This is a genomic window from Vibrio sp. Isolate25 (genome assembly GCF_022398025.1).
Taxonomy (GTDB): Bacteria; Pseudomonadota; Gammaproteobacteria; order Enterobacterales; family Vibrionaceae; genus Vibrio; species Vibrio coralliilyticus_A.
The window spans coordinates 115,344-158,296 of sequence record NZ_JAKEUT010000008.1 but is presented as its reverse complement, the minus strand read 5'-3'; the positions used below and the strand labels follow the sequence as shown (position 1 = coordinate 158,296).

The following is a 42,953-nucleotide window of genomic DNA, read 5'->3' as shown; positions in this document are numbered from 1 at the left end:
TTAGTAAAAGAGTCGATATCGATATATAACGACTTGAGGCCGCACATGAGCTTGGGGATGAAAACTCCAAGTGAAGTGCATGAAAAAGCCAGCAGGGATTACCTACTGGCTTCATAAAAAAAGCGTCAACCTATTTTAGGACTAGACAAAATCATTTAGTAATGATTTCCGGTCCCATCAATGTTGTAGGCAGCCAAGTTGACACCCATGGCACGTAAGTAACAATAATGAGGAACAAGAACATTACCGCGACCCAAGGGAGCGCAGCCTTGACCACCTGCATCATCGACATCTTAGCGACCCCAGCCGTCACAAATAAATTGAGCCCGACAGGTGGTGTGATCATCCCAATTTCCATGTTCACAACCATCATGATACCAAGGTGAATTGGGTCGATACCCAATGCAATAGCGATGGGGAATACCAACGGAGCAACAATGATCAGCAGGCCCGATGGCTCCATAAACTGACCACCAATCAGAAGCAAAACGTTAACCACAATGAGGAAAGTGATCGGCCCAAGGCCAGCAGATAACATCGACTCGGTAATCATCTGCGGGATGCGCTCTTCTGTTAGTACATGCTTAAGAATCAGGGCATTAGCAATGATAAACAGCAGCATAATGGTCAGTTTACCGGCATCATAAAGCGTATGTTTAGTATCTTTGTGAACAAACGCTTGGAAGACTTTTACGACGACCGGTTTGCGATTGTTTTTATCGGCAAATGGGCCCATGTCTTTGTAAATAAAGTTCGCAATCAGGAACGAGTATACCGCCGCTACGGCTGCCGCCTCTGTTGGGGTAAAGATGCCGCCATAGATACCGCCTAGGATGATCACTACTAGCAATAACCCCCAGCTCGCATCTTTCGCTGCTGCGAACATTTCGCCCCAGCCAACAAATGGCTGTTTCGGCAGATTTTTTACCCGCGCTGCAATATAGATAGCAATCATTAGCATCACACCCGCCAGAAGACCTGGAATCACACCGCCGAGGAACATACGCCCAACTGACACGTCCGTCGCAGCGGCGTATACAACCATAACGATTGACGGTGGGATCAAGATACCTAGCGTACCCGCGTTACAAATTACCCCAGCGGCAAAGTCTTTGGAGTAACCGTTTTTGATCATACCTGCGATAACGATACTACCGATGGCGACAACCGTGGCTGGTGATGAACCAGACAAGGCGGCGAACATCATACATGCAACGACAGAAGCCATCGCCAATCCGCCACGGAACCAGCCGACCATTGCAATAGCAAAACGAATAATTCGCTTAGCCACACCACCCGTCGACATAAAGCTTGATGCCAAAATAAAGAATGGAATAGCGAGTAAGGTGTAGTGGCCTGCGAACGCGTTAAACAGAGTTTGGGCTACTGAGGCTAAAGAAGCGTCAGAGTGCATCATCAAAAACAGGATGCTCGATAAACCAAGCGATACAGCGATTGGCACACCAATCAGCATAAAGCCAACCACCATTACGAATAAAAACAGAATATCCATGGCTTAGCTCTCCTTGCTCTTATCATCGGCTTTTTTCGGCTCCATCGCTTCACCAGCGTCTTTGAGCTCTTCTTTCAGCGCCTCAAGTTCTTCTTCCGCTTCATGACCTGCAATCAAGCGGTCTAATTTGCCTGTTGCGATTTGTACGGTGATTTGAATAAAACGGAATGTCATCAGCGCCATACCAATTGGCAGCGCCATATAAGGAATAAAGCGTGGAAGCTTTTCGTAGCGCTCACCTTCATTCAGCCAGTCAGCTAGGAACTGCAATATTTCAGGCATGGGAATATCATCCGTCTCATACCAAGCACGTTCAGTGACAAACGGATACCAATAGTTCCAAGAACCAACCAGAAGAAGAATTGAGAATGCTAAACAGCAAGCCGCTGCAAGTAGCGCGTAGACTTTACGCAGTTGGTCTGGTGCCATGTTGATGATGACATCGACACCAATGTGAAAGTGTTTTTTTACACCATAAGATGCACCAACAAGCACCATCCAGGCAAAAAGGAAAACGGTGAGCTCAAGAGCCCAAAGAATATTGTCATTAAAGACATATCGAAAAATTACATTAGCAAAGGTTAGCAGTGTCATTGCTCCCAAGAAAAACGCAATCAGCGTTTCCTCGATAGCATCTGTCACCTTTCCTATTCTGGCAAAAATTGACTGTTCCATAGTTACATCGCTTTGATCACCCGTTGGTCGCGCCTAACAGGTATTGCAGGGTAAAAAAGGCCCTCCTCCCGATTCGGAGGGCCAATAGTCAGGGATGTTTTTATTATCGTGTTACTGGTTTGAAGCCAATGCAGCTTCGATTAGGTCAGAGCCGATGTCTTTTTCAAACTTCTTCCAAACAGGTTGCAACGCAGTAACCCATTGCTGACGCTGCTCAGGCGTTAGCGAGCGAACCTCACCCCCAGCTTCGATAATGTTATTCTTATTCGCTAGATTCACTTTTGTGGATTCAGCATTACGCTGAGCGGTAACTTCCTGAATAATGGTATTCAATTGCTCACGCTGATCCGCAGGGAGATTTTTCCAGAAGTCGTTCGAGGTAACCACAAGGTAATCAAGGATACCGTGGTTGGTTTCTGTAATGCCGTCCTGAACTTCAAAGAACTTCTTACCGTAGATGTTTGACCAAGTGTTTTCTTGCCCGTCAATAACCTTAGTTTGTAGACCGCCATACACTTCTTTAAACGACATCTTCTGTGGGTTTGCGCCAAGTTGCTCGAACTGCGCCACCAATACATCAGACGCTTGAACACGGAATTTAAGACCTTTTGCGTCTTCAGGCGTCAAAAGAGGCTTGTTTGCCGACATTTGCTTCATGCCATTATGCCAGAAGGCCAGACCTTGTAGGCCACGACGCTTCATTGCATTTTTTAGCTTCTCACCAGATTCTGAGTTTTGGAATCGATCAACCGCAGCCACATCTTCAAACAAAAATGGTAAGTCAAAGATACGGTATTTCTTTGTGAACTTTTCAAACTTAGAAAGAGAAGGGGCAGCAAGTTGCACGTCACCGTTTAGCAGCGCTTCCAGCACTTTATTGTCATCGTAAAGCGTCGAGTTCGGGAAAACCTGCATACACACTTTTCCATTCATCTCTTCGTTAACACGTTTTTCCAGTAGTGAAGCCGCAATACCTTTAGGGTGTTTATCTGTATTCGTCACATGGCTGAACTTAATCACGGTTTCACCAGGGTCACAGTTCGCAGCAGCGTTAAAACTAGTTACAGCAAGAATGGAGGCAGATAGTAGGGTCAAAGGCTTTAGCATTGTTTTTCTCCTTGTTAATAGAACAACCCCATCACTGGGTGTTGATATATTTATAAGGGCAATAACCAAGCCAACTTAGCTTTGCTTATTTAATTCTTATTTTTCAAATGCTTAGCCACAAATTTCCACATCAAAGCAATTAAGACTGATTTCATCAGCTCAAAATGGGTGGGATATGACACATTCATAACAATCAAATGTGTCAGTTTACACATATTTAACATCAAGCAAATATTATAAAAACAAATGGCAGCCAAGCGCTGCCATTTTTATTAGATGAGACATGAGAGTCAGCAAGGAGACGAGACTGACTCCCACTCTCAATACATACATGAATTGAATATTCATGTTGATGCTTTAAGCATAGTTACTATTGACACTTTTGTTAAAAATTTATCTAGCCAAATTAGGGGAGAACACACTCCCAACTCGGACAGCAAGCCAGTCCGATTCTCCCCCGTACTGGTTGGGAGTGTGTTCAATCTTATCAATGGAACTCTATCCTTTGTTCTGTTTGCGCATCAAAGAATACCGCTTTTGACAGATCAAAATGCAGGGGAGCAACCTGACCAACACGAGCATCAAACTCCGGAGACAATCGGCATGCCACCTCCTGATCGTTGACCTTAATCATTGCGATAGTATCTGGCCCAGTGGGTTCCAGAACCTCAAGTTGCAGATCCAGTTGCGTGGTAGCGCCCGATTCCTCATTTTCTTTTTCAGTAATGTGCTCTGGACGCAAACCAATCACAACTTCCTTACCATCTTGCTCACGCATTGAGTTAGGCAAACGGATATGGTGCTCCTGATCGTTACCACCTTTAACTTTAATCACGGGCTGCTGCTCATCATCAAGATCAACCATGGTCTTAATAAAGTTCATCGATGGTGATCCCATAAAACCAGCAACAAACATATTGTTTGGCGTGTTGTAGATTTCCTGAGGTGTGCCCAGTTGCTGCAACTCACCATCTTTCATCACGGCAATGCGATCAGCCAGAGTCATAGCTTCAATCTGATCATGAGTCACGTAAACAATGGTGGTATTGAGTTGTTGATGAAGGCGTTTGATCTGATGACGCATTTCGACACGGAGTTTTGCGTCCAAATTCGATAATGGTTCATCAAACAGATATAACTTAGGTCGACGCGCTAAGGCTCGTCCCATCGCAACACGCTGACGCTGACCACCTGATAACTGTGATGGCTTGCGGTCAAGAAGATGGTCGATTTGTAGCATCTCGGCCACACGCTGAACTTCAGCATCAATCTCAGCGTCAGGCATTTTACGGATCTTAAGGCCAAACGCGATGTTGCCACGCACCGTCATGTTCGGGTACAAAGCGTATGACTGGAAAACCATCGCAATATCACGATCTTTTGGCTCCACGACTGAGACATCACGGCCATCGATCACAATTTCACCTGAACTGATGCCTTCTAAACCAGCAATGGTGTTCATCAAGGTTGATTTACCACAGCCCGATGGGCCAACCAAAATCAGAAACTCCCCCGAGTCAATGCTGATATCGATTCCCTTAAGGGTTTCCTGCTCCGCTTTTGGGTAGGTTTTACGGATCTGTTTGAGTTCTAAAGTTGCCATTATGATTATCCTTTTACTGATCCGGCGGTCAGGCCACGAACAAAATATTTTCCTGCCAGCACGTAAACCAGCAACGTCGGTAGAGCTGCGATGATGGCCGCGGCCATATCCACGTTGTATTCCTTCACACCTGTGCTGGTATTCACTAGGTTGTTAAGTGCAACTGTAATCGGCTGTGTGTCGGATCCTGAATACACCACACCAAACAAGAAGTCGTTCCAGATCGATGTGAACTGCCAAATCACGGTCACCATAATGATTGGTGTTGAAAGTGGCAGCAGGATTTTGAAGAAGATGGTAAAGAACCCCGCCCCATCAAGCTTCGCTGCTTTGATCAACTCATCAGGAATGCTGATGTAGAAGTTGCGGAAGAACAACGTCGTAAAGGCCATACCGTAGATAACGTGAACGGTCACCAAGCCCGCCGTTGTATTAGCTAAGCCCAACTTTCCTAGTACCGCCGCCATAGGCAGCAAGATCACCTGAAATGGGATAAAACAGCCAAACAGTAATAAGCTAAAGAAGAGGTTCGAACCACGGAACTGCCACTTAGTCACAACATAGCCATTAAAAGCGCCAAGTAAGGTTGAGATCGCAACAGCAGGTATTACCATCTGGAAAGAGTTCCAGAAATAGCCTTTCACACCTTCACATTTCACTCCGGTGCAAGCTCCGTCCCAAGCTTTGTACCAAGCATCAAACACCCACTCTTTAGGTAGACTCATCAAATTACCCGCTTTGATATCTGGTAAGGTTTTGAATGACGTGATGACCATGACAAACAATGGCATCAGGTAAACCAGACAGAAGAAAATCAGCGCTGAGTAAATGAAAAGGCGAGCAAAATTCATGTTGTTAGTCATGATTTCTTCTCCCTAAGTTCGGAATACAAATACGGCACCAGAATGGCAAGAATTCCGGCTAGCATCATCATGGCACTGGCAGCACCAAGGCCAATCTGACCACGCGTAAATGAATGGGCATACATAAACAATGCTGGTAGGTCTGAGGAATAACCTGGCCCCCCAGCCGTCATTGCGGTCACTAAATCAAAACTCTTAATCGCTATATGCGATGTAATGATTACCGCGCTGAAGAACACAGGTCGCAGGCAAGGAAGAATAATTTTTACGTAAATCGTCGGCAGATTAGCACCATCAATTTGAGCGGCTTTGATGATCGATGAGTCAATACCACGAAGGCCCGCGAGGAACATCGCCATTACAAAACCGGAAGATTGCCATACTGCAGCAATGACTAACGTGTAAACCGCCATATCAGAGTCTACCAACCAGTCGAATTTGAAGTCTGTAAAGCCCCAGTCGTGCATCAGTTTCTCGATGCCCAGACCCGGGTTTAGAATCCATTTCCAAGCCGTACCCGTAACAATGAACGACAACGCCATCGGATAGAGATAAATGGTACGAATCGCCCCTTCCTGACGAATATTTTGATCGAGCAATATTGCTAGACCGACACCTAAGCCGATTGCGATCAGCATAAACAGCAAGCCAAAGATGCCCAAGTTTGAAATCGAAGTGATCCAACGGTCGTTGTCCATTAGCTTTTCATACTGGGTAAAACCGACAAAATTAAAGCTAGGTAGAAATCGAGAGTTGGTCATTGATAGTGCGGCAGTCCAGAAGATGTAGCCGTAAATACACACCACAGTAACCAACATGGTCGGTGCTAATACGATCTTCGGCAGCCAGGTTTGTAGCCTGTCAGCAAAGCTTGGCTTATAGACAGACTGACTTTTTGACCGAGTCAAAACATGCTCCATAACGAATCCTTGTGACACTTTCCCTGAAAGTAAGTCTTAGAAGGAAAGGACAAGCAGGCTCCCCACAAGCCTGCCTGCCCTTGGGGGTGACAGAATAAAGCGCCTTTAGATCGCCGCTTTTACTGCTTTCGCCAGTTTCTGCGCGGCGTCTTGCGGATTGGCATCTTTGTCGTTAAAGAAGTTAGTCACAACATCAAAGATCGCACCTTGAGCGTAACTGGTTGTTGACATGCCGTGCGCCATACTTGGTACGAGATCACCGGATTTCGCCGTCGCTTTAAACTCGTCCATTGAATCCAGTGCACACTTGTCAAACTTCGACATATCCATATCCAGGCGCACTGGAATAGAACCTTTATTCAGGTTAAACACTTCTTGGAACTTAGGGTCAAGAATGGTGGCAGCCAGCGCTTTTTGCGCTTGTTGGTTACCTGATTCGCCTAGCTCAAAGAAAGCAAAACTGTCGACGTTATGAGTAAATTGACCTGCGGTACCTGGGGCTGGTACACAAACATAATCTTTACCTGCTACTTTGCCGGCTGCTGAGAATTCGCCTTTCGCCCAGTCACCCATGATTTGCATCGCTGCTTCACCATTGATCACCATAGAAGTCGCAACGTTCCAGTCACGACCCGGCGAGTTTGAGTCGATGTAATCATGCATTTTCTGGAATTTCGCGAACACTTCGACCATCTTGTCGCCAGACAGAACATCCATATCCAGCTCAACAAAGGCTTTGACGTAGTCTTCGCTGCCTAGAACATCAAGCGCAACCGCTTCAAACACGGTTGCGTCCTGCCATGGCTGACCACCATGAGCCAGCGGGATTAGACCTGCTGCTTTAATTTTGTCACCTGCGACAAAAAACTCATCCAAGGTCGTTGGGACTTTTGCGCCCGCTTTTTCAAATACCGCCGGGTTTGCCCAAAGCCAGTTCACACGGTGAACGTTGACTGGCACAGCCACAAAATCACCGTCCCACTTCATAACGTCGGTCACCATTTTTGGCACCACGCCATCCCAGTTACCTTTTTCTGCAACATCATCTAGGTTGGTTAGGAAGCCCAGACCACCCCACTCTTGGATGTCGTGACCTTTGATCTGAGCCGCTGAAGGTGGATTACCTGACACCGCGCGAGTTTTCAGTACCGTCATCGCACTTTCACCACCGCCACCAGCAACCGCAAAATCTTTCCAGCTGTGGCCTTGCTCTTCCAACATGCCTTTCAGAACAGAAATGGACTTAGCTTCGCCACCCGAAGTCCACCAGTGAAGTACTTCAACTTCACCCGCTTGAGTCATAGAGGCCGCTGATAGAAGGGATAAGGTAAGTAGGGTTTTATTCATTTTCATTATTATCTTCCATGTATTGGATTAGACACAGGGCTGACAGCGAACAAGCCCCTGTTTCATGTGTTCGAAAATGAGTGTATAGATTTGTACAGATTAGATTGAAACAAACCGTAATAAGAATGTAACACCAATGTTACATTAGACTTCAAGTGTCGGTGGGATAAAGAGTTGCGCTCTCAAACCGCCTTGTGGGCGATTGCTGATAATGAGATCTCCACCATGCCCATGCAGAATGTTACGGCAGATACCTAAGCCTAAACCATGGCCTTGGTCATCAGAAGCTAAGCGAAAATACGGCTCAAAAACGGCTTCGAGCTTATCACTTGGTATGCCCGGTCCAACATCGTCAATCGAGACGGAAATCCATTCATCCGTTACTTCAATCGACACAGTGGCACTCTCTCCATATTTAACCGCATTATCGATTAAATTGGTCAACACTCGCTTAATGGCTAAGGGCTTAGCCACCATAGGTTCCATCTCGATTGGCGTAAAGGTGACACAATCATGCCTAAAGTTCATCGGCTCGATTACCGACTGAATCATGGCATTGAGATCAATAAAGGCATTGTTCTCGTGTAAATCTGTGTCTTTCACACATTGAAGTGCCCCTTTGACCATCATCTCCAGCTCATCTAAGTCCTGATTGAATTTATGACGTTTTTTGTCGTCATCGAGTAGCTCAGCCCTTAAACGTAATCGAGTGATCGGCGTTTTGAGATCATGGGATATGGACGAAAACAGGTGCTCCCTATCGGCCACATAGCGCCTGATGCGCTGCTGCATGCGATTAAATGCTCGCGTCGCAGTGACCAGCTCACTCGCCCCTTCTTCACCTAGTGGCGGCTGATCAATATCCATACTCATTTCATTGGCCGCTTTTGCTAAACGCTTTAACGGTTTGACTTGTCGGCGCATTAACAGATAAGTCAGACCAAGCAACAAGATCGTCGAGAAGAAGATAAACAGGATCTGCTCTCGGCCAATTAAGGTGTCATCCAATGTGACATAGGGTGCGGGAAGTAACGCGGCGATGTAGACCCATTCATTGCTCTTGAGCTCGATCTGTACCACCAGAACGGGAGGGTCAATGGGTGATAGAGTTAAAGTATGATGCGCCCATGATTTTGGTAAATCACTGAGATAGATGTCATTTTTTAGTAGACGGAGATTGTGTGCATGAGAAAAGTCGACAGATATCGAAGACACTTTAGGCAGCTTGTCGTTGAGCACAGATTCCACCGCAGAAAGAGAGGCTCTTTTTAACTGTGTATCTGGAATGGGCTCAACAATCAGCTTTTCTTTATTGAATGACACAAAGAATCGTGTGCCACCCATATTACGGATCTGATCCAGCACAATATGACGATAGCGAGTCGGTAGGGATTGGAAGAAGGTCACGGTTGAGGCAAACATGTTCGCCATACTTTCTGAGGCCGATTGAATACCCGCCAGCTCTTTTTGCTTCGACTCGGTATACCATATCGCCGTGGCAATACCCTGCGCTAATATCACCGCTAATAACGCTAATCCTAGAGTACGGGTGACCAATGAATTGGGTTTTAGCCTACGTAATAGAGTGTTCATCTATCAATGTTCGATACTGACTGGTACGGCGAGGATATAGCCATTTCCGCGCATAGTTTTAATATATTGCGGGTATTTACCACTGTCACCCAAACGCTGACGCAAGCGACTCAACTGGACGTCAATACCTCGCTCAAAAGGAAGTGCCTCTCGTCCTCTGGTCGCAAAAGAGATCGTATCGCGATCTAAAACTTCATTCGGACGCGAGAGAAACAACATTAAGAGTGCAAAGTCACTGCCCGACAGATCGTGTTCTTCTTGGGTATCACTATGGGTAATTTTGTGCGCTAAGGTATCAAGTTGCCAGTCACCAAACGTAATCTGTTTCGGTAGAGAGTCTGAACCTTTTTCTTCATTGATTTGAACTCGTCGCAAGACTGCTTTGATTCGAGCGATGAGCTGACGTGGATTAAATGGCTTGGCAATGTAGTCATCGGCACCAATTTCCAGGCCAATGATCTGATCAGTTTCGTCCGACACTGCGGTCAGCATAATAATAGGTACATTCGAGTCGCGACGAATGTGTTGGCACAAAGTAAAGCCATCATCACCCGGTAGCATCACGTCAAGAAGCACCATATCAGGGTAACCTTCTTGATCAAGGTGCGCCTTTAATTCTTCGCCATCCGCCACGGCGTTGACCTGATAACCCGCTTTGGTTAGGTATTCACCCAACAGCTCCCGAATTTCTAGATCATCATCTACAACAAGTATCTTTGCGTTCATTCACTTCAATTATTACTTACGATGTCTGGCTCTAGTTTAGAGAGGAATAGGCTTAGAAGCAGATGGAAAATTTTAGATTATTTGATCACAAAACAGATTCAGATCACAACCTATTAACAAATATAAAAATAAGTTCGGAGGTGTTCGTCAGCCATTTCATCAGAAGAGCAAAGTGGTCTTAGTTCGCGATCAGTGTGCGATACAATCAAAGAAGTACCACTGGAAATATTGTGACCGAAGCAATATCAAAGAGAAGAAAATAGAATAGAAGCCGCCTTAACAAATGGTTTTGAAGTAAGCAAACACATACTTATTAAGGCTTAGCTTTCTACGTGACTTGTTAGATAAGTGCAAATACACCAACAATACCAACAAGTGAAAAAAGACAGGTACGGCTGATAACACCGAAGTTAGAAGGTTGGATCATTTCTTGATGCTGCATATATTCTCCTCGTAGTTTTTGTTACATCTTAATTACAATATGATGAATTTGAACAAAATTCTCAATACACAAGAAGATTAAATTTTTATGACAGCCAATAGAACTTGAGAAGTATTACATAACTTTTCATTTATCAAAAGCTGTAATTTATATTTTACACCCTGGAAGAAGTAGAGGGAAACACAGACAAAATCAGCGAAGCCATGTCTGTCTAATCTTAGGCTGTTAGAAGGCTACTTAAGGCTTAGGCGAATACGCAAAAAGTCTTCGTCTTCATATTCTATACGGTGCTCAAAAATAGCGGATGTATAGATAGTACGCAGCACAGAGTGCTTCTCACCACGTGAACCTCTAAAAAGCATTGAGATATCCGCAGATAGACGATTACGGGTATCAAAGTGAGCGTTAAGGTCTTGTGACAATACACACAATAAGCAACCTTTTGGGTTAAACGAGAGATCAACCTCTTCTGGGCTTGAAACCAACACTGTCGTATTGAGTTCTTTCTCTATTGTGTTTATTAACAAGAGGAAACTGTCTAAATGAGGTAATTCGTCCCCGTTTAAGGGAGAAAGCAAATTACCCAGCATCATTTCCATATCTAGCCGCTGAGAACGAGCGTGGGTAACTAGAGAACGTATTTTTTTCTTGAAAGGCTTATATTTCTTACTGTTCGCTGCTTTATTCAGCCAAGCAGAAAGAATGTCGTTAATATCAGATCTCGACTTGTGTGTCAGTACTTTCGCTGAGTGGTTGCTACGTAAGTGAAGCAACGCATGCAATGCTAGCTCAGACAAGAGAGGTTCAAACTCGGGTTTAATTTTGGTGTGAATACTGCGCATGATGTCTGAACGTAAATACCGTGTTCAAGCCTTATCAATTAGATACAACTACATAGAAGGGGCGCAATGCTACCGAAAAGCTCAGCTTATGTACAGATTGAATTCAAGCCATTTGTCACAGCTTTGCTCGCGTAACCGCATTTAATGTCTAAAACGACAAAACCCTGACAGCAACTAAGCTATCAGGGTTTCTAATAATGGCACGCCCTACAGGATTCGAACCTGTGACCACATGCTTAGAAGGCACGTGCTCTATCCAACTGAGCTAAGGGCGCGTTACAGGAAAAGGATTATACGAGTTCGAGTTCTTAAAACAAGGTCTTTTATTAACATTCTGATCTGAATGACTAAAAAAAGGTCACCGAATTTCATTTTGATTAAAAACAGCCCAAAGCAAACGTTTGCTTATAGATGTTCGTCAAATAATTTGCGACAATGCGCGCAACTAAATAGCCATTCTATTTAAAGGAACGACATGACTGCTCAAAATATTGATGGAACACTTATTTCTCAAACGGTTCGTTCGGAAGTCGCTGCACGAGTTAAAGCCCGTGTTAATGCAGGCCTCAGAGCACCAGGATTAGCAGTAGTGCTGGTTGGCGAAGATCCCGCTTCACAAGTGTATGTGGGCAGTAAACGTCGTGCATGTGAGGAAGTGGGGTTTGTTTCAAAATCTTTTGACTTATCGGCTTCCACCACAGAAGAAGAGTTACTTGCTCTAATAGATGAGCTAAACGCAGATGACGAGATTGACGGCATTCTAGTGCAGTTACCATTACCGGCAGGTATTGATACAACTCATGTACTAGAACGAATTCACCCAGAAAAAGATGTTGACGGCTTCCATCCATATAACGTTGGCCGTTTAGCACAACGTATTCCTAAACTACGCTCTTGTACCCCGAAAGGTATCATTACTCTCCTTGATCGTTACAACATCAACCTTCGCGGCAAACATGCTGTTGTTGTGGGGGCATCGAACATTGTTGGCCGCCCAATGACGCTTGAGCTTCTACTGGCCGGCTGTACGACGACAACTTGCCACAGATTCACCAAAGATCTCGAAAGCCATGTCCGTCAAGCTGATGTAGTTGTGGTAGCCGTCGGTAAACCTAACTTTATCCCAGGGAACTGGATTAAAGAAGGCGCTGTTGTGATCGATGTTGGCATCAACCGACTTGACTCAGGTAAGTTGGTTGGCGATGTGGATTATGAGAATGCCAAAGAAAGCGCAAGCTTTATTACACCGGTCCCCGGTGGTGTTGGGCCTATGACCGTCGCGAGCCTCATTGAGAATACAATGCTCGCTTGTGAGCAGTTCCATACGAAAAAGAAATAAAAGTAAGCCACTCAAATGAGTGGCTTTTTATTGGAACGATATAAATTACAGCGTTTGTCGACCAAGTAAAGAGTGTGACAGTGTCGTTCCATCAACAAGCTCTAACTCACCACCCACAGGAACGCCATGAGCAATTCGGCTTGCCTGAACCTGATGCTCTTTACACAGCTCAGCAATATAGTGGGCCGTTGCTTCACCTTCGACCGTAGGGTTTGTTGCCAAAATCACTTCAGACACATCTCCACGACGTAGACGATAATCAAGCACGTCAAGACCAATATCACTCGGGCCAATACCATCAAGAGGCGACAAGTGCCCCATTAGGACAAAATAGCGACCTGAGAACTGCCCGGTTGACTCCACCGCGGCAATATCAGCTGGGCTTTCAACCACGCATATTTGTCCATTCTCCTGACGTTTAGGATTAGTACAAATATGGCACGTTTCTTCTTCAGTGAACGTACGACATTCGTTGCAATGGCCGATTTCAGTCATCGCTTGACTCAATGCATCCGCCAGTTGTAAGCCGCCTTTTCTATCACGCTGTAACAAATGAAAGGCCATACGTTGAGCTGACTTGGGACCAACCCCAGGCAGACAACGTAAGGCCTCCATCAATTGCTCCAGCATATGACTGGTGCGCATTAACTAACCCTATCGATTAGAAAGGCATTTTCATGCCTGGTGGTAGTTGCATACCTCCAGTCACGCCAGCCATTTTTTCTTTTTGAGTTTCTTCAACACGACGAGCCGCATCGTTGAAAGCGGCTGCGATAAGATCTTCTAGCATTTCTTTGTCGTCTTCCATTAGACTCTCGTCAATTTCAACACGACGAACGCTGTGGCTACCTGTAATGGTCACTTTTACTAGACCAGCACCAGATTCACCTGTCACTTCCATATTTGCAATTTCTTCTTGAAGCTTTTGCATACGCTCTTGCATTTGCTGGGCTTGCTTCATTAGATTGCCCATACCGCCTTTACCAAACATGCTCATCTCTCTGGTTAGTTAGCTTATTTCGTTATTAAATGAGGCCGAAAATGCTGATTTTCAACCCCAGTGTTAAATTGGTCGCACGCTGTCTTTATCCAATTCAGCAGAAAAGCGCTGCGCGATAAACTGGACATGCTTGTCATTTTCAAGGCTGATAAATGCCTGTTGTAAACGTCCTTGGTAAAGCTTTTCTCTTAACTCTAACGGAGTTTCCCCCCCGTCACCTATCTCAACCGACAGGTGGCACTCTTCACCTAACACACCATTTATCGCCTCGAGCAGTTCACTTTGAGCACGCTCTGTGTTCAAGTGTGCTTGCTGAGGTCGCAGTGTTAATGAGATAGACGAACCTTGTTTTTCAAAATGAGAGTTCAAAGCCAGTTGCTCAGTCATTTTAGCCGTATCTAACTGGCTAATCAGCTTTGCCCACTCACTCTTCGCTAGGCTTTCTTCGGCTAGTTTGGTCGCCATCTCAGGCGTTTTTTCATGCTCTAACGCCTTTTTTATTTGAGTTGGTGTTAACTCGCTGCCCTGCTTTTCTACTTGAGGAAGTGATGGCTTCCACTGATAAGGTTCGTTTTTATCCCGTTCAGGTGTCGCTATCGATTGAGGGTTTGACAATGGCGACACCTGCATAGTTCCTGAATGTCGCTGAGCAACACGGTCAAGAACGGATTCAGATTTTTTTACAGGTGTCGCACTAGCCTTTTTTGGCGTATTTCCCTGAGGGTTACCTTTGCGCTGAGAACGAAGCTGATGGCGCAAGCCGCTTATAGGTGACGCTGGTTGATTTTGTGGTGTCGGTGGCGTCACCGGCTCTTCATGCATAGGAGGCGCAGAAGTGTCATACTGAGGGGGCGGCGTATTCCCCATAGATTCTGCATGATATTGCTCTGGCATGACTTCCGAAGGCGCTGGTACTTCCCTACCCTGCGGATAAGTATCAGCTGGCGTTATCGTTTCAGTTGCCTTAGCCGATGACAACTGGGGTGAATGTGCATCAGTAGGAGTACTAGCAGGCAAAGAACCCACCTCGACCGAAATATTCTTTACTTGAGGTTGAGAAGAAGGTCTGAATGCCATCATTCGTAGTACGACCATTTCTAAGCCGATACGCTCGGAGGGTGCTAAAGGCAAATCTTGCCGACCTTTTAAGGCCATTTGATAATACAGTTGCACGTCCTGCGGTGTTAATTTTTGGCTTAAAAGCTCTATTTTTTCCGAATCAGGCTGAGCCTTATCCAGCGTTGCGGGCAGAGCTTGATACATTGCCATTCGATGTAGTTGGGTGGCCAACTGCTGGAGAAGCCCATCCCATTCAACACCATTTCGCGCTAGAGCTGATAAGCAATCCATCGCGACTTGAGGTTGCTTAGAACTGATAGCCTCAAGCAAATGTAATGCTTGGTCAGTATCCAGCGTGCCCAACATATGAGCAACACTATCCGTTATAACTTGACCATTGCCTAACGCTATCGCCTGATCACTTAAACTTAACGCATCACGCATACTGCCGTCTGCAGCATGCGCGATCATACCTAAAGCTCTAGGCTCAAACGAGACTTGTTCCTGTTTTAGGATATGCTCCAGTTGCTCATGGATATCATCAACACTGATAGGCTTAAGATGAAACTGCAGACAACGAGAAAGAATCGTGACTGGCAGCTTCTGTGGATCCGTCGTGGCCAGAAGGAATTTCACATACTCAGGCGGCTCTTCCAGTGTTTTCAGCAAAGCATTAAAACTGTGGCGCGAGAGCATGTGGACTTCATCGATTAGGTAAACTTTAAAGCGCCCACGTGCAGGTTTGTACTGCACGTTATCGAGTAATTCACGAGTATCTTCTACCTTAGTTCTGGACGCAGCATCGATTTCGAGCAAGTCAACAAATCGACCTTCGTCAATCTCTTTACAGGTACCACAGGTGCCACAAGGGGTGGAGGTAATACCCGTTTCGCAGTTTAGCCCTTTGGCAAACAATCGACCTATCGTTGTTTTACCAACACCTCGAGTACCGCTAAACAAGTAGGCATGATGAAGGCGGTTTTGGGCTAAAGCGTTTTCTAACGCCGTCAAAACGTGGCTTTGCCCTACTACTTCACTAAATTTTGTAGGGCGCCACTTTCGAGCTAAAGCAAGATAACTCATGAATATATCCGATTAATGACCGTCAAATTCGCAAATGCTGTACACATTAAGACCTAAGCCTTCAAGGCGCTTATCACCGCCAATTTCAGGCAGGTTAATAACAAAAGCCGCATGTTCTACCACACCACCTAACTGGCGGATTAACTTAGTCGTTGCTTCGATTGTCCCACCTGTCGCCAACAGATCGTCGACAACGAGTACTTTATCCCCTTCTGAAATCGCATCTGTATGGATTTCTAATACGTCTGTACCGTACTCAAGCTCATACGACTGAGCCATCGTCTCACGTGGTAATTTACCCGGCTTGCGAACAGGAACAAAACCCAGTCCTAATTCTAAAGCTAAAGGGGCGCCAAACAGAAAGCCACGTGCTTCGGTACCCACAATTTTGGTGAACCCCATGTCCTTATACTTCTCAACCAAAAGCTGAATCGTTGCTTTATAGGCAGATGCATCTTCCATCAAACTCGTCACATCACGAAATAGGATGCCTGGTTTCGGATAATCAGGGATGCTCTTAATACTAGATTTGATCTGTGAAATTGTTTCAGTTGTCATAACTCATTTCTTAGATTGGCTAAGCTTGTTCCTTGTCATGTAATTGTATGGCAAGCGATAGCAGGGACTCTTTGCACATCAGGTCATTAAACAGCTGACTAAAATTTTCTGTGCCTAGAATTACAAACGCCCACTCGGAATAGCGGGCACACTTCACTGCAATCTTAGTGATTTTCTTGCTTGTCAGCAAGGCACTCAATCACAGGCAAACGAATAAACCAGGTCAATAGAAGAATCAACATAACCACCAGCATGATCTTTAACCAAAAATGTGGCACAACCCAAATTGAAAAAACAAAACTTGCCACCATGCAGAGCGCTCCACGTGTTTTTACCTTGCTGGTCACAGCGCCATGTTGATGCCAGTTATCTAATATGGGGCCAAATGTTTTGTGCTCATGCAACCAACGATGAAAAGCAGGACTACTACGCATAAAGCATGCGCTCGCGAGAAGAATAAAAGGGGTCGTAGGGAGAAGAGGAAGGAATATGCCTAGGAAGCCTAGGCATAAGCTCAAGCCACCAACAATATTTAAGCCAAATCTTTGAATACTGATGGGAAGCTCCGATGAATTCAGTTAGAAGCCCGCATATCCGTTGACTACTCGAATCCAAGTTAGAGTCGCAGGTAGTGTTGGAATCAATAGAGCTGCAATAAAACCTAAAAAGTAAAAAATATTATAAGGTTCTTTGAAATCTTTGTCTGCCATGGGATTACTTCTCAAATGTAAATGACGATTTTACGACCACTAGTTACACTTTCGTTAAAACAATGGGTCATTTTTGTTTTGGCGGACTATACATCAATCTCTGGGTCTTAAACACCGAACAAAAAAAGGGTTATTTCGACATTACACTCAATAGTCGGATAGCGCTTACGCGCTACCGCCACGGAAAATATCTAAACTAAAGCTACTTGAGCCTAGGCAACTCAACGTTAGCTGGCAGGCAGACTGTATAGGCAAATCAGTCGTAATAAAGTTTTTCACACAACTATCACCTAATTTAACGCCAGCCGGAATGTGTTGAGAAAAGTACCCATTCGACCATTGGGCATCCAAACCAGCGGGTAAAATAGACAGCGTGCCTTCCGATACATCAGCAATGCCAAAGAGCGCTTTAACGGGGCTTGCACACTCTGAACAGGCTAACCCTTTCTCTAAAAGGTCGGCAATGTCTTTGAGATCCGCATTAAAACATTTTAGATTTCGCAAATAATCATGAAAGAGAGCACGCACTAGCAAGGTCGTTGCCGCACCGTGTCGACCTTCGCTGGCCGAATCAACAAGGTAAAAAGCAAACTGACCGTTCATTAACCACGCATAATCAAACACCAGAGGCATAACATCAGTTGATTGCAACAGGCGATAACTGCATTTCCAGTCGCCTTGAGAAGTATCTTTTTCTGGCAACAAGGCGTGCAGAAGGTCTTTGGCAGCAATAGGGTTATCCTGAAGATATTCTAAATGCCAATGCAGCTCTTGTTCTTCAGGCATGTCACCACTGTCGACGCGAAACCACTGGCTAGCAAAATCACGCTGATCACACAAATGGTTATCAGAGTCATCCAATGTATTTTCAATCGCGCCAGCGAGGTGCTGATGATTAGAAATGGGCTTGGGTAAGAAATCCTTAATACCAAAGCGTAATGCCTTTGCCACATCGGACATTTCATCCGTTGCAGACACGACAATCAAAGGAAGCGATGGGTATTCCAAACTCACTTCTTCAACAAATTCGATACCATCCAATACTGGCATGGAGAGATCACACAGAATTAAATCCGGTTCAGCATCCCTAAGTTTTTTTAGGCCTTCTAAGCCATTTTCAGCTTCTACGACTAGGTAACCTTGAGCTTTCAAAAAACCACAAGTGATATTACGAAACACTGGGTCATCGTCTACTAACATGATCAGTTTTTGGCTAGCAGCCAGCTGAGCTGAGGGCGTTGTCGCCACTTCATATGTTTTATGCATAAACCTTCGCCTCACACAACTTAAAACGTACAACGGCTGTTATTATTGTTTTTATAAATTGTTTCAAACGTTCATTTAAAAGTAGTCGCGAAAGTATATTTATACAAATCTTCCACTTTTCGCTTTAGTTGCATACTATATGTACGCAATATCACAGATCGTCAAACTTGTTGATGTGACTCAACCTTTGACATCTGATATAGATATAAATTACTCAAATTCGTAAAAATGTGTCGGACATAATGAAATTAGACGATCTCAACCTTTTTAGGCTAGTTGTTGAAAATGGGAGTTACACTGCGACATCTCGTAAGACGATGATTCCCGTTGCGACAATTACTCGACGCATACAGGCGTTAGAAGAGGCACTCAACCTTAGGTTACTCAACCGCCACGCTCGTAAGCTTTCTCTTACTGAAGCAGGCGAACGTTTCTACAACGAATGCTCTCCTCTACTCAACCGACTTACTATAGCCGCCGAAGAAATCACCGACGAATGCCGTGGTGCAGCAGGTAAAATTCGTATTTCTGCGCCTTCTAATCTCACCAAACGAATGATGATGCCGATGTTCAACGAGTTCATGACGCATTACCCAGATATCAATATTGAACTCACCACCAGTAATCATGCAGATCAACTCGATCCGACAGAGTGGGATGTCATATTTCGTGTCGGACCACAACGAGATTCGAGCCTCATTGCACGTAAAATAAGCTCGGTAGAAGACATCTTAGTGGCCAGCCCTAGTTACTTAAAAAACAACCCTGCCCCTAAGCACGCAGAAGACTTACATAGCCACTCACTTTTAAAAGGCTCACCTCTCCTGAAATGGCAACTTACCAACGCCAGCGGCGAAGCGGTTGTCAATAACGATAAAGGACGTTTTCAAGCCAACACGTTAGATGTTGTTCGTAGCGCCTGTTCTGATGGGTTAGGTATCACGCTGATGCCAGATGTTATGCTCAGAGAATACATTGAAGATGGTAGCTTAACTCGAGTGCTTGAAGAATGGAGTGCCAACCCAAGAGACATTTACATGTTGTACAACCACAAAGATCACCTCCCAGAAAAAGTCCGTTTGTTTATTGACTTTGTGATCGCTTACAACATTCATTAATGAGAAAAGAGCTTGGGCAACCCAAGCTCTTCCTTTTACAAATACTCAACGAACTTACTCAATTCCCGTTCTGGCACCTTCATTGGTGTACAAGTCGGTGTGCCCAAGTAAAGGAAACCAACGATTTCATCGTCACCTTGTAATCCAAACGCATCATGAACCACTTGGTGGAACATCCACTTACCTGAACGCCAAAAACCTTGGAACCCTTGTGCAACAGCTGCCATTTGCATCGCTTGTACGGCACAGCCTGCTGACAAATACTGCTCTAAAGCCGGCACTTTGTCATGTTCTGTTACCTTAGCGATGACTGTAATAACCATAGGTGCTCTAAAAGGCGCATTCTTCAGTTTTTCAATCACCGTCTCGTCGCTATTTTCGGCTTGAGCTGCAGAAACCAGAATGTCCGACAGCTTGTTCAATCCCTCACCTTGAGAAATGACAAAACGCCAAGGTGTTAGGCCTGCATGATCTGGGGCTCGTAATCCTGCACGGATAATATTCTCAAGTACCTTTCCTTCAGGTGCCGGATCAGATAGCTTGGCTATTGAACGTCGGTTGAGCAACAAATCTAAAGCATCCATTTGAATTCCTTACTGAGTTTTTATAATTGCTTTAACGTGATCATAACCTCAGGCAACAAAAAAGGCGAACCTTACGGCTCGCCTGATTGTCATCTTATCGTGTATTACTCGTAGAACGACTTCTCTAACCCTGCTCGGGTCAACAAACCGTCACATGGAGCGAAGCGATCACCATATTTCTGTGCGTGATCGTTCATCATTTCAACCAGTTTCTTCACGCCAATCTGATCCATGTAGCGGAAAGGACCACCAAGGAAAGGAGGGAAGCCAATGCCAAAAATTGCACCAATATCACCATCTCGAGGGCTACGAATAATACCTTCATCTAGACAACGAACCGCTTCGTTGAGCATTGGTAACACACAGCGCATCGCGATGTCTTTCTCTGTCATCTTAGACTCTGGTGATAAGCTCAATAGCTTATACACTGACTTGTCGACTTCCTTCTTCTTACCTTTATAGGTATAGAAACCTTTACCTGTTTTACGGCCTTTTCGGTTATCGTTGAGCAAAGTATCGAATACGTCAGGGCCTTGGAAACGTTCGCCTAATTCTTCAACCAGAATCGGCATGATCTTAGCACCTATATCCACACCTACTTCATCAAGCAAAGTGATTGGGCCAACTGGGAAACCAAAATTCAACAAGGCAGAATCCAGTTGCTCAATTGGTTCGCCGGCCATCAGAACATGAGCTGCCTCATTCATGTACGGGGCAAGAATTCGGTTAACGTAAAAGCCAGCGCAATCTTTGACAACAATCGGTGTCTTGCCTTGCTTACGCGCAAACTCGACAACCGTAGAAACAGTCTCGTCAGATGTTGTTTCATGTGGGATGACTTCCACTAACGGCATCTTTTCTACTGGGCTAAAGTAGTGCAAGCCAACAATATTCTCTGGTCGCTGTGCCTTCTCTGCAATTTGGTGGATAGGCAGAGATGACGTATTAGTCGCGAAGATAGTGCTCTCTTTCGCATTCTCTTCCACATCAGCAACCATTTGCTGCTTCAGGTTCAAATCTTCAAATACGGCTTCTACGACAACATCCGCGTGATTGAAGCTAGTGAAATCTGTACCACCTGACATTTGAAGCATTTTGGACTGCAGTTGTGCTTTAGAAATAATGCGACGCTTACGCTGCTTATCAAACAACTTATAGTTGTACTTCAATGCGTTAAGAACACCATCGTTAGAGACATCTTTAATACGCACTGGAACTTTCGCTTTCGAGACGCTCACATGGCTAATACCAGCCCCCATTAACCCACCACCTAAAACAGCAGCACGTTCAACGGTTTTTGGTTGGGCATCACTGCCATTCTCTTTCTTCATCTCTGTCGTGGCAAAGAAAATAGAACGAAGAGCTTTTGACTCCGAAGTCATTACCAGCTCACCAAAGCGTTGCGCTTCTTTTTGCTGACCTTTATCAAACCCTTTCTCTAAGCCATAGCGAATGACTTCAAGAATCGCCTCCGCTGCTGGGTAATTACCACGAGTCTTTTCATTGGTTTTCTTAGATGCTTGTTCAAAAATGACCTTTCGACCAAGACCCGTATTTGCAATCAATTTTTCTTTGGTTGAAACCTTACGCTTAGCTTTAGACTTGCCTGAATTCTTTTCAACGAAGCTTTTCGCAACTTCAAGAAGAATGGTTTCCGGCACGACAGCATCAACGACACCAAGCTTCTTGGCTTTTTTAGCGCGTAACTGCTTTCCTGTAAGAATCATATCCAGAGATGGCAACAATCCGATAAGACGTGGCAGTCGCTGTGTACCACCAGAACCAGGAAGAAGACCAAGTTGCACTTCTGGCAAGCCTAAACGGGTTTTATCTGAATTTGTACAAACACGGTAATCACATGCAAGTGCTAGTTCTAATCCACCACCAAGACATGGGCCATGAATAGCCGCAACCACAGGGTATGGGAGATCTGACAACTGCTGGAACATTTTCTGCCCTTGCTCAGCTAACGCTTGCGCTTCTGCAGCACTACCACATGCATCCAACATGCGAACATCAGCTCCCGCGATAAAGTTGTCTGGTTTAAGAGAGTGGACAATCAAACCTTTTACAGAGGACTTTTTCTCTTTTAACTGAGTGAAAATATCTTCCATTTCCTGAGAAAACGCCGCTTGCAAGGTATTCATTTTCTCGCCTGGTACATCAATCGATAACCATGCGATACCTTGTTCGTCAATCTTTAGCTCAAATGCTTTTTGCTCACTCATTACTCCACCTCCAATACCATAGCTGCACCAAGACCACCTGCCGCACAGGCTGTATTCAACGCCAGACCACCGCCTCGACGCTGAAGCTCACGTAATGTCTGAGTGATCATACGTGCACCAGTCGCTGCAAACGGGTGACCGTAGGCAATGGAGCCACCAAGTACATTGAACTTGTCCATATCGATTTCGCCGATTGCTTTAGAGCGACCCAACTGCTCTTGAGCAAACTTTTTGGAGGCAAACATTTTCACATTGGACAAAGTTTGCGCTGCAAACGCTTCATGCATATCGATCAGAGTAAGATCTGACAGCTCAATACCAGCTCTATCAAGAGCCATTGGCGTAGAATAAGAAGGCCCCATCAGCATATCGCTTTCAACGCCAATAGCAGAGAATGCATAAGAGCGGATATAGCCCATGATATCTAACCCAAGCTCTTTGGCTTTGCCTTCACGCATCAACATGATCGCTGCGGCACCATCAGTAAGAGGCGTACTGTTTGCCGCCGTCACACTACCATACTGACGATCAAATGCAGGGCGTAGTTTAGCGTAGCCCTCTAAGGTAGAGTCATGGCGGATGTTGTTATCTTGTGAGATCCACTTCTTATATGGTTCGGGAAAAGCGGTCATCACCTCGCCTTCGATCTTTCCATCATTCCATGCTTGTGCAGCGAGAGTATGAGAGCGATGTGCTAACGCATCCTGTTCCAGACGCGTAATAGAGTGTGACTTCGCCATCTGCTCTGCCGTCTGTCCCATAGAAAGACCAGTAGAATATTCAGCGACTGCCGGAGGGACTGGCATCAAGTCTTTAAAAGACAAGTTCTTGAGGATCTTGAGCTTTTGGCCCATGGTTTTCGTTTTGCTTAGCGCCAGTAGATTAGCCGCTAACTTTTTAGATACACCAATTGGCAAAACAGAAGAAGAATCAGCGCCACCCGCGATTCCGACATCAATCGTGCCCGACATAATACTTTCAGCAACGTTGACCGCTGACTGAAAACTCGTCGCACAAGCTCGGGTCACGCTGTAAGCGTCTGTGTGAATGTTCATTCCGGTGCCCAAAACAATTTCACGAGCGATGTTCGGAGCTTCCGGCATTTGCACGACCTGACCAAAAACAACCTGATCGATAAGCTTAGGATCGATCTCAGTTCGTGCCATCATTTCGCTCACTACCATTTTACCCAGATCAACTGCTGGCACTTGACTGAACTCAGTACTTTGACGTGCAAATGGTGTACGCAAACCCGCGACAACCGCGACGCGCTCTCCAGAACGCGTTTTCACTTCCTGTTTGCCCATTGTTTCTCCTTTAAAGAATAAGAGGTCTGACCAGAAACATTGTAATCAGAATGTTAACACAATCAAACAACCGTTTAAATAAACGTGATTTAGGATGGAAAAGCACTTTACTTGATAGGAATGAACTAAAACTGAACGAAGTAGTTATTGATAGGGTAAATAGCTGACCAGAAAGGATTAGCTTACCCAATCTGTTAGCTTAAGATACTATCAACTATAGTTACAACAACGAAGAATACTAGGCAAAAAAAAACCACACAGAATTGTGTGGTCGGAATATATAAAACAATTAACTTACGCCAATTGAAAATAATCAGTTTCCTGATTAGGAGAAAGTAAAGTCAGCCTTCAAAAGGAAGTGTCATCTTGCTCAACTTGTTAGTCATAAGACCAACTAGATGACAAGGAGTACTATAACCTTTGAAATTCATTAGATTTTGAAATAGATCAAGTTTAGGTGGATTTATCTCTCTTATTGAGTTTTATAAAATCTATTGGCTAGGTTTCACTCTTTCCGTAGCAATGAGAACATTCACTGCTATACAAAGTTGGACATTCCCGTTTGATTCAGGCCTCGTGCAACAGCCTCTATCTACAGGCGTTTAACCACAAACCACAGAGCAAATTTGGAGGCTCATGTGTCAGTCATCAATTTTTTTGGGAAGAAAAAGTCCAGCAGTCCGGTCAACTCGGATATGGACAGACAAAGAAAATACGAAGCGCTTGTCAGAGCGTACCATAGGGACCTGTACCGTTATGCTTACTGGTTATGTAAAGATCAATCAGTCGCAGAAGATTTAGTACAAGAAACCTGCTTACGAGCTTGGAAGTCTTTAGATAGCTTACAAGATGAAAAAGCCGCAAAGTCTTGGCTCATTACCATATTGAGACGAGAAAACGCCCGACGCTTCGAAAGAAAACAGTTTGATTTGGTCGACATTGATGACCACGGTAATGATGCAAAGGTCAGTGATGACCCACATCATCAGTCGGAATGGGTCCAAGCGCAGATCATGAAACTAGAAGATGAATATCGCGAACCACTTTTCCTACAAGTCGTCGGTGGCTTCAGTGGAGAAGAGATAGGTGAAATATTAGGCCTGAATAAGAACACGGTAATGACTCGTCTGTTCAGAGCAAGAAATCAACTGAAAGACATGCTGGATACAGCAAACAGTCATAGAGGGCAGCAAAATGGATGAATTAGAATTTCGTCGTCGCATCATGTCCGATCCTAAAGACCGAGACAGTGATATTTTAGAGGCTATTAAGTCGAATGACGCCAATGGCAAATTCGCCGATGATATTCTTGATCTTGACGCTCAAATCGCCAAAGCGATGAATGTCAATGTGCCTGAGGATTTAGCCGATCGAATATTGTTCAATCAAACATCAAGCGCCGAATCAAATATCGTTAGACCAAGTTTTGTTAGACGAAGCATGGCTATGGCCGCATCGATTGCTTTTGTCTTTGGTTTACTTATCGGGCAGGTAAACTGGGGCAACATCGTAGTATCACCAGCACAAGCCAGCCTGGCGGATACTGCCATCAAACACGTCATTGATGAAAAGCCATTTGTTGAACACTTGGATGAAAACGTCGCTTCATCGCAGATCAACGCCAAGATGATGCCGTTTGATCATCAGCTCGGTGAAAACTTCCCTTATCACGTTTACTACCTCAATCATTGTGGTTTTGGTCCGTCAAATGCACTTCACATGGTTTTCAGAGGTGAAAAAGGCAAAGTCACCCTGTTTTTTACAGGTATATCTTCTGACAAAACTGTCGACTTCGAGAAAGAGGGGATGGCGGGTGTTGTAGAACCTGTCGGTCAGACCAGTTTAATCTTAGTCGGAGAAGAAGGTGAAGATGTGGCTAAAATCGCCGAAAACCTGATGACTATCATCAAACCTATGAGTTAACCAAATATTAACATTTTGTGACTTACTTCATGGCTTGAGCATACCGTTCAAGCCATTTTTTTAGCATAAAATTAGAGCTCAAGCTCTAAAAAGAAGTTTTTTTCAGCATATTCCTGCCAGATAGACATCATTTCCATAATTTTATCATCCAATTAGGCAATGGTCGGATTTCTATCTTTTATACTTGAGTCTAGTATCAGCCACCACTGAGCTTTTGCTCGAGTATAACGTCCGGTAGAGACGAACAGAAAAAGGAAAAAGCAAAAATGAACAAGACGCGTCTGTTTAAAAAATCACTTCTAGCAGTGACCATTGCCACAACCACAATGGCTTCGCAGCAAGCTCTCGCTGCAGGTTTTCAACTTAACTCTCAATCAGCGACTGGTTTAGGACGAGCCTTTGCCGGTGATGCCGTTATTGCTGATAATGCTTCAGCAATGGCACGTAATGCCGCTGCGATGGCTCTTTTTGATCGTACTGAAATGTCACTCGGCTTCAACATCATTGACTCAGAAGTAGATGTTAAAGACGTTAGCCATTCATTTACTGGCGATCAAAACCTAAATACTACAAATGACGCTACTTCTTTCGTCCCTAATCTCTATGTATTGCATCCAGTAAACGACAAAATTGCCGTTGGCGTAGGCTTATACTCTAACTACGCAACTACTAATGAATTCGACAGCAATTGGGGCCAGGGTACAGGCACCATAATCACTTCCCCATCTGTTGTTACTGTTCCAGGTGCTGATGCTTTTGGTGGAACTACTAACCTAAGTTCATTGAACCTACTTCTTGCTGCCTCATACAGAATAAACGATCAATGGAGCATCGGTGGTGGCCTTGACGTAATTTACGGCCAAGGGGAGCTAAAACGCAATACAAACTTCGACGGCACCGTTGAACAACAATTGCTTGATGTTGATGTTGATGGTATTGGAGTAGGTTTCAACCTAGGCACTGTATTCGAACTCAACGAAAACAACCGTTTTGGTCTGAGCTACCATTACAGTCCAGAAATCGAAGCTGGTGGTACAGCTAAACAATACAACTCAACAACCAAACAACTAGAAGACATTGGCAAAGTAAAAATTGCCCTACCATCACGAGCTGAATTCTCAGGTTACCACCGTATAGAAGATACTAAGTTCGCAGTTCACTACAGCATCCAGTACATTAGCTGGGATGACTTCGAAGAATTGGGCTCTACTAGTGGCACGCAGATTAAAGAATATAAGTGGCAAGACACTTTCCACTACTCAATTGGTGGTACTTACTACATTAACCAAAATTGGGAAGCTCGTGTCGGCTACATGTTTGATGAAGGTGTACAGGATGAGCTAACATCAGTCTCTGTACCAGACTCTGACCGTCAGTGGTTCTCCGCGGGTGCAACATATCATCTAAACCAAGATCAAGCTATCGATGTTGGCTTTACATATCTAACAAGTAAAGAGAAACAAGTTAACGACCAACTTAACTCTGTAACTTTAGATGCCAAAACACAAGCAACAGCTATGCTATTTGGTGTGCAGTACACTCACAAGTTTTAATTTATAGCAGCTTATAGCTTTAAGGGGTCAGCTTATGCTGACCCTTTTCTTTTTCAGCAAACCTGAATTCCTATCCAAGGTGTTGTTTTTCTTTCCTTTCAGCTTACGCCTGTACTCATAAATCACATTTTCACACCACACGTGTACGCTCAAACACAAAAACAAGTCATTAACATTTAGAATTTTAATGATGTAAATTTGGGTTTGTTGAAATTTTATATTAAATATAAGATTTACACTGTTTTTAATTTTTAAAGCAATAGCTCTAAAACTATTATCGCTGGACGAATTTATAAATCATCCAGCGAACATTAAAATGAAAACAAGCAAAACTCTTCTATCTCTTGCAGTGGCAGGTGGCCTTCTTTCAGCATCGGCATCCGTAAATGCAGCGGGTTTCCAGCTCGCTGAGTATTCAGCAACAGGTTTAGGCCGAGCATACGCAGGTGAAGCCGCTATAGCTGACAATGCCAGTGCGCAGTGGCGTAACCCTGCAATGTTGACCTACCTTGAGGGTACTCAAGTTTCTGTCGGCGCTATCTATGTAAACCCTAATGTTGATGTTAGTGGTAACGTGGACGGTTCCCAGTCATCAAATCCGACCCTTCCTACATCAAATGCCTCTTCTAATGATTTCGCGAATGACGCCGTTATTCCTAACTTTTATCTCTCCCATAAATACTCTGAGAAAGTCGCTGTCGGCTTTGCCATGAGTACTAACTACGGCATGGAAACCAACCTAGGTGATGACTTTGCAGCTGCACACTTTGGTAATGAAGCCAGCGTCACAACAATGGAAGCCAACCTAAATGCAGCTTACAAGCTTAATGAAAAATTTAGCTTTGGTGGTGGTATACGTTACGTGATGGGCGAAGGTAGCTTTGGCGCAAAAACGCCGGAAAACAACGTCATTGGTGTAGTAGGTACGACTCCAATTTCCGCTTCCAAGGGAACCACTTTAAAATACATGGAAGGTGATGATACAGCTTGGGGCTGGCAAGTCGGCACAGCTTGGCAAATTAATGAAGAGCATAGAGTTGGTTTTACTTACAAATCTGAAATTGATCTAAAGCTTGAGGGCTACGCAACGGGTATTGGTTTTGATTCATCCCTTAGTAATGGTAACCGCGACAACGGCTCTATGGATCTCGCCCTACCTGCAACGGCAGAACTAGCAAGCTTCCATCAGTTAACGGAAAAACTAGCCATCCATGCTAGCTTAAACTGGACGGATTGGAGCAGCTTCGAGAAACTTGAAGCACAGCTTGATACCTATGGTACTAAAATGGTTAAGGTTGAAAATTGGGAAGACAACTACCGCTTTGCTATTGGTGTAACCTATCAGCTTGATCAAAAACTGGCTCTTCGTACAGGTATTGCTTACGACACCTCAGCGGTGAGTGATAAGAACCGCACAATTACTATTCCAGAAACCGAACGTACATGGTTAAGCTTGGGTGCAAGCTATGAGTTTACAAAACAATTCACCCTAGATGGTGGACTAACATATATTCTTGCGAAAGATGCGCCGATCACCGAATCACGTGGTTATGCATCAGATGAAGCAGCTGAATTAGTCGGTGGGCAATTTGTTGGTGAAGCCAGTGGTAATATCTGGCTAGTTGGTGTTCAGGCGAATTACAAGTTCTAAATAAACTATCCAGTAAAGAAAAGGCTTGGTCACTGACCAAGCCTTTCTACTAGAAATCATCATCTAAGTACTCATCTAGGTAAGCTTCTTCTTCTGCATCGTAATCGTCTTCAGGTTCGATTTCCGCATTGAAGTCTTGCCTTTGGAGATAGGCACCACGTGTTAATGCATAAGGGTCCGGTGAATCTTCTAGCATCGCTTCTTGAGACACCAATGCCGCGCGCGTCTCCATGCCTTCTAGCGCCCACTTCCCTAAGCCAGCCCAAAAGTTGAGTAATGAAAGGGGAACATACAAACCATCGACAATATCCGTGGACTCACGTACGGTCCAAGGGCCATACCCAGGCACCATCACATACGGGCCGTTACCTACCCCATAGTGGCCTACCGCATCACTGAACGCTTTATCATTATGATCGGTAATTCCAGCTTCGGAAGCAATGTCGATAAGGCCGAGTAAGCCAAAAGTACTGTTGATCCAAAAACGGTTAAAGTGATCGAGAGCTTTCTCCCCATTCCCCATCACTAGGTTATTAATCATGCTTGCTGGTTCATCCAAATTACCAAGAAAGTTTGACACACCATGGCGAAGTGGATCAGGAACATAATTCACATAAGCTAAGGAAACAGGGCGGACGAAGTAAGGATCTAAATAATCGTAATTGAGCGACCACATTGTTCGGTTAAATCCTTCGAACGGATCATTCACTTCTGATTCGACTGACGTTGAGTTTGCATTTTCCTGAGGTGACCCTGCACAGCCAAAAAGAAATATTGACGTGCAAGCAACAACCCATATATGAGACTTGAGGCTCTTCATTATTATAATTTCCATAAAAAAGACCGGTGAAAAACACCGGTCTCTGTACATTCATAACGAGTATCTATTGATACTGCTTATCAATTATAACTTCAACAGGTTGACCCATTTTAACGGCTTCACTCTCACCAAACCAGTCCCCTTGTTTAGTTGCAACGTTTCCATCGCTATCAAGACGCACTCTTACCATCAAAGACTCCAATGACGATAGCTTACGATCTTGCAACATGCTATTCCCATCATCTAGAACCACAGTCCTTGGAAAAGAACCTAGTGGATACCTAGCTGCTGCAACTGGCATAGGAGCTCCATCAGCGGTATGCACCGAGACTATCAATACTGAATTAGGGGCCGCTTGAACTTGATCACTGAGCGATATAGAAACAGACACTGACTTGCCACTAGCAACATGTTCACCCATTTGCTTCTGGGCATTCTCAATACTGCGTGACAGCATTTCGTAGCGACTGTCTTGCGGGCCAATCATCTGCTGCATAATCCCCCAGTAGCGGACCGCTGCTGAATAATCCTTACGCTCGTAAGCATCAAAAGCTAATAACGAGAATACCCTCAAGTCCACATAATCACTTTGGACCAACTCACCAAGAATCTTTCGAGCCTTGTCTTGATCGATTTCATCCTGTGACAACATCAGTGCCTGAGCATAACCCAATTTGACATCGGTGTTTTCAGACTCAAGCTTATAAGCCTTTTTCATTGCTCCAATGGCAGTTCCCACATCTCTATTCGCAAGAGCGATACGACCGAGTAACAGCCAACCCGTTGAATCATCAGGCTGATAGTGAAGACGGGTACGTAATGCTAACGTTAAATCACGCATTTCGTCGTCACTCAACGCTGTTCCTTCCGGTGCCATTAATTTTTTCGACAAAGCTGGTAAGTTGGCACTGACTTGTTGCCATTCTACGACTTTATCTGAAGCACCAAACTTCATGTACATCGCATAAGATAGAACAACAACAAGAAGCACGGACGGGACAAGGACGGCCATCGGTGAAATACCACTGACGCTTTCTTTCTGCTGCTCATTTGGAATATCATCCAATAGAGACTGCTTCAGATCATCAATCAGGTCCTGCTGATTTTCAACCAAGCCTTCTTCGGCTTCTTCTTTAAGTTCGGATAAACGATCTTTGTAAAATGCTTTATTCAGCTCATCACGTAACGCTTCATCATTATTGGCTTTCTTACGTATGATCGGTAGCGCGATAAAAATTGAGCTCAATACAACAAGAATGACTGAAGCTACCCAAAATAATGTCATTACTGCTTATCTCCATCATTCTTATTATTCAGCAGCTCTTTCAAGCGTGCTTCTTTGTCTTGATCCCATGTTGAATCTTGAACAGTTTGCTCTTTTCGAGAACGCGTTCTTAAGACAATAAAACCAAAGCCAAATACAACCACAAATAGAGGACCTAACCACAAAATTGCCGTTGCAATGGTGAACGGTGGGTTATAAGTGACAAAGTTGCCGTAGCGAGCAATCATATAATCTATGATTTCTTGTTTCGACTTGCCCTCTTTTGTCATTTCATACACTTTTTGCCGTAAGTCGACAGCCAGCTCGGCATTAGAATCCGCGATCGTATTGTTCTGGCATTTTGGGCAACGAAGTGTACTTCCTAGCTCCTTGAACTGCTGCTCTTGTTCTAGGCTTTCAAACTCATAAATTTGAATAGCAGCATTTGCAGCGAGAGAAAAAGCCATTGCGGCTAGTACAGCAAGGATCATTTTTTTCATTGCCCTGCCTCCACTAGCATTTGCTCATACATAGGCTTGAGCGTTTCATTCCAGTTGCGCTCGTTAACATCACCAACGTGACGATAACGGATTTTCCCTTGCGCATCGATTAAGAAGGTTTCCGGTGCACCGTAAACCCCGAGGTCCAAACCTAACATTCCATTTCCGTCAAACAAGCTGATCAAATAAGGGTTGCCTAACTCGTTTAACCATTGCACGGCTTTACTGCGATCATCTTTATAGTTCATCCCGATGATCTTAACGCCTTGGGCTGCAAGTTCATTCAAATATTGGTGTTCTGCGTAACAAGTTGGGCACCACGTCGCCCATACATTTAAAAGTAGAGGCTCACCCTTAAAAATTGATTGATCGTAGAGTTTGCCCGGCTCAGCCAGATCTTCTAAACGAAACTCAGGCACGGACTTTCCTACCAGAACAGACTCAAGTTTAGTTGGATCATCACCATGTGAGTTCTTCACCAACTGAGTAGCGAATACTGCCACCAAACCTAAAAACGCCAACAGTGGAATAAATAGAAGTTTCTTACTCATTATGCCTCCTGCGGTTTCACGCTTTTTCTGAACCGGTAACGCTTATCGCTAATAGCAATTGCGCCGCCCAATGCCATCAGCAACGAGCCAGCCCAAATCCAACGAACAAAGGGTTTGTAATAAATACGGACAGCCCAAGACTTGTTGTCATCCAAACGCTCTCCCATCGCAATATACAAATCACGAGTGACGCCTCGGTCAATTGCGGCTTCTGTCATCATTGAGCGAGCGGTACGGTAGAAACGCTTTTCTGCATGAAGCGTATTAATGTATTTGCCATTATGAGTGATTTCGAAGTCTGCGATGTAACCGTCATAGTTCGGGCCATCTTTATCACGCAGACCTTGGAAATAGAAGTCATAGCCTTGCATGTTGTAGTGCTGACCAGGAGCCAAACGTACATCGCGTTCGATACTGTAATTCTGCACCATGGCAATACCAATAATGCTGACTGCTAAACCAATATGCCCCATCATCATCGCCCAATGACTTCGCTGCAATTTCTTAATTCCGACAGCAAAGCTGTGGCGATGGGTCGCTCGTTCATACAACTCAAAACCATGCATGAAGATAATCCACAATGCCATCACCCAACCTAGATATGCCATGAATTGGAAAAAGTCAGCAAACAGGTAGACAAAAACACCCGCCAGAGCGAATGACGCTACACCGGATATCAGCATAGGTTTAAGCAAGCTGGAGAGATTATCGCGCTTCCAACGAATCAGCGGACCAATACCCAACAAGAACGAGAATGGGATCATTAGCCAAGCAAATAGCATATCGAAGAATGGCGCACCAATAGAAACAGAACCAAGGCCGATCTGCTTATGTACTAACGGTAATAGTGTTCCTACTAAGACAACCACTAAAGCAGCAATCAATAACACGTTATTGCCAAGTAGTGCGTTCTCACGCGATACAAGATCAAAGTTACCGCGAACTCTAACCGTGGCACCTTTTAATGCAAATAGGAGTAATGAACCACCAATGACAAACACTAGGAAGCCAAGAATAAACATTCCTCGTGAGGGATCGGAAGCAAACGCGTGAACTGAAACAAGAATGCCGGAGCGAACAAGGAACGTACCCAATAAACTCAATGAGAACGCTGAAATAGCTAACAGTACCGTCCACGCTTTGAAAGTGCCGCGTTTTTCTGTCACTGCAAGCGAGTGCATCAGCGCCGTACCTGCTAGCCAAGGCATAAACGACGCGTTTTCGACAGGATCCCAGAACCACCAGCCACCCCAGCCAAGTTCGTAATAAGCCCACCAAGAGCCTAGTGCGATACCCAAAGTGAGGAACAGCCAAGCGGCTGTGGTCCATGGTCGTGACCAACGTGCCCAAGCCGTATCGAGTCGTCCTGTCATCAATGAGGCGATAGCGAACGAGAAAGCGACAGAGAAACCGACATAACCCATGTACAGCATAGGCGGATGAATGATCAGCCCAGGGTCTTGGAGTAGCGGGTTTAGATCTCGCCCATCAACAGGGAAAAACGGTAATGTTCTAAGAAATGGGTTAGAGGTGACGATTATAAACAGTAAGAAACCAACACTGATCATCCCCATCACAGCAAGCACTCGCGCAACCGATTCTTGAGGCATACCACGACTAAATGTTGCTACTGCAACCGTCCAAGCCGCTTGAATCAATACCCAAAGTAACAGAGAACCTTCATGAGCTCCCCAGACCGCAGTCAGGCGGTAGTACCAAGGCAACTGACTGTTTGAGTTAGTCGCAACGTAATTCAGTGTAAAATCATTGGTATAAAAAGCCCAAAGTAAAGCAGCGAAAGAGAGTAATAGAAGTAGGAACATTCCCCAAGACAACGGTCTTGCGGTGTTCATCAACATTGTATTATTTCGTGATGCACCGACTAATGGCAGTATGCTCAACAGTACTGCCATCGCCAGTGAAACAATCATGGCAAAATGGCCAATCTCAGCAATCATTGACCGCTTCCTTGTTTTTGTTGTTCTGTATATTCGAGCGGCTGGTGATTTTTCTTCATCGCTTCCGCTATCTCAGGCGGCATGTACTCTTCATCATGCTTAGCCAACACTTCAAATGCTTCTACCGTAGTGGCATCTTTAAGAACACCCTGGGCAACAATCCCCTGCCCTTCACGGAATAAGTCAGGGAGAATTCCATCGTAAACAATAGTCACTTTCGGGCCTACATCATGTAAGTCAAAAGAAACGCGCAATGACTCAGGGTCACGTCGTACCGACCCCTCAACAACCATACCACCGATACGCAGCCGCTGGCCGACTTCAGGTTTCGTGCCATCGGGTTTACCGTCTACGAGCTCCGTTGGTGTATAAAATAGATCCATATTTTGATTCAGTGCGTAGAGCATTAAGCCAACAGTTGCACCAATACCAATGAAAATGGCTAAGACAATTCCCAGCCTTTTTTTACGCCTCGGATTCATAGTGTGTTCTCCAAATTTTTAGCCGCATCAATACGCGCTTGTCTGTCAACTTTCGACTGCACTTCATTCAACAGCTTTTTGCCACGACGGATACTCACCGTAAGCAGAACAAACATCGAAAAAAATGTGATACCAAAAGCGCTCCAAACATAGCCGGCATAACCGCCCATTGCGAAAAAATCGCTCAAAGATTCAAAATGCATCAGTTTAATTACCTCTCTGAGACTGAGCTAAAGCAATCACCCACGGACGGTGACTCTCCTTGCTGATAATCTCATTACGTAGGCGAATCATAGTCACCGCACCAAAGAAAAATGCAAAACCAAAGATGTTCAACAACAACGGCCAGAGCATATCGCTAGATATGGAAGGTTTTGCAAATTTAGTGATAGTCGCTCCCTGATGTAAGGTATTCCACCACTCTACTGAGAAATGAATAATCGGTAAGTTCACAACACCAACAATCGCCAGAATACCTGCCGCTTTGGCCGCTGTTTTCTGGTCATCAAATGCGTGGTATAACGCAATCACACCCAAGTAAAGGAACAAAAGAATCAGCTCAGAGGTTAAGCGCGCATCCCACACCCACCATGCTCCCCACATTGGTTTCCCCCAGACCGCTCCCGTCAGTAGAGCAATGAAGGTATACACTGCACCAATTGGAGCCATTGCGGAAGCCGCCATATCCGACAATTTAACCTGCCAAACTAAACCGATAAATGCAGCGATGGCCATGGACATGTATACGCCCATTGACCAAATCGCAGAAGGGACATGGATGTAGATAATCCTAAAACTGTCGCCTTGTTGATAGTCTGAAGGGGCGAAGGCCAGCCCCCATACTGTCCCGACCGATAAACACAGTAGGGCTAATATGGAAAACCAGGGCAAAAGCTTACCACATAGCTGATAAGCGGTTTCGGGCTTGGCATAAGGATGAAGCCATTTCCACATCGTCATTCTCACTCTTACTTCAGTGTTGTCTTGTTACGTCTCACGGACTGATTTTGACAATTATTAGTTTTGTAATTTATATAAAGGGAATTTTTCGTGCTTGATCGAAAACAATTAATTTACACTTACACGCAAAGCCGCACTGATAGCAAATGGCGTCAAGGTCATTGCGCCCATAAACATGGCACCAAGTATGGCCAATTGACCGTTGTATGCCATTCCCAGTGATGCTGCATCAATCGCTGATGTCGCGAAAATCAATATTGGTATATACAAAGGCAACACGAGCAAACTCAGTAGCACGCCACCTTTTTGTAAACCAACCGTTAATGCCACCCCGATTGCTCCAATGAAACTTAACGTAGGTGTGCCAATCAGCAGGGTGGTGACAACAGCCAGCCACGAGTTCATATCCAGGGAAAGCAAAATAGCCAATAAAGGGCTAATTAAAATCAGTGGCAACCCCGTCAGCACCCAGTGTGCAATCACTTTTGAAATCACCACGACAGGCAATGGGACAGGCATTAGCATCATTTGTTCCAAAGCCCCATCCTGAAAGTCATCTCTAAATAACCTTTCAAGAGATAATAGTGCCGAAAGAAGAGCAGCCACCCAAACGATACCAGCGGCAATACGAGCCAAGAGGTTAGGTTCAGGCCCAATACTCAACGGGAATAGCGTGATAACGATAATAAAAAACCACAGAGGGTTGAAAATGTCTGCCTGACGGCGAAAAGCAATCAGCAGTTCTCGTCGGATAATACTACTCATCGTTGCAAACATGACTACTCACCCAGCTTTATTTTTCTTAATTTTGGATTATCAGCAAACATGTCCTGATGCGTCGTCAGTATCACAATGCCCCCATTTTCAGCATGACTGAGAAAGAGTGACTCCAGAACTTTAACTCCTTGCTTATCGATCGCCGTTAAAGGCTCATCTAAAATCCAGAGTTTGTGTTCACTCAGCCACAAACGTGCCAGCGCAACCCTACGCTGTTGGCCAGCCGATAACTGCGCAACGGGGACATCTTCACGCCCCGCCAGCCCTACTTTCATAAGGGCACTAAAAATGGTCTCTTTGTCTACGAGTTTACGAGTATGTACATTGAGATAAAATCTTAAGTTTTCGTAGGCAGTCAGTTCACGTTTTACGCCTGTTTGATGGCCTAGAAACAACAAGTCTTGATGGTAACCATCTCGATTGGATTCTATGTTTTCGCCATTCCAAAATATCTCACCATCTTCTCTATCGCCAAGCCCAGTAACGATTCTCAACAGTGTCGTTTTTCCTGTACCATTTCGACCCTCCACCTGGACTAACTCACCGGAATTAATAACAAAAGAGAGGGATTCAAAGAGAACTCTTTCATCCCTGATGGCGGTCAGCTGAGATACTTCTAACATGGACATTCACTACATAAATTTTGTGTGGGTATAGTACCACAGCCACTCTCACACAAAATAGAATTAGCCCCACGCGAATCACGAAACTCGGTAAGATTATGTTAATAATCTACCATGGTTCATTTCAACCACCACTAAATGGTTACATTTGAACACAAAAAAGGATGCCGCTGGCATCCTTCCTATTACTACTTTCTGGCACTTTTTCGCCGAACAGCTGATTTTTTTTGTTCATCGCTAGCGCGCAAAGGCGGGACTTTCTCTTTACCTGCAATTTTCTTCTGCAGAGACAGCATCAGTTCAGCTTCAGCTTTTGGTAATTCGCATTCTTCAATCAGCTCATTGACATCTGCCCCCAACTGAACCATTTTCGTCGCTCTGGAGTACAGACGTCCGTCACCATCTTCTTGTTCTAGTTCTGATATTCTTTCATTCAGATGCTGGATGATATCTTGCTGTTCACTGACACGCTGACCTAGCCCAACAACCACTGAGCGTACCTCAAGCAACTGCTTGTTCGCTTTCTGTAACTCTTTATCCAAGTGTCTATTTTGTTGCCGCCAATGATCAGCTATCAAACGCTGCCCTTTCTTAATTCGAAAAAGAGCTAATATAACCAACAGTACAACCAGTGCAGCAACCCCCGCAATCACAGGAGCATTTGCAAATACAACTGCATCCATTACAGGTGTGCCATCTCATCCCATTCTTCATCGGTGAGAAGTTTATTCAGATCAACAAGAATCAGTAGTTTACCATCGCGGTTGCTCACACCTTGGATAAACTTAGCACTCTCATCCGTACCAACACTTGGTGTGGTATCGATTTCAGAAGAACGTAAATAAACCACTTCAGCAACGCTATCGACAAGAATACCAATTACTTGGTGTTCTGATTCAATCACGATAATACGCGTGTTATCCGTGATCTCACCTTCCATCAAACCGAAGCGTGAACGAGTATCAATCACTGTGACAACATTGCCCCGTAGATTGATAATACCCAGAACGTAATCAGGCGCTCCTGGTACAGGGGCAATCTCTGTATAGCGAAGCACTTCACGTACCTGCATTACGTTGATGCCGTAAGTTTCTTCTTCAAGCTGGAACGTCACCCACTGAAGTACTTCGTCATTGGACTGATCTTTTCTTACTTCGACTTCATTAGTTTGAGACATACCTATTCCTCTCTAAGCCTAAATCGGCATAAATGTTTTATTTATCTAAGGCTTTTACATCAAGTCCTGCATTAAGCATAGCTATCAATGCTTCAACATGGATCAAAGCACACATTTTTTCTTTAACCATACCTGCGAGCCAAGGGCGTTTTCCTGCTGTTTTACGCCAACGCACTTTCTCTGGATTCAGTGATTCTGTTCCCATTAACTGTGTGGAAGCAAGGCCCCACATACTTTCATCCAGCATCACAATGTATTGATAATCATCTTTGTAGGTTTCATCAGACAGTTTTTCCGCCATGACCCACTTCGCTGTATCAACCACATCAAGCTGAGCTTCACGACTGGTTTGCAAACCTAAGTACCAATCAGGGCGACCTATTAAGTGATTTAACTCGGCAATTCGATGAATACCACCGAGTTCATCCAATGGCACTGCAAACGTAACACCATTGACATCAAAATAGAGAACCTGAAACTCAATATCACGCTCCGTAGAGTGCCAAGTGCCTAGACCACTATCACCAGTCTGTGTTTCAGGCTGAACTTCTACTTGGTCTGCATTTTCGGTGATGATTTCAGGCTCAGATTCAAGCTCTGTTTCTACTTCTACTGAAATATCTGGTTCAGCAATAACTTCGGCTACATCAGGAGTTTCAACATCCCATTCCTGAATCTCTTCTATCGCCACTTTCGCTTCAGCAATCTGAACCGTATTTTGCTCCATCACTTCTTCAAGCTGAAGCTCAGCAACCGGATTGGTAGACTCCAATTGCTCTAGCAGTCTCTCCACATCATCCAAATTTGGCACTTCTACTTCTGCTGTGAGTGCCGAGTAGTAACTCTTTTCTTCTACCGATTGCATGACAGGTTCTGGCTCTGGCTCTGGCTCTGGCTCTGGCTCTGGCTCTGGCTCTGGCAAGTAATCCTGAGCACTGACTATCTCTTCTAGAAACTCTTCAGATTCAACCGTTTCATCAAGTAGCGCAGAAAAATATTCATCCAGCGCCTGTTCACTTGATAGTAAAGTATCACTACTCATTCACCGCTAACCTCTCTAAGTAGATCAACAGCTGTTTGTAAGCAAAAACACCCCTGCTCCCAGAAGCAAAGTGTGAAACTGGGAGATGTTTTAAACTGGCATCTCTAAATTTAGTATCGATTGGCACAGCAGAAGACCATACTTGGTCAGGATAATCCTTCTTTAATTGCTGTAAAGTTTGTAATGACGCCCTTGTACGCTTGTCATACATGGTTGGAACAATGGTGACATTAAACGCTTTATTGCGTGATTTCTGCATAATCGCGAGCGTACGAACCATCCGCTCAAGACCTTTCATCGCCAAAAATTCAGTTTGAACAGGGATGAGGATTCGATTACTTGCCGCTAGTGCATTCACCATCATAACGCCAAGTATCGGCGGGCAATCTATTAAAACGTAATCATAATGGTCTTTTATTGCCATCATCGCTCGCTTTAGAATGAGCCCCATGCCACTGCGATTCCCCATCACTCGGTCCAGAGTTGCGAGTGACATGTGTGCAGGAATGATATCAATACCTTCAATGTCAGATTTCATCACCAGCGGCAAGACACTTTGCTCGTTGAATTCCTTTAATTGAAAGAGATCGAACAAGCTTGCTGGAACACCATCAGAGTCGTACCCCAAATACGTCGTCAAAGAAGCATGGGGGTCCGTGTCAACAAGTAGTACCCTTTTACCTTGTTTGCTCAACAAACCAGCCAGAGTAATCGTAGTCGTTGTCTTGCCTACGCCTCCTTTTTGGTTTGCGATACTCCAAACAATCATGCGCTACTACTCCTACGACAAACCAACTTCGACCAGCATACGCTCTGCGATACGGTCTAATGGTAGGTCTTCTGTGGAAATACCAGCTTTAGCAACCGCTTGTGGCATGCCATATACAACACAGCTTTCTTCATCCTGTGCCCAGATGGTCGAGCCAGCACTCTTAAGCATACGAGCGCCTTCACGCCCATCCGCTCCCATACCTGTCAGGACCATAGAAAGTACTTGATCTGAGTATATTTTTGCCGCACTACCAAATGTCACATCCACACACGGCTTGTAATTCATACGCTCACCACCATCAATGATGCGCAACTTAGCTGAGCCCGGACGACCATCGATCATCATCTGCTTACCACCCGGAGCCAAATAAGCCACTCCTGGTTTCAGTGCATCGCCATCTTCTGCTTCTTTCACTTGAATTTTACATAAAGAATTCAGGCGACTCGCAAAGGCAGCAGTAAACGTCGCTGGCATATGCTGGATTAACACAATAGGGTGAGGATAGTTTGCTGGTAATTTAGTCAAAATCTTCTGCAAAGCAACGGGGCCGCCAGTTGAAGTACCAATAGCTGTGAGCTGATACTTCTTACCACTCGACTTAAATCTCGCTGAAGCCGCTGGCTTCGCTGCAGATGACGTAACTGGACGAGTCGCACGTTGAGTCGCAGTTGTCGAAGTTGCTGACCTCGCAGCCGGACTGGGCGTTGATGCAGGTTTTGCCGCAGGGCGGCGCATAAATGTACGGCGAGAAGAGATTTGAATAACTCGTTGCTGCAACAAAGACACCGCTTCATCACGATTGCGCGCAATATCCTCAAATTTCTTCGGTAAAAAATCCAGTGCTCCGGCATCGAGGGCATCCAGTGTCGCCTTTGCACCATCATGTGTGAGCGAGGAGAACATTAAAATTGGCACTGGGCTTTTGGCCATAATTTCACGGACGGCGGTGATTCCGTCCATTACTGGCATTTCAATGTCCATCGTAATGACATCTGGCTTCAGTCTGACTGCTTTTTCAACGGCTTCCTTGCCATTAGTCGCCACATCCATAACCTCAAGGCGAGGTTCAGAGTTGATTATTTCACTGACTCGGCGACGAAAAAAACTCGAATCATCTACTACTAAAACTTTAATCGCCATAGCTATCCTTTTTAGTTCTACGACTTAGATTCGAGAAGCAGCTGCATACTGCTTGAGCAAATCCGGTACATCCAGAATAAGCGCGATATGTCCATCACTGGTAATTGTCGCACCCGCCATTCCTGGCGTGCCTTGGAGCATACTATCAAGTGGTTTAATGACCACTTCTTCTTGCCCAATCAAGGTATCCACAACAAAACCTACGCGCTGACTGCCAATCTGGACGATAACAACATGACCATGCCCTTTACGAAGCTCTACGTCTCCAGCTTGTGGGGCAAGCCAGTTTTGAAGGTAAAATAGCGGGATTGATTTCTCACGAACGATAATGGTCAACTGCCCATCAACAACGTTAGTGCGGCTCAAGTCGAGGTGGAAAATTTCATTAACGCTTGCTAGCGGTAGAGCGAATGGATGTCCGGCAACACCTACCATCAAGGTTGGTAGAATCGCTAAGGTTAATGGAACCTTGATCGTAATTTTAGTGCCTTTACCCATTTCCGAGTCAATATCAATGGAACCATTCAAAGTATTGATGGCTGTTTTCACCACATCCATACCAACACCACGGCCAGAAATATCCGAAATCTGCTCTTTACTAGAGAAGCCAGGCATAAAGATCAGATTAAAACACTCTTTGTTGGTCAAACGCGATGCGGCATCTTCATCCATTATACCGCGCTTAACAGCAATGCCTCGAAGCTTATCAGGATCCATACCGCCACCGTCATCCACAATGGCAAGTTCAATATGGTCACCTTCTTGTGAAGCAGATAAAATAACTTTACCCGTTCTTGGCTTACCCGCTTTAACGCGGTCATCTGGCATTTCAACACCGTGGTCAACAGAGTTACGCACTAAGTGGATCAGTGGATCTGCAAGGGCTTCAACCAGGTTTTTATCCAGATCGGTATCCTCGCCACGCATCTCAAGATTAATATCTTTCTTCAAGCTCCGGGCAAGGTCTCGTACCACTCGAGGGAAGCGGCCAAATACCTTCTTAATTGGCTGCATACGAGTCTTCATTACTGCGCCTTGTAGATCCGCAGTAACAACATCTAGGTTAGCAACCGCTTTAGACATTTCTTCATCGTTACTATTCAAGCCTAGACTCAATAGTCGGTTGCGGACAAGAACCAACTCACCCACCATATTCATAATGGTATCCAGTGTTGAAGTGTCAACACGCACTGTAGCTTCTGCTTGAGGCTTTTTGGCTTGTGCTGCTGGCGGCGCGGCTTCTTTTTTGGCAGGTGGCGCGGCTGTCTCTTTAGGTTTAGGCGCCGAAGTGACTGGTGCAGCCGCAGTTGTGCTGGCTTTCGGAGCAGCAGCCGCTTTAGCAGGCTCCTGAGCTGGTGTGGTATTTTGTGCTATAGGTTTAGTTGCCGCATCCAACTCTTCAACAGAAGGGCCTTTTCCTGAACCATGTAAATCATCAAGAAGCTTTTCAAATTCGGCATCCGTCATGAGGTCACTGTCACCGCCAGATGCCGGAGCCGGTGATTCAGGTTTGCTTGGAGGTGGTGTAGAAGCCGTCGGGGTAGCCGCTGCCCCTTCCCCTGGCGCTTTCCCGGTTCCGTGCAATTCATCTAAGAGTTTTTCAAACTCATCATCTGTGATATCACCGCTCATGTCACCATCGAGAGCTGATGGAACGGCTGGGGTTTCTGGGGTTGTATCGGCTCCGGCTCCCGGCGCACTGCCTTCACCATGTAGCTCGTCTAACAGTTTTTCAAATTCATCTTGCGTAATTTCATCAATAGAACCTGCAGAGACCGTTTCAGAACTTGGCTCTTCAGCAGCTGGCTCAGTGACAACAGGTTCCTGAGAAACCACAGGTTCTTCTACGACCTCAGGTTCAGCGGGTGCTGTGGCAC

41 protein-coding genes and 1 tRNA gene (1 of these 42 only partly in view) are annotated in these 42,953 nt (G+C 44.9%); 6 read left to right on the top strand and 36 right to left on the bottom strand.

Annotated features, from left to right (window positions below; translation table 11 throughout):
• Window positions 1-151 precede the first annotated feature (151 nt).
• The 11 genes from L1D15_RS15880 to L1D15_RS15830 all read right to left on the bottom strand — a co-directional run bounded on the left by L1D15_RS15880 (window position 152) and on the right by L1D15_RS15830 (window position 11,906).
• Window positions 152-1,513: a TRAP transporter large permease gene (locus tag L1D15_RS15880; protein ID WP_239836836.1), complete on the bottom strand. Its 1,362-nt coding sequence runs from the start codon at window positions 1,511-1,513 to the stop codon at window positions 152-154.
• A 3-nt stretch (window positions 1,514-1,516) separates the two neighbouring features.
• Window positions 1,517-2,188, bottom strand: a complete 672-nt coding sequence (locus tag L1D15_RS15875; protein ID WP_006959361.1) for a TRAP transporter small permease — start codon at window positions 2,186-2,188, stop codon at window positions 1,517-1,519.
• 111 nt (window positions 2,189-2,299) lie between these two features.
• Window positions 2,300-3,295 carry a TRAP transporter substrate-binding protein gene (locus L1D15_RS15870; protein ID WP_239836838.1) on the bottom strand — a complete coding sequence of 332 codons (996 nt, stop codon included), beginning with the start codon at window positions 3,293-3,295 and terminating at the stop codon, window positions 2,300-2,302.
• A gap of 487 nt (window positions 3,296-3,782) precedes the next feature.
• Window positions 3,783-4,898 (bottom strand): sn-glycerol-3-phosphate ABC transporter ATP-binding protein UgpC, encoded by a 1,116-nt coding sequence (gene ugpC / locus L1D15_RS15865; RefSeq protein WP_239876397.1) that lies wholly within the window; start codon window positions 4,896-4,898, stop codon window positions 3,783-3,785.
• Between the two features lie 5 nt (window positions 4,899-4,903).
• Complete coding sequence (locus L1D15_RS15860; protein WP_019277875.1) at window positions 4,904-5,761, bottom strand: carbohydrate ABC transporter permease; 858 nt, start codon at window positions 5,759-5,761, stop codon at window positions 4,904-4,906.
• Window positions 5,758-6,681: a sugar ABC transporter permease gene (locus L1D15_RS15855; RefSeq protein WP_239876396.1), complete on the bottom strand. Its 924-nt coding sequence runs from the start codon at window positions 6,679-6,681 to the stop codon at window positions 5,758-5,760. Before L1D15_RS15855 ends, L1D15_RS15860 begins: the two co-directional genes overlap by 4 nt.
• A gap of 105 nt (window positions 6,682-6,786) precedes the next feature.
• Window positions 6,787-8,034 carry an ABC transporter substrate-binding protein gene (locus tag L1D15_RS15850; protein WP_239876395.1) on the bottom strand — a complete coding sequence of 416 codons (1,248 nt, stop codon included), beginning with the start codon at window positions 8,032-8,034 and terminating at the stop codon, window positions 6,787-6,789.
• Window positions 8,035-8,172: 138 nt separating this feature from the next.
• On the bottom strand, window positions 8,173-9,621 hold the full coding sequence (locus L1D15_RS15845; RefSeq protein WP_239876394.1) for an ATP-binding protein: 1,449 nt from the start codon (window positions 9,619-9,621) through the stop codon (window positions 8,173-8,175).
• 3 nt (window positions 9,622-9,624) lie between these two features.
• Window positions 9,625-10,347: a response regulator gene (locus L1D15_RS15840; protein ID WP_239876393.1), complete on the bottom strand. Its 723-nt coding sequence runs from the start codon at window positions 10,345-10,347 to the stop codon at window positions 9,625-9,627.
• 675 nt (window positions 10,348-11,022) lie between these two features.
• Entirely contained in the window at window positions 11,023-11,631 is a 609-nt protein-coding gene (locus tag L1D15_RS15835; protein ID WP_239876392.1) for a DUF2913 family protein, read from the bottom strand.
• 198 nt (window positions 11,632-11,829) lie between these two features.
• Window positions 11,830-11,906, bottom strand: a tRNA-Arg gene (locus tag L1D15_RS15830).
• Between the two features lie 200 nt (window positions 11,907-12,106).
• On the opposite strand from L1D15_RS15830, the gene folD reads away from it, so the two are divergent.
• On the top strand, window positions 12,107-12,970 hold the full coding sequence (gene folD, locus L1D15_RS15825) for a bifunctional methylenetetrahydrofolate dehydrogenase/methenyltetrahydrofolate cyclohydrolase FolD (protein ID WP_239876391.1): 864 nt from the start codon (window positions 12,107-12,109) through the stop codon (window positions 12,968-12,970).
• Between the two features lie 45 nt (window positions 12,971-13,015).
• On the opposite strand, the gene recR is transcribed toward folD, so the two are convergent.
• From recR to L1D15_RS15795, 6 genes are all read right to left on the bottom strand, one after another.
• Window positions 13,016-13,615, bottom strand: a complete 600-nt coding sequence (recR, locus tag L1D15_RS15820) for a recombination mediator RecR (protein WP_239876390.1) — start codon at window positions 13,613-13,615, stop codon at window positions 13,016-13,018.
• Between the two features lie 16 nt (window positions 13,616-13,631).
• Entirely contained in the window at window positions 13,632-13,961 is a 330-nt protein-coding gene (locus tag L1D15_RS15815) for a YbaB/EbfC family nucleoid-associated protein (protein ID WP_006959389.1), read from the bottom strand.
• 72 nt (window positions 13,962-14,033) lie between these two features.
• Window positions 14,034-16,112, bottom strand: coding sequence for a DNA polymerase III subunit gamma/tau (gene dnaX / locus L1D15_RS15810; protein WP_239876389.1), 2,079 nt, complete (start codon window positions 16,110-16,112; stop codon window positions 14,034-14,036).
• Window positions 16,113-16,124: 12 nt separating this feature from the next.
• Window positions 16,125-16,670 carry an adenine phosphoribosyltransferase gene (apt, locus tag L1D15_RS15805; RefSeq protein WP_239836847.1) on the bottom strand — a complete coding sequence of 182 codons (546 nt, stop codon included), beginning with the start codon at window positions 16,668-16,670 and terminating at the stop codon, window positions 16,125-16,127.
• Between the two features lie 164 nt (window positions 16,671-16,834).
• Window positions 16,835-17,200, bottom strand: coding sequence for a YbaN family protein (locus tag L1D15_RS15800; RefSeq protein ID WP_239836913.1), 366 nt, complete (start codon window positions 17,198-17,200; stop codon window positions 16,835-16,837).
• A 345-nt stretch (window positions 17,201-17,545) separates the two neighbouring features.
• Window positions 17,546-18,646: a response regulator gene (locus L1D15_RS15795; RefSeq protein ID WP_239867698.1), complete on the bottom strand. Its 1,101-nt coding sequence runs from the start codon at window positions 18,644-18,646 to the stop codon at window positions 17,546-17,548.
• Between the two features lie 242 nt (window positions 18,647-18,888).
• On the opposite strand from L1D15_RS15795, the gene L1D15_RS15790 reads away from it, so the two are divergent.
• Entirely contained in the window at window positions 18,889-19,764 is an 876-nt protein-coding gene (locus L1D15_RS15790; RefSeq protein WP_239876388.1) for a LysR family transcriptional regulator, read from the top strand.
• 35 nt (window positions 19,765-19,799) lie between these two features.
• On the opposite strand, the gene L1D15_RS15785 is transcribed toward L1D15_RS15790, so the two are convergent.
• The 3 genes from L1D15_RS15785 to fadI form a co-directional block, all read right to left on the bottom strand.
• Window positions 19,800-20,348, bottom strand: a complete 549-nt coding sequence (locus L1D15_RS15785) for an NAD(P)H nitroreductase (protein ID WP_239836850.1) — start codon at window positions 20,346-20,348, stop codon at window positions 19,800-19,802.
• Between the two features lie 104 nt (window positions 20,349-20,452).
• Window positions 20,453-22,576, bottom strand: coding sequence for a fatty acid oxidation complex subunit alpha FadJ (fadJ, locus tag L1D15_RS15780; RefSeq protein WP_239876387.1), 2,124 nt, complete (start codon window positions 22,574-22,576; stop codon window positions 20,453-20,455).
• Window positions 22,576-23,883, bottom strand: coding sequence for an acetyl-CoA C-acyltransferase FadI (fadI, locus tag L1D15_RS15775; RefSeq protein WP_239876386.1), 1,308 nt, complete (start codon window positions 23,881-23,883; stop codon window positions 22,576-22,578). The genes fadJ and fadI overlap by 1 nt, the downstream gene beginning before the upstream one ends.
• 626 nt (window positions 23,884-24,509) lie before the next feature.
• Here fadI and L1D15_RS15770 point away from each other — a divergent pair.
• From L1D15_RS15770 to L1D15_RS15755, 4 genes are all read left to right on the top strand, one after another.
• Window positions 24,510-25,085 carry a sigma-70 family RNA polymerase sigma factor gene (locus tag L1D15_RS15770; RefSeq protein ID WP_239836853.1) on the top strand — a complete coding sequence of 192 codons (576 nt, stop codon included), beginning with the start codon at window positions 24,510-24,512 and terminating at the stop codon, window positions 25,083-25,085.
• The gene (locus L1D15_RS15765; RefSeq protein ID WP_239876385.1) at window positions 25,078-25,806 is read left to right on the top strand and encodes a DUF3379 domain-containing protein; all 729 of its coding nucleotides are present in this window, start codon (window positions 25,078-25,080) and stop codon (window positions 25,804-25,806) included. Before L1D15_RS15770 ends, L1D15_RS15765 begins: the two co-directional genes overlap by 8 nt.
• Before the next feature lie 266 nt (window positions 25,807-26,072).
• Entirely contained in the window at window positions 26,073-27,359 is a 1,287-nt protein-coding gene (locus L1D15_RS15760; protein WP_239836855.1) for an outer membrane protein transport protein, read from the top strand.
• A gap of 316 nt (window positions 27,360-27,675) precedes the next feature.
• Window positions 27,676-29,010: an outer membrane protein transport protein gene (locus L1D15_RS15755; RefSeq protein ID WP_239876384.1), complete on the top strand. Its 1,335-nt coding sequence runs from the start codon at window positions 27,676-27,678 to the stop codon at window positions 29,008-29,010.
• Between the two features lie 49 nt (window positions 29,011-29,059).
• On the opposite strand, the gene L1D15_RS15750 is transcribed toward L1D15_RS15755, so the two are convergent.
• The 16 genes from L1D15_RS15750 to L1D15_RS15675 form a co-directional block, all read right to left on the bottom strand.
• Window positions 29,060-29,830, bottom strand: coding sequence for a VacJ family lipoprotein (locus tag L1D15_RS15750; protein WP_239836857.1), 771 nt, complete (start codon window positions 29,828-29,830; stop codon window positions 29,060-29,062).
• 64 nt (window positions 29,831-29,894) lie between these two features.
• Window positions 29,895-31,115: a c-type cytochrome biogenesis protein CcmI gene (ccmI, locus tag L1D15_RS15745; protein WP_239867686.1), complete on the bottom strand. Its 1,221-nt coding sequence runs from the start codon at window positions 31,113-31,115 to the stop codon at window positions 29,895-29,897.
• The gene (locus tag L1D15_RS15740) at window positions 31,115-31,594 is read right to left on the bottom strand and encodes a cytochrome c-type biogenesis protein (RefSeq protein WP_239836859.1); all 480 of its coding nucleotides are present in this window, start codon (window positions 31,592-31,594) and stop codon (window positions 31,115-31,117) included. Before L1D15_RS15740 ends, ccmI begins: the two co-directional genes overlap by 1 nt.
• Window positions 31,591-32,145 carry a DsbE family thiol:disulfide interchange protein gene (locus tag L1D15_RS15735; protein WP_239867683.1) on the bottom strand — a complete coding sequence of 185 codons (555 nt, stop codon included), beginning with the start codon at window positions 32,143-32,145 and terminating at the stop codon, window positions 31,591-31,593. The genes L1D15_RS15740 and L1D15_RS15735 overlap by 4 nt, the downstream gene beginning before the upstream one ends.
• Window positions 32,145-34,103: a heme lyase CcmF/NrfE family subunit gene (locus L1D15_RS15730; protein ID WP_239876383.1), complete on the bottom strand. Its 1,959-nt coding sequence runs from the start codon at window positions 34,101-34,103 to the stop codon at window positions 32,145-32,147. Before L1D15_RS15730 ends, L1D15_RS15735 begins: the two co-directional genes overlap by 1 nt.
• Window positions 34,100-34,585: a cytochrome c maturation protein CcmE gene (ccmE, locus tag L1D15_RS15725; RefSeq protein ID WP_171748606.1), complete on the bottom strand. Its 486-nt coding sequence runs from the start codon at window positions 34,583-34,585 to the stop codon at window positions 34,100-34,102. Before ccmE ends, L1D15_RS15730 begins: the two co-directional genes overlap by 4 nt.
• Window positions 34,582-34,788, bottom strand: coding sequence for a heme exporter protein CcmD (gene ccmD / locus L1D15_RS15720; RefSeq protein ID WP_239867676.1), 207 nt, complete (start codon window positions 34,786-34,788; stop codon window positions 34,582-34,584). The genes ccmE and ccmD overlap by 4 nt, the downstream gene beginning before the upstream one ends.
• A gap of 4 nt (window positions 34,789-34,792) precedes the next feature.
• Complete coding sequence (locus L1D15_RS15715) at window positions 34,793-35,539, bottom strand: heme ABC transporter permease (protein ID WP_239876400.1); 747 nt, start codon at window positions 35,537-35,539, stop codon at window positions 34,793-34,795.
• Window positions 35,540-35,653: 114 nt separating this feature from the next.
• Entirely contained in the window at window positions 35,654-36,322 is a 669-nt protein-coding gene (ccmB, locus tag L1D15_RS15710) for a heme exporter protein CcmB (RefSeq protein WP_239836864.1), read from the bottom strand.
• A 2-nt stretch (window positions 36,323-36,324) separates the two neighbouring features.
• Window positions 36,325-36,945 (bottom strand): cytochrome c biogenesis heme-transporting ATPase CcmA, encoded by a 621-nt coding sequence (gene ccmA, locus L1D15_RS15705; RefSeq protein WP_239876382.1) that lies wholly within the window; start codon window positions 36,943-36,945, stop codon window positions 36,325-36,327.
• 188 nt (window positions 36,946-37,133) lie between these two features.
• Entirely contained in the window at window positions 37,134-37,628 is a 495-nt protein-coding gene (locus tag L1D15_RS15700) for a DUF2802 domain-containing protein (protein ID WP_239876381.1), read from the bottom strand.
• Window positions 37,628-38,122 (bottom strand): chemotaxis protein CheW, encoded by a 495-nt coding sequence (locus L1D15_RS15695; protein WP_006959436.1) that lies wholly within the window; start codon window positions 38,120-38,122, stop codon window positions 37,628-37,630. The genes L1D15_RS15700 and L1D15_RS15695 overlap by 1 nt, the downstream gene beginning before the upstream one ends.
• Before the next feature lie 37 nt (window positions 38,123-38,159).
• Window positions 38,160-39,164 carry a chemotaxis protein CheW gene (locus L1D15_RS15690; protein ID WP_239876380.1) on the bottom strand — a complete coding sequence of 335 codons (1,005 nt, stop codon included), beginning with the start codon at window positions 39,162-39,164 and terminating at the stop codon, window positions 38,160-38,162.
• Window positions 39,157-39,933 carry a ParA family protein gene (locus L1D15_RS15685; RefSeq protein WP_239836868.1) on the bottom strand — a complete coding sequence of 259 codons (777 nt, stop codon included), beginning with the start codon at window positions 39,931-39,933 and terminating at the stop codon, window positions 39,157-39,159. Before L1D15_RS15685 ends, L1D15_RS15690 begins: the two co-directional genes overlap by 8 nt.
• 12 nt (window positions 39,934-39,945) lie before the next feature.
• A complete protein-coding gene (locus L1D15_RS15680; protein WP_239867667.1) occupies window positions 39,946-41,076 on the bottom strand; it encodes a chemotaxis response regulator protein-glutamate methylesterase in 1,131 nt (376 codons plus the stop codon).
• A 24-nt stretch (window positions 41,077-41,100) separates the two neighbouring features.
• On the bottom strand, window positions 41,101-42,953 hold the 3' portion of the coding sequence (locus tag L1D15_RS15675) for a chemotaxis protein CheA (protein WP_239876379.1). It continues 415 nt past the right edge of the window; only the last 1,853 of its 2,268 coding nucleotides appear in the window; its start codon lies beyond the right edge, outside the window — the gene reads right to left on this strand; the stop codon is at window positions 41,101-41,103.

What these genes read in the sequence shown, in the direction of transcription:
- L1D15_RS15880 (WP_239836836.1), bottom strand. Translation starts at nt 1,513, where the DNA reads ATGGATATTCTGTTTTTATTCGTAATGGTGGTTGGCTTTATGCTGATT.
- L1D15_RS15875 (WP_006959361.1), bottom strand. Translation starts at nt 2,188, where the DNA reads ATGGAACAGTCAATTTTTGCCAGAATAGGAAAGGTGACAGATGCTATC.
- L1D15_RS15870 (WP_239836838.1), bottom strand. Translation starts at nt 3,295, where the DNA reads ATGCTAAAGCCTTTGACCCTACTATCTGCCTCCATTCTTGCTGTAACT.
- ugpC (WP_239876397.1), bottom strand. Translation starts at nt 4,898, where the DNA reads ATGGCAACTTTAGAACTCAAACAGATCCGTAAAACCTACCCAAAAGCG.
- L1D15_RS15860 (WP_019277875.1), bottom strand. Translation starts at nt 5,761, where the DNA reads ATGACTAACAACATGAATTTTGCTCGCCTTTTCATTTACTCAGCGCTG.
- L1D15_RS15855 (WP_239876396.1), bottom strand. Translation starts at nt 6,681, where the DNA reads ATGGAGCATGTTTTGACTCGGTCAAAAAGTCAGTCTGTCTATAAGCCA.
- L1D15_RS15850 (WP_239876395.1), bottom strand. Translation starts at nt 8,034, where the DNA reads ATGAAAATGAATAAAACCCTACTTACCTTATCCCTTCTATCAGCGGCC.
- L1D15_RS15845 (WP_239876394.1), bottom strand. Translation starts at nt 9,621, where the DNA reads ATGAACACTCTATTACGTAGGCTAAAACCCAATTCATTGGTCACCCGT.
- L1D15_RS15840 (WP_239876393.1), bottom strand. Translation starts at nt 10,347, where the DNA reads ATGAACGCAAAGATACTTGTTGTAGATGATGATCTAGAAATTCGGGAG.
- L1D15_RS15835 (WP_239876392.1), bottom strand. Translation starts at nt 11,631, where the DNA reads ATGCGCAGTATTCACACCAAAATTAAACCCGAGTTTGAACCTCTCTTG.
- folD (WP_239876391.1), top strand. Translation starts at nt 12,107, where the DNA reads ATGACTGCTCAAAATATTGATGGAACACTTATTTCTCAAACGGTTCGT.
- recR (WP_239876390.1), bottom strand. Translation starts at nt 13,615, where the DNA reads ATGCGCACCAGTCATATGCTGGAGCAATTGATGGAGGCCTTACGTTGT.
- L1D15_RS15815 (WP_006959389.1), bottom strand. Translation starts at nt 13,961, where the DNA reads ATGTTTGGTAAAGGCGGTATGGGCAATCTAATGAAGCAAGCCCAGCAA.
- dnaX (WP_239876389.1), bottom strand. Translation starts at nt 16,112, where the DNA reads ATGAGTTATCTTGCTTTAGCTCGAAAGTGGCGCCCTACAAAATTTAGT.
- apt (WP_239836847.1), bottom strand. Translation starts at nt 16,670, where the DNA reads ATGACAACTGAAACAATTTCACAGATCAAATCTAGTATTAAGAGCATC.
- L1D15_RS15795 (WP_239867698.1), bottom strand. Translation starts at nt 18,646, where the DNA reads ATGCATAAAACATATGAAGTGGCGACAACGCCCTCAGCTCAGCTGGCT.
- L1D15_RS15790 (WP_239876388.1), top strand. Translation starts at nt 18,889, where the DNA reads ATGAAATTAGACGATCTCAACCTTTTTAGGCTAGTTGTTGAAAATGGG.
- L1D15_RS15785 (WP_239836850.1), bottom strand. Translation starts at nt 20,348, where the DNA reads ATGGATGCTTTAGATTTGTTGCTCAACCGACGTTCAATAGCCAAGCTA.
- fadJ (WP_239876387.1), bottom strand. Translation starts at nt 22,576, where the DNA reads ATGAGTGAGCAAAAAGCATTTGAGCTAAAGATTGACGAACAAGGTATC.
- fadI (WP_239876386.1), bottom strand. Translation starts at nt 23,883, where the DNA reads ATGGGCAAACAGGAAGTGAAAACGCGTTCTGGAGAGCGCGTCGCGGTT.
- L1D15_RS15765 (WP_239876385.1), top strand. Translation starts at nt 25,078, where the DNA reads ATGGATGAATTAGAATTTCGTCGTCGCATCATGTCCGATCCTAAAGAC.
- L1D15_RS15760 (WP_239836855.1), top strand. Translation starts at nt 26,073, where the DNA reads ATGAACAAGACGCGTCTGTTTAAAAAATCACTTCTAGCAGTGACCATT.
- L1D15_RS15755 (WP_239876384.1), top strand. Translation starts at nt 27,676, where the DNA reads ATGAAAACAAGCAAAACTCTTCTATCTCTTGCAGTGGCAGGTGGCCTT.
- L1D15_RS15750 (WP_239836857.1), bottom strand. Translation starts at nt 29,830, where the DNA reads ATGAAGAGCCTCAAGTCTCATATATGGGTTGTTGCTTGCACGTCAATA.
- ccmI (WP_239867686.1), bottom strand. Translation starts at nt 31,115, where the DNA reads ATGACATTATTTTGGGTAGCTTCAGTCATTCTTGTTGTATTGAGCTCA.
- L1D15_RS15740 (WP_239836859.1), bottom strand. Translation starts at nt 31,594, where the DNA reads ATGAAAAAAATGATCCTTGCTGTACTAGCCGCAATGGCTTTTTCTCTC.
- L1D15_RS15735 (WP_239867683.1), bottom strand. Translation starts at nt 32,145, where the DNA reads ATGAGTAAGAAACTTCTATTTATTCCACTGTTGGCGTTTTTAGGTTTG.
- L1D15_RS15730 (WP_239876383.1), bottom strand. Translation starts at nt 34,103, where the DNA reads ATGATTGCTGAGATTGGCCATTTTGCCATGATTGTTTCACTGGCGATG.
- ccmE (WP_171748606.1), bottom strand. Translation starts at nt 34,585, where the DNA reads ATGAATCCGAGGCGTAAAAAAAGGCTGGGAATTGTCTTAGCCATTTTC.
- ccmD (WP_239867676.1), bottom strand. Translation starts at nt 34,788, where the DNA reads ATGCATTTTGAATCTTTGAGCGATTTTTTCGCAATGGGCGGTTATGCC.
- L1D15_RS15715 (WP_239876400.1), bottom strand. Translation starts at nt 35,539, where the DNA reads ATGTGGAAATGGCTTCATCCTTATGCCAAGCCCGAAACCGCTTATCAG.
- ccmB (WP_239836864.1), bottom strand. Translation starts at nt 36,322, where the DNA reads ATGTTTGCAACGATGAGTAGTATTATCCGACGAGAACTGCTGATTGCT.
- ccmA (WP_239876382.1), bottom strand. Translation starts at nt 36,945, where the DNA reads ATGTTAGAAGTATCTCAGCTGACCGCCATCAGGGATGAAAGAGTTCTC.
- L1D15_RS15700 (WP_239876381.1), bottom strand. Translation starts at nt 37,628, where the DNA reads ATGGATGCAGTTGTATTTGCAAATGCTCCTGTGATTGCGGGGGTTGCT.
- L1D15_RS15695 (WP_006959436.1), bottom strand. Translation starts at nt 38,122, where the DNA reads ATGTCTCAAACTAATGAAGTCGAAGTAAGAAAAGATCAGTCCAATGAC.
- L1D15_RS15690 (WP_239876380.1), bottom strand. Translation starts at nt 39,164, where the DNA reads ATGAGTAGTGATACTTTACTATCAAGTGAACAGGCGCTGGATGAATAT.
- L1D15_RS15685 (WP_239836868.1), bottom strand. Translation starts at nt 39,933, where the DNA reads ATGATTGTTTGGAGTATCGCAAACCAAAAAGGAGGCGTAGGCAAGACA.
- L1D15_RS15680 (WP_239867667.1), bottom strand. Translation starts at nt 41,076, where the DNA reads ATGGCGATTAAAGTTTTAGTAGTAGATGATTCGAGTTTTTTTCGTCGC.